50 protein-coding genes, 1 tRNA gene and 2 pseudogenes (1 of these 53 only partly in view) are annotated in these 56,916 nt (G+C 69.5%); 20 read left to right on the top strand and 33 right to left on the bottom strand.

Features of this window, described 5'->3' with window-relative positions; translation table 11 throughout:
• Positions 1-515: the final stretch of a citrate synthase gene (locus ABD073_RS13640; protein ID WP_343875468.1), read on the top strand. Its footprint begins 769 nt before the window's first position; 515 of the gene's 1,284 nt are visible here — the last part of the coding sequence; its start codon lies off the left edge, out of view; the stop codon is at positions 513-515.
• Positions 516-623: 108 nt separating this feature from the next.
• On the top strand, positions 624-1,163 hold the full coding sequence (locus ABD073_RS13635) for a hypothetical protein (protein WP_343875466.1): 540 nt from the start codon (positions 624-626) through the stop codon (positions 1,161-1,163).
• Between the two features lie 60 nt (positions 1,164-1,223).
• Here the strand turns inward: ABD073_RS13635 and ABD073_RS13630 are convergent, their stop codons facing one another.
• From ABD073_RS13630 to ABD073_RS13595, 8 genes are all read right to left on the bottom strand, one after another.
• A complete protein-coding gene (locus tag ABD073_RS13630) occupies positions 1,224-2,666 on the bottom strand; it encodes a ferredoxin reductase family protein (protein ID WP_343875464.1) in 1,443 nt (480 codons plus the stop codon).
• A 119-nt stretch (positions 2,667-2,785) separates the two neighbouring features.
• A complete protein-coding gene (locus ABD073_RS13625) occupies positions 2,786-4,570 on the bottom strand; it encodes a fumarate hydratase (RefSeq protein ID WP_343875462.1) in 1,785 nt (594 codons plus the stop codon).
• A 110-nt stretch (positions 4,571-4,680) separates the two neighbouring features.
• Positions 4,681-5,802 (bottom strand): hypothetical protein, encoded by a 1,122-nt coding sequence (locus tag ABD073_RS13620; RefSeq protein ID WP_343875460.1) that lies wholly within the window; start codon positions 5,800-5,802, stop codon positions 4,681-4,683.
• A gap of 168 nt (positions 5,803-5,970) precedes the next feature.
• A complete protein-coding gene (locus tag ABD073_RS13615) occupies positions 5,971-6,747 on the bottom strand; it encodes a type 1 glutamine amidotransferase domain-containing protein (protein ID WP_343875458.1) in 777 nt (258 codons plus the stop codon).
• Between the two features lie 168 nt (positions 6,748-6,915).
• Positions 6,916-8,166 (bottom strand): hypothetical protein, encoded by a 1,251-nt coding sequence (locus ABD073_RS13610; RefSeq protein ID WP_343875455.1) that lies wholly within the window; start codon positions 8,164-8,166, stop codon positions 6,916-6,918.
• A gap of 614 nt (positions 8,167-8,780) precedes the next feature.
• Positions 8,781-10,202 carry a HAMP domain-containing sensor histidine kinase gene (locus tag ABD073_RS13605; RefSeq protein WP_343875452.1) on the bottom strand — a complete coding sequence of 474 codons (1,422 nt, stop codon included), beginning with the start codon at positions 10,200-10,202 and terminating at the stop codon, positions 8,781-8,783.
• A gap of 12 nt (positions 10,203-10,214) precedes the next feature.
• Entirely contained in the window at positions 10,215-10,946 is a 732-nt protein-coding gene (locus ABD073_RS13600) for a response regulator transcription factor (protein ID WP_343875450.1), read from the bottom strand.
• Between the two features lie 39 nt (positions 10,947-10,985).
• Entirely contained in the window at positions 10,986-13,202 is a 2,217-nt protein-coding gene (locus ABD073_RS13595) for a sensor histidine kinase (protein WP_343875449.1), read from the bottom strand.
• 87 nt (positions 13,203-13,289) lie between these two features.
• On the opposite strand from ABD073_RS13595, the gene ABD073_RS13590 reads away from it, so the two are divergent.
• The 5 genes from ABD073_RS13590 (at position 13,290) to ABD073_RS13570 (ending at position 18,224) form a co-directional block, all read left to right on the top strand.
• Complete coding sequence (locus ABD073_RS13590; protein ID WP_343875448.1) at positions 13,290-13,961, top strand: response regulator; 672 nt, start codon at positions 13,290-13,292, stop codon at positions 13,959-13,961.
• Positions 13,962-14,035: 74 nt separating this feature from the next.
• Entirely contained in the window at positions 14,036-15,325 is a 1,290-nt protein-coding gene (locus tag ABD073_RS13585; RefSeq protein ID WP_343875446.1) for a sensor histidine kinase, read from the top strand.
• Positions 15,322-16,005, top strand: a complete 684-nt coding sequence (locus ABD073_RS13580; RefSeq protein WP_343875445.1) for a response regulator — start codon at positions 15,322-15,324, stop codon at positions 16,003-16,005. The genes ABD073_RS13585 and ABD073_RS13580 overlap by 4 nt, the downstream gene beginning before the upstream one ends.
• A gap of 111 nt (positions 16,006-16,116) precedes the next feature.
• Positions 16,117-16,998 carry an ABC transporter ATP-binding protein gene (locus ABD073_RS13575; protein WP_343875444.1) on the top strand — a complete coding sequence of 294 codons (882 nt, stop codon included), beginning with the start codon at positions 16,117-16,119 and terminating at the stop codon, positions 16,996-16,998.
• Positions 16,995-18,224, top strand: coding sequence for an ABC transporter permease (locus ABD073_RS13570; RefSeq protein WP_343875442.1), 1,230 nt, complete (start codon positions 16,995-16,997; stop codon positions 18,222-18,224). Before ABD073_RS13575 ends, ABD073_RS13570 begins: the two co-directional genes overlap by 4 nt.
• A gap of 114 nt (positions 18,225-18,338) precedes the next feature.
• Here the strand turns inward: ABD073_RS13570 and ABD073_RS13565 are convergent, their stop codons facing one another.
• The 13 genes and pseudogenes from ABD073_RS13565 to dnaN form a co-directional block, all read right to left on the bottom strand.
• A complete protein-coding gene (locus tag ABD073_RS13565) occupies positions 18,339-19,346 on the bottom strand; it encodes a Clp protease N-terminal domain-containing protein (RefSeq protein ID WP_343875440.1) in 1,008 nt (335 codons plus the stop codon).
• A gap of 18 nt (positions 19,347-19,364) precedes the next feature.
• Positions 19,365-19,601 (bottom strand): helix-turn-helix domain-containing protein, encoded by a 237-nt coding sequence (locus tag ABD073_RS13560; protein ID WP_343875439.1) that lies wholly within the window; start codon positions 19,599-19,601, stop codon positions 19,365-19,367.
• A 327-nt stretch (positions 19,602-19,928) separates the two neighbouring features.
• A tRNA-Ile gene (locus ABD073_RS13555) sits at positions 19,929-20,002 on the bottom strand.
• An 87-nt stretch (positions 20,003-20,089) separates the two neighbouring features.
• A pseudogene (locus ABD073_RS13550) lies at positions 20,090-20,591 on the bottom strand (DUF3566 domain-containing protein); the annotation flags it as partial.
• 183 nt (positions 20,592-20,774) lie between these two features.
• The gene (gene gyrA / locus ABD073_RS13545; protein ID WP_343875434.1) at positions 20,775-23,570 is read right to left on the bottom strand and encodes a DNA gyrase subunit A; all 2,796 of its coding nucleotides are present in this window, start codon (positions 23,568-23,570) and stop codon (positions 20,775-20,777) included.
• 180 nt (positions 23,571-23,750) lie between these two features.
• The gene (gene gyrB, locus ABD073_RS13540; protein WP_386751624.1) at positions 23,751-25,790 is read right to left on the bottom strand and encodes a DNA topoisomerase (ATP-hydrolyzing) subunit B; all 2,040 of its coding nucleotides are present in this window, start codon (positions 25,788-25,790) and stop codon (positions 23,751-23,753) included.
• Between the two features lie 318 nt (positions 25,791-26,108).
• A complete protein-coding gene (locus ABD073_RS13535; protein ID WP_343875432.1) occupies positions 26,109-26,699 on the bottom strand; it encodes a DciA family protein in 591 nt (196 codons plus the stop codon).
• Positions 26,696-27,991 carry a DNA replication/repair protein RecF gene (gene recF / locus ABD073_RS13530; RefSeq protein WP_343875430.1) on the bottom strand — a complete coding sequence of 432 codons (1,296 nt, stop codon included), beginning with the start codon at positions 27,989-27,991 and terminating at the stop codon, positions 26,696-26,698. Before recF ends, ABD073_RS13535 begins: the two co-directional genes overlap by 4 nt.
• Before the next feature lie 107 nt (positions 27,992-28,098).
• Positions 28,099-28,305, bottom strand: a complete 207-nt coding sequence (locus ABD073_RS13525) for a hypothetical protein (protein ID WP_343875429.1) — start codon at positions 28,303-28,305, stop codon at positions 28,099-28,101.
• A gap of 71 nt (positions 28,306-28,376) precedes the next feature.
• Positions 28,377-29,303, bottom strand: a complete 927-nt coding sequence (gene gnd, locus ABD073_RS13520; RefSeq protein ID WP_343875427.1) for a phosphogluconate dehydrogenase (NAD(+)-dependent, decarboxylating) — start codon at positions 29,301-29,303, stop codon at positions 28,377-28,379.
• Positions 29,304-29,434: 131 nt separating this feature from the next.
• Positions 29,435-29,932 carry a DUF779 domain-containing protein gene (locus ABD073_RS13515; protein WP_343875425.1) on the bottom strand — a complete coding sequence of 166 codons (498 nt, stop codon included), beginning with the start codon at positions 29,930-29,932 and terminating at the stop codon, positions 29,435-29,437.
• Between the two features lie 4 nt (positions 29,933-29,936).
• On the bottom strand, positions 29,937-31,460 hold the full coding sequence (gene exaC, locus ABD073_RS13510) for an acetaldehyde dehydrogenase ExaC (protein ID WP_343875424.1): 1,524 nt from the start codon (positions 31,458-31,460) through the stop codon (positions 29,937-29,939).
• 236 nt (positions 31,461-31,696) lie between these two features.
• Entirely contained in the window at positions 31,697-32,857 is a 1,161-nt protein-coding gene (gene dnaN / locus ABD073_RS13505) for a DNA polymerase III subunit beta (RefSeq protein WP_343875423.1), read from the bottom strand.
• Between the two features lie 638 nt (positions 32,858-33,495).
• Here dnaN and ABD073_RS13500 point away from each other — a divergent pair.
• Positions 33,496-34,134 (top strand): TetR/AcrR family transcriptional regulator, encoded by a 639-nt coding sequence (locus ABD073_RS13500; RefSeq protein WP_343875422.1) that lies wholly within the window; start codon positions 33,496-33,498, stop codon positions 34,132-34,134.
• Positions 34,135-34,196: 62 nt separating this feature from the next.
• Here the strand turns inward: ABD073_RS13500 and dnaA are convergent, their stop codons facing one another.
• Entirely contained in the window at positions 34,197-35,750 is a 1,554-nt protein-coding gene (gene dnaA / locus ABD073_RS13495; RefSeq protein ID WP_386751615.1) for a chromosomal replication initiator protein DnaA, read from the bottom strand.
• 353 nt (positions 35,751-36,103) lie between these two features.
• Between dnaA and rpmH the strand changes: the two genes are divergently transcribed.
• The 5 genes and pseudogenes from rpmH to ABD073_RS13470 all read left to right on the top strand — a co-directional run bounded on the left by rpmH (position 36,104) and on the right by ABD073_RS13470 (position 38,773).
• The gene (rpmH, locus tag ABD073_RS13490) at positions 36,104-36,241 is read left to right on the top strand and encodes a 50S ribosomal protein L34 (protein ID WP_343875419.1); all 138 of its coding nucleotides are present in this window, start codon (positions 36,104-36,106) and stop codon (positions 36,239-36,241) included.
• A gap of 9 nt (positions 36,242-36,250) precedes the next feature.
• Positions 36,251-36,634 (top strand): ribonuclease P protein component, encoded by a 384-nt coding sequence (rnpA, locus tag ABD073_RS13485; protein WP_343875418.1) that lies wholly within the window; start codon positions 36,251-36,253, stop codon positions 36,632-36,634.
• An 11-nt stretch (positions 36,635-36,645) separates the two neighbouring features.
• A pseudogene (gene yidD, locus ABD073_RS13480) lies at positions 36,646-36,864 on the top strand (membrane protein insertion efficiency factor YidD); the annotation flags it as partial.
• 101 nt (positions 36,865-36,965) lie between these two features.
• Positions 36,966-38,078, top strand: coding sequence for a membrane protein insertase YidC (gene yidC, locus ABD073_RS13475; protein WP_386751626.1), 1,113 nt, complete (start codon positions 36,966-36,968; stop codon positions 38,076-38,078).
• A gap of 74 nt (positions 38,079-38,152) precedes the next feature.
• Positions 38,153-38,773, top strand: coding sequence for a Jag family protein (locus ABD073_RS13470; protein ID WP_343875416.1), 621 nt, complete (start codon positions 38,153-38,155; stop codon positions 38,771-38,773).
• 179 nt (positions 38,774-38,952) lie between these two features.
• Here ABD073_RS13470 and ABD073_RS13465 read toward each other — a convergent pair whose 3' ends face one another.
• Complete coding sequence (locus tag ABD073_RS13465; RefSeq protein WP_343875415.1) at positions 38,953-39,807, bottom strand: alpha/beta hydrolase; 855 nt, start codon at positions 39,805-39,807, stop codon at positions 38,953-38,955.
• Positions 39,808-40,292: 485 nt separating this feature from the next.
• Here ABD073_RS13465 and rsmG point away from each other — a divergent pair, with 485 nt between their 5' ends.
• From rsmG to ABD073_RS13450, 3 genes are all read left to right on the top strand, one after another.
• Positions 40,293-40,907 carry a 16S rRNA (guanine(527)-N(7))-methyltransferase RsmG gene (rsmG, locus tag ABD073_RS13460; protein ID WP_343875414.1) on the top strand — a complete coding sequence of 205 codons (615 nt, stop codon included), beginning with the start codon at positions 40,293-40,295 and terminating at the stop codon, positions 40,905-40,907.
• 1,244 nt (positions 40,908-42,151) lie between these two features.
• Positions 42,152-42,919: a ParA family protein gene (locus tag ABD073_RS13455; RefSeq protein WP_343875632.1), complete on the top strand. Its 768-nt coding sequence runs from the start codon at positions 42,152-42,154 to the stop codon at positions 42,917-42,919.
• Complete coding sequence (locus ABD073_RS13450) at positions 42,919-43,854, top strand: ParB/RepB/Spo0J family partition protein (protein WP_343875412.1); 936 nt, start codon at positions 42,919-42,921, stop codon at positions 43,852-43,854. Before ABD073_RS13455 ends, ABD073_RS13450 begins: the two co-directional genes overlap by 1 nt.
• Positions 43,855-43,992: 138 nt before the next feature.
• Here the strand turns inward: ABD073_RS13450 and ABD073_RS13445 are convergent, their stop codons facing one another.
• From ABD073_RS13445 to ABD073_RS13430, 4 genes are all read right to left on the bottom strand, one after another.
• Positions 43,993-44,391, bottom strand: a complete 399-nt coding sequence (locus ABD073_RS13445) for a DUF3817 domain-containing protein (protein ID WP_343875410.1) — start codon at positions 44,389-44,391, stop codon at positions 43,993-43,995.
• 81 nt (positions 44,392-44,472) lie between these two features.
• A complete protein-coding gene (locus tag ABD073_RS13440) occupies positions 44,473-45,165 on the bottom strand; it encodes an SURF1 family protein (RefSeq protein WP_343875409.1) in 693 nt (230 codons plus the stop codon).
• Positions 45,162-46,148 (bottom strand): D-alanine--D-alanine ligase family protein, encoded by a 987-nt coding sequence (locus tag ABD073_RS13435; RefSeq protein ID WP_343875407.1) that lies wholly within the window; start codon positions 46,146-46,148, stop codon positions 45,162-45,164. The genes ABD073_RS13440 and ABD073_RS13435 overlap by 4 nt, the downstream gene beginning before the upstream one ends.
• Positions 46,149-46,177: 29 nt before the next feature.
• Positions 46,178-47,488, bottom strand: a complete 1,311-nt coding sequence (locus ABD073_RS13430; protein ID WP_343875406.1) for an aminotransferase-like domain-containing protein — start codon at positions 47,486-47,488, stop codon at positions 46,178-46,180.
• Positions 47,489-47,565: 77 nt separating this feature from the next.
• Between ABD073_RS13430 and ABD073_RS13425 the strand changes: the two genes are divergently transcribed.
• Complete coding sequence (locus ABD073_RS13425; protein WP_343875404.1) at positions 47,566-48,189, top strand: hypothetical protein; 624 nt, start codon at positions 47,566-47,568, stop codon at positions 48,187-48,189.
• Positions 48,190-48,352: 163 nt separating this feature from the next.
• Here ABD073_RS13425 and ABD073_RS13420 read toward each other — a convergent pair whose 3' ends face one another.
• From ABD073_RS13420 to trxB, 5 genes are all read right to left on the bottom strand, one after another.
• On the bottom strand, positions 48,353-48,970 hold the full coding sequence (locus ABD073_RS13420) for a transglycosylase family protein (protein ID WP_343875402.1): 618 nt from the start codon (positions 48,968-48,970) through the stop codon (positions 48,353-48,355).
• 155 nt (positions 48,971-49,125) lie between these two features.
• Entirely contained in the window at positions 49,126-49,554 is a 429-nt protein-coding gene (locus ABD073_RS13415; RefSeq protein WP_343875401.1) for an OsmC family protein, read from the bottom strand.
• Complete coding sequence (locus tag ABD073_RS13410) at positions 49,551-50,135, bottom strand: hypothetical protein (RefSeq protein WP_343875400.1); 585 nt, start codon at positions 50,133-50,135, stop codon at positions 49,551-49,553. The genes ABD073_RS13415 and ABD073_RS13410 overlap by 4 nt, the downstream gene beginning before the upstream one ends.
• 13 nt (positions 50,136-50,148) lie before the next feature.
• Positions 50,149-50,472: a thioredoxin gene (gene trxA, locus ABD073_RS13405; protein WP_343875398.1), complete on the bottom strand. Its 324-nt coding sequence runs from the start codon at positions 50,470-50,472 to the stop codon at positions 50,149-50,151.
• 44 nt (positions 50,473-50,516) lie between these two features.
• On the bottom strand, positions 50,517-51,515 hold the full coding sequence (gene trxB, locus ABD073_RS13400; protein ID WP_343875396.1) for a thioredoxin-disulfide reductase: 999 nt from the start codon (positions 51,513-51,515) through the stop codon (positions 50,517-50,519).
• A gap of 244 nt (positions 51,516-51,759) precedes the next feature.
• On the opposite strand from trxB, the gene ABD073_RS13395 reads away from it, so the two are divergent.
• Positions 51,760-53,184 carry a diaminopimelate decarboxylase family protein gene (locus ABD073_RS13395; protein ID WP_343875393.1) on the top strand — a complete coding sequence of 475 codons (1,425 nt, stop codon included), beginning with the start codon at positions 51,760-51,762 and terminating at the stop codon, positions 53,182-53,184.
• Positions 53,185-53,190: 6 nt separating this feature from the next.
• On the opposite strand, the gene ABD073_RS13390 is transcribed toward ABD073_RS13395, so the two are convergent.
• A complete protein-coding gene (locus ABD073_RS13390; RefSeq protein ID WP_343875390.1) occupies positions 53,191-54,156 on the bottom strand; it encodes a sugar-binding transcriptional regulator in 966 nt (321 codons plus the stop codon).
• Positions 54,157-54,344: 188 nt separating this feature from the next.
• Between ABD073_RS13390 and glpK the strand changes: the two genes are divergently transcribed.
• Both glpK and ABD073_RS13380 read left to right on the top strand, forming a co-directional pair.
• Positions 54,345-55,862, top strand: coding sequence for a glycerol kinase GlpK (glpK, locus tag ABD073_RS13385; RefSeq protein ID WP_343875387.1), 1,518 nt, complete (start codon positions 54,345-54,347; stop codon positions 55,860-55,862).
• A gap of 377 nt (positions 55,863-56,239) precedes the next feature.
• Positions 56,240-56,797: a TetR/AcrR family transcriptional regulator gene (locus tag ABD073_RS13380; RefSeq protein ID WP_343875386.1), complete on the top strand. Its 558-nt coding sequence runs from the start codon at positions 56,240-56,242 to the stop codon at positions 56,795-56,797.
• Positions 56,798-56,916: the final 119 nt, after the last annotated feature.

Raw genomic sequence — 56,916 nt, 5'->3', positions numbered from 1 at the left:
CCCTGTCCGGCCCGCTGCACGGCGGCGCCAACCAGGAGGTCCTGGAGATGCTCCAGGCCATCAAGGACTCCGGCATGAGCGTCCAGGAGTACGTGCAGCAGGTCAAGGACAAGAAGGCCGGCATCCGCCTGATGGGCTTCGGCCACCGGATCTACAAGAACTACGACCCGCGCGCCAACATCATCAAGAAGCACGCCGACGAGGTGCTCAAGCTCAAGGAGGGCCGTCGCGACCTGCTGGACATCGCCCAGGAGCTGGAGCAGACCGCCCTGAGCGACGACTACTTCCAGAGCCGCAAGCTGTACCCGAACGTCGACTTCTACTCGGGCCTGATCTACGAGGCCATGGGCTTCCCGGTGAACATGTTCACCGTGCTCTTCGCCATCGGCCGCCTGCCCGGCTGGATCGCCCAGTGGCGCGAGCAGAACGCGGACAAGTCCACCAAGATCGGCCGTCCGCGCCAGATCTACGTGGGCCAGACCGAGCGCAGCTACGTCCCGATGGACCAGCGCTGATCGCAGCAGCTCCACGCGACGGGGCCCTCACCTTCGGGTGGGGGCCCCGTTCCGCTCGCGGCGATAGGGGCTGGCGGGCCGGCCGGAGGGCGGCCCATGATCGATGACATGAGCCAGTTCAACGAGAACGAGACCGAAGCCATCCGCGGTGGCGTCATGGGCGCCATCGCCCTCGTGTCGCAGGCCGAGCCCGGCTTCTTCGCCACCTTCAAGGAGTCCATGGCGGCCTCCAACGCCCTCAAGGGCGCTCCCGAGGACTTCCGCAAGCTGATGACCGGCGGCATCGTGATGCCCCCGCAGGCCGGCAGCAAGGAGGAGATGACCTCCAAGCTCCTGGCCAACCTGGGCACCGCCGTGCAGACCGCCAGCAAGGATCCCGCCACCCTGCAGGCGCTGCAGCAGTACGTGAACGCCGCTGTCCAGGAGGTGGCCCAGGCCGCCAAGGGCGTCTCTCCCGAGGAGACCGCGGTGATCGAGCAGGTGCAGCAGGTGCTGCAGCAGGGCGGCCAGGCGCAGCAGGCCTCCCCGCAGCTGCAGGCCGACCCCTCGCAGCAGGCCCCGGCCGCCGGCGCCCCGCAGGTGCCCAACCAGGCCCCCGGCGCCCCGCAGGCCGAGAGCCCCTTCCAGCGTCCGGCCGACCAGGCCTGATCGCCTCGCCACGTCAGCACGGGCCCGCATCCTTTCCGGGGTGCGGGCCCGTCGTCGTGCTCAGAAGCTGAAGTCCTCGCGGTGCAGCTGCTCGCCTGGCACTCCCAGCGCCAGGGCCTCCGCCTGGACCAGGGCGGCCCAGTCCCGCGGGCCGCACACGTAGAGGTCGGCCTCCCGGACCCAGGGAGCCAGCTCGCACAGCCCCACCCCCTCGCTGCCCGCCGGGGTCCACCCCTCGCCGCGGGGTCCCACCAAGGTGACCAGTGCGATGCCTCGGGCCCGGCACAGCTCGCGGAACTCCTCGAGGTGGTGCAACTGCCCGGGTGCCGAGGCCCGCAGCACCACGAGCGCTCGGCCCGGCAGGGTGCGGGTGTCCTCCAGCAGCGCCCGGATCGGAGCGATTCCGGTGCCGGAACCGATCATCACGACGAACTCGCGGGTGCGGGCCACGTCGCTGAAGCGGCCATAGGGCCCCTGCAGGCTCACCCGGGTGCCGGGCCGCAGCCGCAGCATCCGGGCCGAGCCGCGCCCCAGGCCGCGCACGGTGATGCGCAACTCGTCGCCCCGGGGCATGGCGGACAGGCTGAGGGGGTGTTGCTGCCAGACCAGGCCCGGGGTCCAGAAGCGCCAGTGGGCGAACTGCCCGCCCCGGATCCGCAGCGAGGCCACATCCCTGCCGCGCATCGTGATGGCGGCCACGTCGTCGTCGAGCTCCTCCACCCGGGTGACCACCAGACCTTGGCGCAGCGAGACCAGCAGCGGGAGCAGCACACGCCAGGTGAGCAGGCAGAAGGCGGTGAGGCCGTACAGACCGATCCACCAGGCCCGGGCCCAGCCGCTCTCGAAGAGGGTGGCGGTGGTGAACTGGTGCGGGATGCTCAGCGCCACCGCCAGGTAGGTGGTCAGGTGCACGCCGTGCCACAGCTCGTAGGGCAGGTGGCGGCGCAGGGCGAGCACCGCAGAGCTCAGCCCGACGACCAGCAGCAGCGCTGCTGCCATCACGGCCAGCGCCACGTCGCGCACGCCCCAGAGCAGCACGAACTCGTCCAGCCAGCCGGTCTGCTGGCTCATGGCATAGCTGCCCACCAGCAGGATCCCGTGCGCCATCACGCCGCCCACCACCCAGCTGCCCAGCCCGGAGTGGCGAGCCAGCGCCCGGTCCTGGCCGAGCAGACGCTCCAGCCAGCCGATGCGCGCAGCCAGCAGCAGCATCAGGCACATCAGGTCGGCCGAGACCAGGCCGGTGAGGATGCCGACGCTCTTCAGCACCCCCTTGGCGTCGTCCCAGCCCGACAGCCCGCGGTCACCGAGGTAGATCGCCACCACCACCGCCACCGAGAGCCAGGCGAGCAGCTGGACCCCCGTGAGCTCCAGGGCGCGGCGACGGCGGTTTCCGCGAAGCGGATCATGTCCTGCGCCGTCACGCAGGAGGGTGGCCGCCGGCTGCGGAAGACGAGCCGCAGCCCCATCACGCGACGACCGGGTGAGCACGTTCGAGGTCATGCTCCAACGCTCGGCCCACCGGCTGTGCGGAGGCTGTGCCAGGCATGTGTCCCGGATGCGAGCCGGCCCCGGGCAGCACGACGGCCCGGGACCGCTGGGTCCCGGGCCGTCGTGAGCGACTAGCGCGTGGCGCCCTCGGTGTCACCGGCCGAGTCGACATCACCCATCCCCGGGGCGACGATCTCGGTCTTCTCGCTGGGGGTGGCCATGCCCTCGCGCTTCGGGATGTTCAGCACCATCGGCTTGTTCACCTCGGCGAAGAAGTCGTTGCCCTTGTCGTCGACGACGATGAAGGCCGGGAAGTCCTGCACCTCGATGCGCCAGACCGCCTCCATCCCCAGCTCGGGGTACTCCAGCACCTCGACCTTCTTGATGCAGTCCTGGGCCAGGCGAGCGGCCGGACCACCGATCGAGCCCAGGTAGAAACCGCCATGGGTCTTGCAGGCGTCGGTGACCTGCTGCGAGCGGTTGCCCTTGGCCAGCATCACCATGGAGCCGCCCGCAGCCTGGAACTGGTCCACATAGGAGTCCATCCGGCCGGCCGTGGTGGGGCCGAAGGAACCGGAGGGCATGCCCTCGGGGGTCTTGGCCGGGCCGGCGTAGTAGACCGGGTGGTCCTTCATGTACTGCGGCATCTGTTCGCCGGCGTCCAGACGCTCGCGGATCTTGGCGTGGGCGATGTCGCGCGCCACCACCAGGGTGCCGCTCAGGCTGAGGCGGGTCTTGACCGGGTGCTTGGTCAGCTCGGCCAGCACCTGCTCCATCGGCTGGTTCAGGTCGATCTTGACCGCGGCGCCCTTGCCGGTGCCGGAGATGCCATGGCTCTCGGCGTCCAGGTCCGCGTCGACGTGGTCGGGCATGTACTGCGCGGGCTCGAACTCGAGCTGCTCGATGAAGACGCCCTCCGGCGTGATCTTGCCCTTGCACTGGCGGTCGGCGGAGCAGGAGACGGCCATCGCGACGGGCAGCGAGGCGCCGTGGCGGGGCAGCCGGATGACGCGCACGTCGTGGCAGAAGTACTTGCCGCCGAACTGGGCGCCGATGCCGAGCTTGCGGGTCAGCTCGAGCACCTGCTCCTCCAGCTCGCGGTCACGGAAGCCGTGGCCGGTGATGTCGCCGTGCTCGGGCAGGGTGTCCAGGTACTTGGCCGAGGCGTACTTGGCGGTGCGCAGCGCCCACTCCGCCGAGGTGCCGCCGATCACGATGGCCAGGTGGTAGGGCGGGCAGGCGGCGGTGCCGAGGCTGCGGATCTTCTCCTCCAGGAACTTCATCATGGAGTCGGGATTCAGGATGGCCTTGGTCTCCTGGTAGAGGTAGCTCTTGTTCGCCGAGCCGCCACCCTTGGCCATGAACAGGAAGCCGTACTCGTCCTCGTGACCGGGATGGGTGTCGGCCTCGATGTCGATCTGCGCCGGCAGGTTGGAGCCGGTGTTCTTCTCCTCCCACATGGTGATGGGGGCGTTCTGGGAGTAGCGCAGGTTGAGCTTGGTGTAGGCGTTGTAGACGCCCAGGCTGAGGGCCTTCTCGTCCGGTCCCTCGGTGAGCACGTGCTGACCACGGTGGCCCGAGACGATCGCGGTGCCGGTGTCCTGGCACATCGGCAGCACACCGCCGGCGGCGATGTTGGCATTCTTCAGCAGGTCGAGCGCCACGAACTTGTCGTTGGCGCTGGCCTCGGGATCGTCCATGATCTTGCGCAGCTGGGACAGGTGGCCGGGCCGCAGGTAGTGGGCGATGTCGTGCATGGCGGTCTCGGCCAGCAGGGTCAGCGCCTCCGGTGCCACCTGCAGGAAGCGACGTCCGCCGGGACCCTCGAGCACCTCCACCCCCTCGGTGGTCAGCAGGCGGTAGGGGGTCTCGTCCGTGCCGAGCGGCAGCATGTCCTCATAGGCGAACTCAGCCATCTTCACTCCTTCGTAGCAGGCTGCAGACAGTCTTTCACGCGTCCCTGCCCGACGGGGAGCCGGGCCGGTGCTGGAGCTGCGCCTCAGGTGCGGGTGGTTCGACGGGAGGTTCAGGGCGTGGTCAGGCTGCTGATCACCGTGGTCATCGGGTCCACGAGAGAGGGCAGGTTCCCCACCCTCGTGCCGCCCAGCAGCAGCACGTACTCCTGGCCGTCGGGCACCACCCAGGCCAGCCGGTCCAGGCTGTCGTCGCCCGACTGCGCCGCCGCGATCTGCCGGTCGCCGCGCAGCCCCGGGGAGGACCGCAGGATGCCCACCTGGGCCGTCTGTTCCTCCAGCACGGCCAATGCCACGGCCTCGGTCGTGGGCTCGTCGCGACGACTGCGCGTCAGGCGCAGGGTGTCGTCCTCGGCGGGACCCTGGAGCACGACCCAGTCGCCCTCGACGCCGCTCAGGCTCCAGCCGGTGGGCAGCAGGAAGTTGCCCTGGTCCGACTCCACCTGCTGGCCGGCGGAGTCCACCCGAGCCTCGGGCTCGCGGGTGAAGTCGCCGAGCAGTGTCACCGCCACCGGCACGCCGGCCGCGATCCCCACCAGGGCGAGAAAGCCGCGACGACTGGTGGGCGTGGAGGTGACGCCGACGCCGGGAGCCGGCGGCCGGGCACGCGGGACCGACTGCTGCGGGACGGCCCGCTGCGGGTGAGTGCCCGGGTTGTTGCGGGCGGTCCACAGGGCCGTCACGTCCTTGCCGAACAGGCGCTCAGCGAGCTGCAGCAGCTCGGGTTGCTGCCCAGACGTCGCTGCCCGCTGGCCCGCGTGGAAGCTGGCGCTGCGCACCGGGGTGCCGGGGTCACGGTCCTGCCCGACGGGCTCACCGAGAGCGCGAGGCGCCGGAGCCTGTCGTGGCGGGACCTCCGGGGGCGCGGCTGGGGCGGGAGGCTCGTCGACGGGCCCGCTCGCAGGGTGGTCGAGGCCAGGCCCGTCGCTCGTCGACTGGCGCGCCACTCGCGGCGGGGACTGGTGGCCGGTCTCGCGCGGCGTGATGCTCGGGCGAGCCGGGGTTGTGGTGCCTCCCGTGGTGCGATCGGCAGCCCTGGGGGCACCCGCGTGCCGGTCCGGCCCCGGGTCGAAGAGCGAGGAGACCGGGCGCTCGGCCACCAGCATGCTGGGCGACACCCACTCGTCGCTGGCCATGGTGGCGCTGGGCCGGGTGAAGCTCCACTGCTCGTCCATCGGACCCCCTTGTCGGCGCCAGTCTGCCACGCAGCCGGCCCGTCGGGAGCCTCCACCCCGCGAGCCAGGATGGTGTCGCCCCGACGACGAGCGGTGCCCGCCTCGAGGCACGAGGCGGGCACCGCAGGTTCACCGTGGCGCGGCTGCGACGGCTGCGCCAGCTGGTGATCATTCGGAGGCGGGCTTCTCCTTGTCCTGCTCCGCGGACTCCTTCTCGGCGTCCTTCTGCTCGCGCAGCGCATCGGCGGCGGCCTCGTCGGCAGCCTTCTCCTCGCGCACCAGGGTGGTGAGGATCTTGACCACCTCCTTGGCGACGCCGGCGGCGGAGGCGGGGTTCTGGCCGGTGACCAGCAGCCCGTCGACGCTGACCTGCTCGGCCCAGTTCTCGGCCTGCTGCAGCACGGCGCCCTGGGCCTCGAGCTCACTGGAGAGCAGGAAGGGCATGGCCTCGGCCAGACCGATCTCGGTCTCCTCGGAATCGGTGAAGGCGGAGACCTTCTTGCCCTCGACGATGCGCAGGCCGTTGGCCAGTTCCACGTCGAGCAGGCCGGACGGGCCGTGGCAGACCGCGGAGACGACGGCGCCGCCGTCGGCCATCGTCGAGACCAGGCGGGCCAGGTGCTCGTTGCCCCGGAAGTCCACCATCGTGCCGTGGCCACCCACCAGGTAGACCGCGTCGTACTGGTCGGGCTCGACGAACTCCAGCTTGGCGGTGTTGGCCAGACCGGCCTGCACCGTCGCGTCGTCCTGGTACTCCTCGGTGATCTCGTCGGCCTCGCTGTTGGGGTCGATGGGCGGGGTGCCGCCCTTGGGGGAGGCGAAGTCCACCACGTGCCCGGCGTCCCGGAAGACCTTCCAGGGGTGGGCGGCCTCGCTCAGCGTGTAGCCGGTGGGCGCGCCATTGATCTCGTCGGCGCTGGTCAGCACCATCAGTACCTTCTTCATCCCTCCATGAAAGCCGCCCCCGGGTGGCCGGGTAAAGCCGCTACGCCTGAGGTGAACAGCAGCGCGGGGGGCCTGGTACCCGGCTGGGGCGTGCGGACGGGCCCCGGCACCGCGAGGGTGCCGGGGCCCGCCGTCCTGCAGTGGTTCAGCTCCGGTCAGGACGGGCGATCACTTCTTCTTGCGGCCCACGAAGGTGCCGGCGAAGACGATCCCGCAGATGCCCGCACCGAGCCCGAGCGGCGAGAAGCCGTCCGACTGGTCACCGGTGTGGGGGAGACCGGAAGGACGCTCGTTCTGCGTCTGGGGCATCGGCAGGTCGGCAGGGGCCTGCGGGTTGACGACGACGATGGTGCGGGGGGTCTCGCTCGGCTGGGGCATCGGCAGGTCCGAGGGGCTCTCGGAGGGCTTCTGCGAGGGAGCGGGGTCGTCGGAGGGATCGTCCGAGGGGGTCTGGGACGGGTTGGGCATGGGCAGATCCGAGGGGGTCTCGGAGGGGGCCGGGGTCTCCGACGGGGCCGGGGTCTCCGACGGGGCCGGGGTCTCCGACGGGGCCGGGGTCTCCGACGGGGCCGGGGTCTCCGACGGGGCCGGGGTCTCCGACGGGGCCGGGGTCTCCGACGGGGCCGGGGTCTCGGAGGGAGCCGGGGTCTCCGGCTCGCACTCCGGGCCGTACAGGATGGTGCTGTCCTGGTAGATCTCCGAGTCCTCGCCCGGGGTCAGCACGCCGTCGCCGATGACGTCGTCGATCTGCTCCTGGGTTCCCTTGTAGTGGTCCACCTGGACATTCCGACCGCAGGGGATGTCGGAGCCGACGGGGATGCGCGTCTGGGTGTACTCGTGCGCACGGCTGGGCTCGGCGCCCTCGGGCAGCAGCCACCAGACGGTCTCGGTGACCTGGCCGGGCTTGGGGGCGGCGGAGGTGGTGGGGTCGGCAGGCTTCGGGCTCTCGCTGGGCACCGGCTCGGCGGTCTTGCTGGGCTCGGGAGCAGTGGTCTTGCTGGGCTCCGGATCAGCAGTCCTGCTGGGCTCCGGAGCGGTCGTCCTGGTCGGCTCCGGATCAGCGGTCCTGGTCGGCTCGCTGGTGGCCGGAGTGGTCGGATCGGTGGTGCCCACCGGCTTCACCGGACCGCAGTGGTCCTCGTTGACGCCGCCGGTGTTGCCGTGCTCCTTGCAGTCCTTGCCCTTGTCGGCATTGGGGTCTTCCTTGGTGGGCTTGCCGGTCTTGCCGTGGTCGCTGCCGTCCGCCTGCTCCTTGCTCTGGTCGGTCTGCGTGGAGGTGGCCGTGGGCTTCGCGGTGGCGTCGGGGCTGGCGTCGGTGTCAGCCATGGCGTAACCGGTGCCGAACCAGCTGCCGCCGGCGAGGACCAGGGCGCCGATGCAGGAGGCGGAACGGATCGAGGTACGAGAGATGGAGCGCATGTGCGCAGTCCTTCCTGACAAATCCGTGGATCGTCACGCTCCCCCGAGCGCGAGACATCGATCCACTGTTTGCCCGGGTCACTCCCCTCGGCCTGGGGCCGATTTCCCATGGTGCTTGCGCCGGGCAACTGCCCCCATCCTTGACGAGTTCCCGGGAATTCGCCACCAATTCCCAAAACCCATTCACTAGGGAATTCATTTCATAACCCCTAGTCAGAATGATTCTGATGCGATCCTGAAAAGCATTCTCATTAATCAGATGACCCACATAGTAAATAGGATATGCGTCATATTAACTAGTCATATGTACGTCATAATTGCTGGGAATGAGGAGGCCATTCCCGCGAATTGGGTGCGGCAGGGAACCCCATCGCGCCTCGGCCACCGAGCTGCGACGCTCGTCCGTGCCCCTCGGCCGGCGGACGTGCGACGGCCCCCGCCGGCTGGTGCCGGCAGGGGCCGTAGAGCCGCTGCACCCGGGAGTGGGGGGTCAACGCGCGTCCCCTGGGAAAACCGGGGCGGGACTGCGGAGAGGTGCGCGGCTCGCGAGAACAGTAGACCCCCGGTGCGGAGGTGACCAAGCCGGGCTTGTCCGGCCCGGGTGGGGGCTCCGCTCAGGCGTTGACCTGATCCCGGGAGGCGGCCTGGCTGGCCGCCCGGCGCGCCAGCGGCAGGGTCATCTCGAAACAGGCCCCGATCCGTCGGGGCCGCCCGTCCTCGTCCAGCGGGACGGCCGCCTGCACGTCGTTGACGTAGACCACGTCGCCGCCGTGTGCGCGGGCATAGCCACGGGCGATCGGCAGCCCGAGGCCGGAGCCCTTGGTGGTGGAGGCCGTGCTCGACAGCCGCACCAGGCGGTCGAAGACGCGCTCCTGGTCAACCGGCTCGATACCCGTGCCGGAGTCCACGACGCTGACCACCGCCATCTCTGCCCCGGTCGCGCAGTCGGTGCGCGTCGAGAGGTCCACCAGCACCCAGCCCTCGCTGCCGGCGGCGCGGGCGGCATTGTCCACCAGGTTGCGCATCACGCTGGTGATGCCCTGGCGGTCGGCGTTCACCAGCAGGTTGGGTCCCTGGACGATCGCCTCCAGGCGGGGATAGGTCAGCGAGAGCCGGCGCTGCTCGGCCAGCGCCAGGTCGGCCAGGTCGAGCAGCTCGCGGTGCAGCACCGGGCCGGCATCCACCCGGGCCGCCTCGAGCAGCGAGTTCACCAGGTGGCCGCCCCGGTTGGCCTCCCGCGCCAGCAGGAAGGCCAGCTGCTCGCGCTCCTCGTCGGAGTCGGAGGGCAGCTGGATCAGCGACTCGGCGGCAGCCTGGATACCGGCCATCGGGGTCTTCAGCTCGTGGGCGGCATCGGACAGGAAGCCCTGCATCTGGTCGGCCGAGGCCCGGGCATTCGCCTCGGCCGCGCGGGCGCGGATCTCGGCGCCCTCCAGCTCGTCGAGCATCTCGTCGATGGCCATGGCGGTGCGACCCACCTCGGTGGTGTCGCTGGGGGGCGCCATCCGGATACCTCGCTCCCCCTCCGCGATCCGGTTGGCCCGGTTGGCCATCACCTCGAGCGGCTTCAGGGCGACGTCGGTGATCGCGACGGTGAGCATGGTCCCGCCGGCCACGCCGAGCAGGCCCACCAGGCCCAGGGCCCGGTCCAGGGAGTGACGCGCACTGGTCATCGGGTCGGTGGACTCCCAGACGGTGACCACCGTGCCGCTCAGCTCGCCGGCGGTGTCCAGCGGCTCCGACAGCTGCCGCGAGCGGTCCGTCGGGGGCGCCTCCCCCACCAGGCTGCCGTCCGCGAGCCGGAGCTGCACCCGCTGCTCGCGCTGCGAGAGCTCGCTGATCAGCTCCTGCGGGTCGTTGGTGCCGGACAGCGTCTGGGCATGGTCGAGCCCCTCGCGGAGGCGCGTGTCCATCTCGTGGATCTGGCGGTTGATGAACAGTGCGTCGGTGACGATGCCGACCGCCAGCATGGTGAGTGTCAGCACCACGAACATGGCGCCGAGCACCCGGACCCGGATCGATCGGTTACCGATCACCGGGACCAGCTCTCATGAGGTGCCGAGCCGGTAGCCGCGGCCGCGCACCGTGTGGATCACACGCGGTCCGTGGGCCTCGAGCCGGCGCCTCAGGCTGGAGATGTGGACCTCGACGATGTTCTCGTCGTAGCCGTCATATCCCCACACGGCCGTCAGCAGCTGGGTCTTGGACACCACGCGCTCAGGGTGCTTGGCCAGCTGGCTCAACAGTCGTCGTTCGGTCTCGGTCAGGTCGACGGTCACTCCGTCACGGGTGACGATGGCGGCATCGTCGGCGATGGTCAGGTCTCCCACCGTGACGCTGCTGCCGATGGCGCCGGTACGACGCAGGATCGCCTCGATCCGTGCCATCAGCTCCACCATGGCGAAGGGCTTTGCCAGATAGTCGTCCGCGCCCTGGCTCAGGCCGCGGATCCGGTCGGTCATCTCGTCACGCGCGGTCAGCATCAGTACGCCGGCACGCGAGAGCTTGCGCACCACGCCCAACAGCTCGAATCCGTCCCGCCCCCCGGGAAGCATGACGTCGAGGATGACCAGATCGGGCTGGCTGGAGGTGATGGCACGCTCCAGGTCAGTTCCATCCGGCAAGGCTTGTGCCATGTGGCCCTGCGAGCGCAGGGCGGACACCACCGAAGCCCTGATGACCTCGGAGTCCTCAACAATCAATACCTTGCTCACATTGACATTCTGCACGGTTGACCACGTTTGTGCGAGCATCAGACCGGCATCCCACCCCTCGGCCAAACAATCCCCTTCCGGTGGCCAAATACGGCTGCGACGGGTTCATTCGAGCGGCAGGGTGGCGCGCAGCACCCACTCGTCGTCCTCGAGGCCGGCCCGGCAGCTGCCGCCCATCAGCTCCATCCGGTCGGCCAGCCCGCGCAGGCCCAGGCCGTTGGACAAGGGGGAGGGCGGCCGGGGCGAGTCGTCGTGGCGGTTGGCCATCCAGAAGTCGACGCCGCCCGCCTGCCGACGCACCCGGACCAGCACCGGGGCACCTGGCCCGGCATGGCGCAGCACATTGGTGGTGCCCTCCTGCAGCAGGCGGACCAGGCTGCGGCGCACGCTGACCGGAAGCTGGTCGAGCCGGTCCAGCTCCAGCACCACCGGGTGGCCCTCGGCGGCGAGCTCCTCCGCCATCCGCTCGGCGACGAGCTCGGGCTGCAGCACGCCCCCCACCTCCTCGCCGGTGAGCACCACCCGGCCGAGCGAGGACAGCTCGGCCCGGGCCTGGTCGGTGGCGGCCTGCACCCGGTCCAGTACCAGGTCCAGCTCGGCCGGCTCGCGGCTGTGCCGGTGGCCCATGATCTGCAGGGTCACCACGGAGAGCTGGTGGGCGACGACGTCGTGCAGGTCCCGCGCCAGGTCCTGACGCACCTCGGCGAGCATGTCCTCGCGGCGCTCCTCCAGCTCCAGGCGGCGACGACGCTGGGCGCCGGTGCGCTGCTGCTGCAGCAGCAGGGCGTAGCCCAGCGCGGCGGCCGGCAGGCAGACCACCAGGTCGTCCAGCAGCAGGCTGCTCTCCTCAGTACGCACCCGCAGCACCAGCTGGGCCAGACCGGCCAGCGAGAGATAGGAGGCCAGCCGGCGTGCATCCAGCGACTGGATGGCCACCAGCACCGCGGCGGCCAACCCCAGGCCGGGCGTCGCGAACGGCCAGGCGGCCGCCAGCCAGAGCCAGCCCATCATGGCCACCAGGCCCAGGTCGCAGCGCACCACCAGCAGCGCCATGGCGGCACTCTCGAGCCGGGCGGGCAGGGTGATGTGCTGCAGGTTGATCACGCCCAGCACGGCCAGCAGGACGAGGCGTACCACCATCCCCCAGGGCACCCGGCGCGGCTCGGGAGCGGCGTCGAGCACGTTCTCGCCGCGTGGCAGCCGCACCAGCAGCTGGGAGCCCCCGGTGGGCGTGGCCCGTCGCTGCACCCTGCCACCCAGCAGTTCCAGCCGGGCGTCGAGCGCATCGGTGCGCAGCAGCAGCGGTTCGGCCAGCTGCACCCTCACCTGGGCCTCCCGCTCCGCCAGACCCACCGTCACCAGGGCCAGGTCGGGGCGCCGTGTGCTGCGCAGCAGGGGAACGACGGCTTCACGCACCACCCGCGCCAGCGCCCGCTCCGTGGCCAGCTCCAGCTGCTCCAGGTCATCGGGGACAGGCACCTGGGCCGCCACACCGCGCTCCGTGAGCTCCTGGTTGGCCTGGTCGATGGCGGCCGTCAGGCTCTCCGCCCGTGCCAGGTCGCTGTGCGCCAGGTCGTCGGCCTGGGGTCCGGCGCTGTCCACCAGCACCTGCATCACCAGCCGCATCTCCACCAGTGCCGCGCGGGTGGCCAGGTCGATCCGGTCCAACAGGTCGATCCGGCCGGGGACGTCGTCTCCCCCGGGACGGTGACGCAGCAGCCGCTGGATGTCGGAGAGCCGGGCGCTGACGGTCTGGTGGAGCTCGTCCACCAGCCGGGAGCGCTCCCGGTCACGGACCGCGGCCAGCGAGGCCTCCAGTTCCACCAGCTCGTCGTCGGTGCTCACCAGCCGTCGCAACTGCACCCGGCGCGCCCAGCCCGCCACCAGGGCCAGCGGCACCAGGGCAGCGGCGGCCATCGCCCCGGCCAGGCCGGCGGAGCCGTCCCCACCGGTGAGGGGCCAGGCCAGGGTGCCGACCGTGCCCAGCAGCAGGGCCACCACGGCCACCAGTCCGCGCCGCCCGGCCCGGGGCAGGTGCACCACGGTCAGCACCACCGACAGGATCGACAGCGCGCCCATCGCCTCGGGCGCTCCCGACCAGGCCGCCACCAGGCCGATCGCCAGCGGCAGCCAGGTCCAGCGCGCAGCCAGCACCAGGGTGAGGGCGGCCACCAGTGCCATCGCCACGGCCACCAGGTGGATCGGGCTGGTGGTGCCCCAGCCCTGGAACTCGCGCACCACGAAGGCCACCGCTGCCAGGCAGAGCACGACCCGCACCCAGACCCGGCGGGCGGCGCTGTGCTGGCGGACGGAAACAGTCATCGTCCGACAGCCTGCCGCGCGCAGGCCGGTGGCGCCAAGCGGGGGTCGAGTCGGCCTTGTGGACCAGGACGTGCTTGGATCGACGGCATGCAGCAGCCTGTGAGGATCCTGGTGGTCGACGACGACGAGCTGGTGCGGGAGGCCTACCGCTCCTTCTTCGCCAGCCGTCCCGACATCGAGGTGGTCGGCGAGGCGGGCGACGGCGCGGCCGCCACGGAGGCCACCGACCGGCTGCGTCCGGACGTGGTGCTGATGGACCTGCAGATGCCCGTGATGTCGGGCATCGACGCCACCGCGGCGATCATGGCGCGTCATCCCAATGCCTGCGTGGTGGTGCTGACCACCTTCGGCACCCGTGACCACGTGGTGCCGGCGCTACGGGCGGGTGCGGCCGGCTACCTGCTCAAGGATGCCGGTGCGGAGGCCCTGCTGCTCGCGATCCGCCAGGCCCTGGCCGGGGAGATGCCGCTGTCCCCCAGCGTGCGGCGTGAGCTGGTCCGCTCGGTCACCCAGGAGCCCTCCGGCCCCGACGAGGGCGCCCCGTCGATGAGCGAGCGGGAGCTGGAACTGCTCGGCTGGCTGGCGCACGGACTGTCCAATGCGGAGATCGCCGGACGGATGTACCTCTCGGAGAGCTCGGTGAAGCAGTATCTGGGCAACATCGGCACCAAGCTGGGCTGCAGCAGCCGCACCCAGATCCTGGTGCGCTCGATCCAGCTGCGGTTGGTGGACCCGCACGCCCTGCCGCCGTTGCTGTGAGCCCTTCGGTGCTGGCCGGCCGACTCCTCCTCAGGACGGAGGTCCGGGCCGCGGCAGATGGCTAGGGTCGGCGCATGGACTGGTTCGCGTGGTTCGGCGCCGAGGACGACTGGCAGCGCCCCCGTCCCCGGCTGGAGCGCGCGGACTGGCTGGTGGCCGTGGCGCTGCTGGCCTTCCAGGCCCTGAGCCTGGAGCTGGTGCGCTCCTTCGCCGACTTCAGCGGCGCCCGTCCCGCCTGGGTGCAGTACCTGGTGCTGGCCTGCCTGGCTCCGCTGGCGCTGCTGCGTCGTCGCTTCCCACTGCTGGTGGGGATGGCCTGTTTCGCGCTCTTCTTCGTGGCCGGCACCTGGGTGGTCGAGGTGGGGTACCTGATGAGCTTCCAGGTGGCCTGCTTCTTCCTGTTCTACTCCACGGTCTCCTGGGGCCAGGACCGTCGCCAGGTGGCGCTGGTGGTCGCGGGGCTGATGGTGCTGCTCTTCGCCTGGGTGGCGGTGGACTTCGCGATCGGGCAGGGCATGGAGGTCTACCGACGCAGCCTGGACGGCGGCCACCCGCGGGGCCTGCTGCCCGCCATCCCCTCCTACGTGGTCTACAGCTTCCTGCTCAACACGCTCTGGGTGGGCGGCTCGCTGGCCGTGGGGCAGTCCGCCTGGCGCCAGGCCCGCAACCAGGCCCTGCTGGCCGACCAGGCCGCCACCATCGGCGCCCAGGCCGAGGCCCTGCGGGAGCAGGCGGTGGTGGACGAGCGGCTGCGGATCGCCCGCGAGCTGCACGACGTGGTGGCGCACCACGTCTCCGTGATGGGCATCCAGGCGGCCGGGGCGCGACGGCTGCTGGAACGCGACCCGGCCACCGCCGCCGACGCCCTGGCCCACGTCGAGAACTCCTCCCGCGAAGCGGTCAACCAGATGCGGGGCCTGTTGGGAGCGCTACGGGGCAGCGAGCCCTCCCCGGCCGAGGAGGGACGTGAGCCCCAGCCCACGCTGGCCGGGCTGGAGCAGCTGTGCCGCAGCTCCAAGCCGCCGGCCGAGCTCACCGTGGTGGAGCACCGCGAGGGTGCCGTGGCGGCACTGCCGCTGCCGAGGCAGCTGGCGCTCTACCGGATCGTGCAGGAGGCGCTGACCAATGTGGCGCGCCACTCCACCGCCAACCGGTGCTCGGTGACGCTGCGCACCACGCCCGGCTGGGCCGAGGCGGAGGTGCTCGACGAGGGCAGCCCGCGCGGCGGAACCTCCGGCACCGGGCTGGGCCAGCTGGGGATGCGCGAGCGGGTCACCGCGATGGGCGGCGTGGCCGAGATCGGCCCCCGCGCCACCGGTGGCTACCGGGTCCGGGTCCGTTTCCCGATGGAGGGTGAGAGATGATCCGCGTCCTGCTGGCCGACGACCAGCCGCTGGTGCGCACCGGCTTCGCCATGATCCTGTCGGTGGAACCCGACCTGGAGGTGGTGGGCCAGGCCTCCGACGGGCAGCAGGCGGTGCAGCTGGCCCGCGAACTGCGCCCCGACGTGACCCTGATGGACGTCCAGATGCCGCGGCTCGACGGGGTGGGCGCCACCGCAGCCCTGGTGGCCGAGGACCTGGGCAAGGTGGTGATCCTGACCACCTTCGACCGCGACGACTACCTCTTCGACGCCCTGCAGGCCGGCGCCAGCGGCTTCCTGCTCAAGAATTCCGAACCGGAGCGGCTGGTGGAGGCGATCCATGCCGCCGTCGAGGGCCATGCCCTGCTCTCGCCCGAGGTGACCACCCGGGTGATCGCCCGGATGGGTCGCGACCGGACACGGCCCGGAACCGCTCCCGGCGCCCGTCCCGGGCACCACGGAGGTGCTGGCCACCCGGAGCTGACCGCCCGGGAGCGCGAGGTGCTCTGCCTGATGGCCCAGGGCCTGTCCAATGCCGAGATCGCCGGCCTGCTCTTCGTGGGCGAGGCGACGGTGAAGACCCATGTCTCCAACGTGCTGGCCAAGCTGGGCCTGCGCGACCGGGTGCAGGCGGTGGTCTGGGCCTATCGCCACGGACTGGTCGATCCCGCGACGGACTGAGCAGCACCCCTCCCCCCCTGAGGAGGAGACCGGCGGATCCGTCGCGCGGGCGATGTGCGTGGCCCAGCCGCTTGGGAGGCTGGTAGCACACCAACACTTTCAGGGGGAGAGATGCTCGAGGTCCAGGGCCTCACGCGACGCTACGGCGAACGCACCGTCGTCGACGACGTCAGCTTCGACGTCGGCACCGGCCAAATGATCGGCTTCGTCGGCGGCAACGGCGCCGGCAAGACCACCACCATGCGGATGATCATGGGGCTGCTGGCCCCCGACGCCGGCACGGTGCAGTGGCAGGGCCGACCCGCCGGCTACGCCGACCGAGCCCGCTTCGGCTACATGCCCGAGGAGCGCGGCCTGTACCCCAAGCAGCCGATCGTCGACCAGCTGGTCTACCTGGCCCGGCTGAAGGGCCAGGCCAGCGATGCGGCGCGCACCGAGGCGCTGGAGATGCTGGAGCGTTTCGACCTGGGCGCTCGCGCCAAGGACAAGCTGGAGACCCTCAGCCTGGGTAACCAGCAGCGGGTGCAGATCGCCGCCGCCATGATGAGCGATCCCACCTGCCTGGTGCTGGACGAGCCCTTCAGCGGCCTCGACCCCACCGCCATCGACCAGATGGCCGCCCTGCTGCGCAGCCGCGCCTCCGACGGCGTGCCGGTGCTGTTCAGCAGCCACCAGCTCGACCTGATCGACCGGCTCTGCGACGGGCTGGTGATCCTGTCCCGCGGACGCGTCGTGGCCCGCGGATCCAAGCAGGAGCTGGAGTCGCGGGGGCGGGTGCGCCACCGCCTGGTGGCCGATGCGGACACCGGTTGGGTGCGTGACCTGGCCGGCGTCGTGGTGGTGGACGTCGACGGCCCCACCGCCCTGCTGGAGCTGGACTCGCCCGAGGCGCGTCGTGCCGTGCTCACCGAGGCGCTGCGCCGCGGCGAGGTGCACGAGTTCAGCCCGGTGCGGGCCTCCCTGTCCGAGATCTACCGCGAGGTGACGGCATGACCACCCAGACCACTGCTCCCCAGCCTGCCGCCGGCAGCACGGCGCCTCGCAGGCGCGGCGAGGCCCCGTGGCGCACCGTGATGGTGCGCGAGATGATGGTGAAGCTGACCGACAAGTCCTATGTGATCGGCACCCTGGTGACCCTGCTGCTGGTGATCGGCTCGGCCGGGATCAGCGCCCTGATGGCCAACCGTGGCGACCACACCGACCTGGTGGCGACCAGCCCGCAGGCCCAGTCCTTCGCCGACGGCCTGGCCACCGCGGTCCATGCCGCCGACGACAAGGACGAGGTGAGCGTGCACCGCGCCGCTGACGTGGCGGCCGCCGAGCAGATGCTGCGCGCCGGCGATGCCGACGCGCTGCTGGAGCAGGTTGACGGCCGCTGGCGCCTGGTCTTCAAGGACTCGGTGGACGACGGTCTGGTGGCCTCCGTGAACGCCGTGCTGAACCAGCAGGTGCTGGAGCAGGCCGCGAAGTCCGGCGGCACCTCGGTGGCCGAGCTGAACCAGGCCAGCACGGTGCAGACCCGTCAGCTGGACGGGGACTCCCAGCGCGGTGGCCTGGGCAAGGTGATCGGCCTGGTCTTCGCGGTGCTCTTCTTCATGTCGGCGCTGACCTTCGGCATGCAGATCGCCCAGTCGGTGATCGAGGAGAAGCAGTCGCGGATCGTGGAGATCCTGGTGGCCGCCATCCCGGTGCGCCAGCTGCTGGCCGGCAAGGTGCTGGGCAATACCGTGCTGGCCCTGGCACAGATGGCGCTGATGGTGGGCGCGGGCCTGGTGGGCGCCAGCTTCGTGCCCCAGCTCAAGGCCTTCCTGCCCGAGCTGGTCCAGGCCTCCGGCTGGTACCTGCTGCTCTTCCTGGCCAGCTTCATGGCCCTGGCCTGCGTCTGGGCCGCGGCCGGTGCGATGGCCACCCGCAATGAGGACCTGCAGCAGACCAGCTCCCCGCTGATCTACCTGCTGATGATCGCCTACGGCGCCGGCTTCATGGCCAGCGGCGTGTGGAAGGTGGTGCTGAGCTATGTGCCGATCATCTCCGGCATCCTGATGCCCACCCGGATCATCGAGGGCACCGCCCACTGGTGGGACGGCGTGATCGCCCTGCTGGTCAACATCGCCTTCGCGGCCGTGACGGTGCTGCTGGGTGAGCGGATCTACCGACGCGCGCTGCTGCGCACCCAGGGCCGGCTCAGCTACCGCGAGGCGCTGAAGCTCAAGGCCTGAGATCGCCATCCCTGACAGACGAAGAGCCCCGGTCCGTGACCGGGGCTCTTCTGCGTGCTGGGTGCGTCGAGGCAGCATGTCGTCGCAGGCTCCCGGCCCATGTCCTGCAGGGGCTCAGGCCGGTTGCGGATCGCTCTCGTCGAGGCCCTCGGCCACGGTGGCGATACCGTGGACGAGGTGCCCCGTGCTCAGCGGCGTGAGCAGCGCGCTGAGCCGACGGAAGAGGCCGCCGAGGCGCCCGAAGCCGGGGGCGCCTCGGGTGAGGCGCAGCCGAGTGCCACCGGGAGCCGGCGTCAGCACGAGGTGCAGGTAGAAGCCGTGCTGCTCCTTGTCGTCCCCGGTCCAGCGCTCCTGCCAGGCCACCGTGGTCCGGTCGGGGGTGGACTCGTCGACCACCCGGTGCAGGGCCTGGGTGAAGCCCTTGGCCCGGGCACGCTCCTGCTGCGCGGCGGGCGGCAGAACGACCTCGCCGGAGGCCTCGGCCTCGGGCCCATAGGGGCCCCACTGCGCCATCAGCGCCGGTTCGCGAACCACCCGGCAGGCGAGCGGGTAGGCCACGGGGAGGAAGCGCTCCACGACGGTGGTCGACTCGGGCTGCCCATCGAGCAGGCCCGGCACTGGTGCGGTGCGCTCGTGGCCGGTGGCGAAGGCGCCCGGACCCGCCGCCTCTTGACGCAGCGCGGCCACGTCGACCCCCGCCTTGTCGAGGGCGACGGCCGGGCCACCCGACGGGTGCTCGAGCAGCTGGCGCAGCATCTCCTGCTCGCCCCAGCGCAGCGGCAGCGCATTCAGCAACCGCTCCACCTCGGGGTCGAGCACGAGCTCGCGCGGCGCCGCAACCGTCTCCCGCAGCGAGCGACGCGGCCGCGGGGCAGGTGGCGTGATGCCCAGGGTGGCCAGGTCGTCGACCTCTCGGCCCCGGATGGCGGCGCGCAGACTCGGGAGCGTGGCGCCGTGGCGGGCGAGCAGTTCGGAGGCCGGGCCCCCGGCGGCGAGCAGGGACAGCAGCAGGTGGTCGAGCGTGATCCGCTGGGCGTCGGCGGCCTGCGCCTCGTGCCAGGCGGTGGTGAGGAGGGTGAAGGTCCGGGGCAGGGCGAGGCGAAGACGGGTGAGGCGGATCATGGCGTGCTCCTGGTGGTGTCAGCGAGAGGGCAGCAGGTCGGGGCGGACCCGGTTGCGGAACTTCTTGTGCACGGCCTGCCGGGTGACCCCCAAGCAGGCGGCGATCTCGGCCCACCCCAGCCCGGCGGCGAGGGCGGCCTCGACCTGGCGCAGCTCCAGGTCGTCGGTCAGGTGGCGCAGCGCTGCCACCGCGCGCAGCCCCTGACGGGGGTCGCTGGTGTCCCCAGCGGTCTGGGCGAGTCGCGTGCTGTCCATGTGAGCAACTTTGGTTGACATGTGGGCGTTTGTCAACCCAGGTTGCTCGGCTAGGGCGGGTGTCGCACGGTCATCCTCCGATCCTGATCGGGGCGCCCCGGCCGGCACCTCGCGCCCCGTGGGTTGACCTCGCGCTCATGGTGCAACCTTGCGCCTGGCATGACGCGCGCAAGGTTGCTTCGCGGGCGCGCCGTGGGTTCCAGGCGCGCACGGTGCACGCGAGAGGCGCGAAGCCGCCTGTGGCGTGACGGGCAACTCGTCGTCGAGGCACCAGTGCCTCTGGCAGAAAAACAGAAGGACCCCCAGTTACCTGGGGGTCCTTCTGCGTGGGCCTAACTGGACTTGAACCAGTGACCTCTGCCTTATCAGGGCAGCGCTCTAACCGACTGAGCTATAGGCCCGCAGCTGCTTTCGCAACGTTGAGGAACAATACTCCACCTTGGGCCCCCGGCTCAAATCGAGTCGGTCGGGCCCGGGCAGAGCCGCCCTCAGTCCTCCGCGAGGGTGACCTCGAGGCCGCCCATGACCGTGGCGGCCAGGTTGTAGAGGAAGCTGAACAGCGTGGCCAGGGCCGTGATCAGCACCACATTGATGGCGCTGATCAGGGCCGCGAAGCCCAGGATGCGCGGGGTGTTGACATAGGACTCCAGCCGGAAGGTGGACTCGCTGGTGGGGCTGGCCACCAGGTCGTTGACCGCCTTGTTGACGCTGTCGAAGACGCCCGAGGCGTTGATGACGCCCCAGATCACCCAGGTGGCCACGAAGAAGATGATCGCCCCGGCGATGGAGAACAGGAAGACCGTCTTCATCACCGACCACGGGTCCAGACGGGACAGGCGCAGCCGTGCCTTGCGGGTACGACGGTTGATGGACGGGCGTCCGGCCGCACCGGCGGAGGAGGTGGTGCCAGCAGCGGCACTGGTGGCACCGCTGGCGGCCATCTCGCCTCCGCTGACCCCGGTGGTACCCGGGTCGGCGTCGGGGCGACGCAGGTCACTGACCTTGTCGCTGACCGCGGCCCCCAGGCCGGTGGCGCCGGCGGAGATCTTCTTCAGGCCGCGCTGCCACGACGACTCGGCGGGCGCCTCGGCCGTGGCGGCGTCGACCACCTGGGTGGTCTGCTCAGCCTTGGCCTGGGCCGCCTGGGCCCCGATCTTCGCGGCGTCGGTGGTCTCACTCACCGGATTCCTCCTGGGTTTCCTCGGCCACGTCGGCCGATTCCTGCTCGTCAACGGTATCGCCCATCGACTCAGCATCCGGGTTCGACGCGTCGGCCGGGGCGTCGGAGCCGTTCACGGCCCCGTCGGAGGCCTGCTGCTCGCCGCCTTCGGGGGCTGTGGACTCGGCGCCCTCGAGGGCCTCATCGTCGTCGTGGTGCTCCGGGTTCAGCGCGATCAGCGAGACCGCGTCCTCCCCCCGCACGCCCACGAACTTCACGCCCATCGTGTCGCGTCCCTTGGCGGGCACGTCGGCGACCGCGGATCGGGTGACCTGGCCGGAGGTCTTGATGGCGATCACCTCGTCGTTCTCGCTGACCACCAGGCCGCCCACCAGGCTGCCGCGGTCCTCGGCCAGCTTCATCGCCTTGATGCCCAGGCCGCCACGGCCCTGCTGGCGGTACTCGCTGACGGCGGTGCGCTTGCCGTAGCCGCCGTCGGTGACGGTGAAGACGAAGCGGTCGTCCTCGGGCATGTCGGCGTCGATGATGGCCATGCTGAGCAGCGAGTCGCCCTCGCGGAACTTCATGCCGGTGACGCCGGAGGTGTTGCGGCCCATCGCGCGCAGCTGCTCGGCGTCGGCGCTGAAGCGGATCGCCTGGCCCTTGCGCGAGATCAGCAGCACGTCGTCGGCCTCGCTGCACAGCCCGGCACCGATCAGCTCGTCGTCCTCCTCGCGGAAGTTGATGGCGATCAGGCCCGCCTGGCGGGGGCTGTCGTACTGCTCCAGCGCAGTCTTCTTCACCAGGCCGTTGCGGGTGGCCAGCAGCAGGAAGTCGGCGTCGTTGTAGGAGCGCAGGCTCACCACCTGGGCGATCTTCTCGTCGGGCAGGAAGCTCAGCAGGCCGGCCACGTGACCGCCCTTGGCGTCACGACCACCCTCGGGCAGCTGCCAGGCCTTGATCCGGTAGACCCGGCCCATGTTGGTGAAGAAGAGCACCCAGTGGTGCGCCGTGGTGGCGAACAGGTGGGCCACCTCGTCGTCGCTGCGCAGGCTGGCACCCTTGACGCCCTTGCCGCCGCGCTTCTGCACTCGGTAGAGCTCGGTCTTGGTGCGCTTGGCGTAGCCGCCGTGGGTGATGGTGACCACCACGTCCTCGTCGGGGATGAAGTCCTCGTCGGAGAAGTCGCCGTCGGCCGCGATGATCTTCGTGCGACGCTCGTCGCCGTACTTCTCGGTGATCTCGGCCAGCTCGTCGGCGATGATCCGGCGCTGGCGCATCTCGTCGGCCAGGATCGCCTTCAGGTCGGCGATCAGGATCTCCAGCTCGGCCAGCTGGGCCCGGATCCTCTCGATCTCCATCGCGGCCAGACGACGCAGCTGCTGGTCGAGGATGTGGGTGGCCTGGTCGACGTCGATGTCCAGCAGCTCCATCAGACCGTCACGGGCCTGCTCGGTGGTGCGGGAGGCACGGATCAGCGCGATCACCTCGTCCAGCATGTCCAGCGCCTTGACCAGCCCTCGCCACAGGTGGGCCCGCTTTTCGGCCTGCGCCAACTGGAAGGCGGTGCGACGCTGGATCACCAGGATCTGGTGCTTGATCCAGTAGCTGATGAACTGGTCCAGGCGCAGGGTGCGGGGCACCTCGTCCACCAGGGCCAGCATGTTGCAGCCGAAGGTGTCCTGCAGCTGGGTGTGCTTGTACAGGTTGTTCAGCACGACGCGCGGCTGGGCGTCGCGCTTGAGGATGATGACCAGGCGCTGGCCGGCGCGCGAGGAGGTCTCGTCGCGCATGTCGGCGATGCCGTTGATCTTGCCGGCGTTGACCAGCTCGGCGATCTTCTGGGCCAGGTTGTCGGGATTGCACATGTAGGGCAATTCCTTGGCCACCAGCATGGTGCGCCCGTTCTTGTCCTCCTCGATGTCCACCACGGCGCGCATGGTGACCGAGCCACGGCCGGTGCGGTAGGCCTGCTCGATGCCCTCGCGGCCGACGATGGTGGCGCCCAGCGGGAAGTCGGGGCCCTTGATGAAGCCCATGGCGGCCTCGAGCAGCTCCTCCTCGCTGGCCTCGGGGTGCTCCAGCGCCCACTGCACGGCCTCGGTGACCTCGCGCAGGTTGTGGGTGGGGATGTTGGTGGCCATGCCCACGGCGATGCCGGTGGAGCCGTTGACCAGCAGGTTCGGGAAGCGGGCCGGCAGGACGCTGGGCTCCATCTCCCGGTTGTCGTAGTTGGGGCGGAAGTCGACGGTGTCCTGGTCGATCTCGCGGACCATCTCCATGGCCATCGGCGCCATCTTGCACTCGGTGTACCGCATGGCGGCGGCCGGGTCGTTGCCCGGGGAGCCGAAGTTGCCCTGGCCGTTGATCAGCGGCGCGCGCATCACCCAGGGCTGGGCCAGGCGGACCATGGTGTCGTAGATGGCCGAGTCACCGTGCGGGTGGTACTTGCCCATCACCTCGCCGACCACGCGGGAGCACTTGTTCCAGCCACGGTCGGGGCGGTAGCCGCCGTCGTACATGGCGTAGAGCACGCGGCGGTGCACCGGCTTGAGGCCGTCGCGCACGTCCGGCAGGGCGCGGCCCACGATGACGCTCATCGCATAGTCCAGGTAGGACTTCTGGATCTCGTCGTTGAGGTCGATCGGCTCGGTGCGCCCGTGGTTGGGCGCGTCGATCTCCTCGACGGTGCTGATCTGTCCCTCGGCCGGGGCCTGGTCGCCCTCGCCCGTGATCTCCTCGACGGGCGAGAGGTCCTCGGAATTGGCCTCGGCGTCGTCCCCGATGGGGCCCTGCGGAATGTCAGTCATTGTCTTCCCTCGTGACTACGTACTGCTTGAGTTCGTGGTGGGCCTCGACAAGCTCGGCCGCCGGTGAGGACCTACCCAGACCCTTCCGATCCGGAGCGCAGGCCCTGAGCGAGCTTGCGAGCGGCCGGGCCGGTGCGCGCGACGGCGCGGGGGTCCAAGGGGGTCGTCCCCCTTGCTGTCCTAGATGTCCAGGAAGCGGACGTCCTTGGCATTGCGCTGGATGAAGCTGCGTCGCTGCTCCACGTCCTCGCCCATCAGGATCGAGAACATCTGGTCGGCGCGGGCGGCGTCGTCCAGGGTCACCTGCAGCAGGATGCGGCCCTCGGGATCCATGGTGGTGTCCCACAGGTCCTGCGCGTCCATCTCGCCCAGACCCTTGTAGCGCTGGATCGGGTTGACGTTCGGCAGCTTCTTGCCGGCCTTCTGCCCGGCGTCGCGCAGGGCATCGCGCTCGGCATCGGAGTAGGCCAGCTCGTGCGGGGCATTGGTCCAGCGCAGCCGGAAGAGCGGCGGCTGGGCCAGGTAGACCTTGCCGGCCTCGATCAGCTTCGGCATGAAGCGGAAGAGCAGGGTCAGCAGCAGGGTGCGGATGTGCGCACCGTCCACGTCGGCATCGGCCATCAGGACGATCTTGTGGTAGCGCAGCTTGTCGATGTCGAAGTCCTCGTGCACGCCCGTTCCCAGGGCGTTGATGATGGCCTCGACCTCCTTGTTCTGCAGGATGCGGTCCAGCCGCGCCTTCTCGACGTTCAGGATCTTGCCGCGGATCGGCAGGATGGCCTGGGTGCGCGGGTCGCGGCCGCCCTTGGCGGAGCCACCGGCGGAGTCACCCTCGACGATGAAGACCTCGCACTCCAGCGGGTTGTTGCTGGAGCAGTCGGCCAGCTTGCCGGGCAGGCCACCGCCGCCGAGCAGGCCCTTGCGGTTGCGGGCCATGTCCCGGGCCTTGCGGGCGGCGATCCGGGCCTGGGCCGCGGCCTGCGACTTGCGGACGATGTCCTTGCCCTCGGCGGGATTGCGCTCGAACCAGTCGCCCAGCTTGTCGTTGACCACGCGCTGCACGAAGCTGCGCGCCTCGGTGTTGCCCAGCTTGGTCTTGGTCTGGCCCTCGAACTGCGGCTCGGCCAGCATGATCGAGATGATGGCGGTGAGGCCCTCACGGATGTCGTCGCCGGAGACGCGGTCCTCGCGCTTCTTGATCATGCCCCAGGCCTCGCCCCACTTGTTGACCGTATTGGTCAGTGCGGCGCGGAAGCCCTCCTCGTGGGTGCCACCCTCGATGGTGTTGATGGTGTTGGCGAAGGTGTGGACGCTGGAGGTGTAGGAGGTGTTCCACTGCAGCGCCACCTCCACGCCCATGCCGGCGTCGGGCATGTGGGCCTCGACGTTGACGACGCTGGGGTGGATCGGCTCGCGGGTGCCGTTGATGTACTTGACGTAGTCCACCAGGCCGTCGTCGTACTTGAAGGTGTCGCTGTTCTGCTTGCCCTCGTCGTCGACGCGGTCGGGCCGCTCGTCGGTGATGGTGATCTCGAGGCCCTTGTTCAGGAAGGCCATCTCGCGGAAGCGGGTGGCCAGGGTCTCGTAGGAGTAGTTGGTGGTCTCGAAGATGTCCGGGCTGGCGAAGAAGGTGACCTTGGTGCCGGTCTCCTCGCTCTGCTCGCACTGCTTGAGGTCGTAGTCCGGGTCGCCCAGGCTGAACTCCTGCTGCCAGCGGTAGCCGTCGCGCCAGACCTCCACCTTGAAGTGGCTGGACAGGGCGTTCACCACCGAGGAGCCGACGCCGTGCAGGCCGCCGGAGACCTTGTAGCCGCCGTCGCCGAACTTGCCGCCGGCGTGCAGCACGGTCAGCGCGACGGTGACGGCGGGAAGCCCGTGGGTGGGGTGCATCTTCACCGGGAAGCCACGGCCGTGGTCAGCCACGGAGATGCCGCCATCGGGCAGGATCGAGACCTCGATCTTGTCGCCGTAGCCGGCCAGGGCCTCGTCCACGGCGTTGTCGACGATCTCGTAGACCAGGTGGTGCAGGCCCCGCTCGCCGGTGGAGCCGATGTACATGCCGGGGCGCTTGCGCACCGCCTCGAGCCCCTCGAGGACCTGGATCTGACCGGCGTCGTAGCTGCCGGCGGCCACCGAGGTGTCGCCGGAGTCCGCCAACCCCTCAAGCCTGCCGGCGTCGTTGACGTCGGGCTCCTGCTCCTGGGCCGCGCCCTCGACGATGCCTGTGCTCTCGCTCACCTGGTGGTGCTCCTGTCCTGCCTCGGCCCCGGGCGTCCCGGGACGGGGCTCGTGGGGGCACTGTGACCAACGTCCAAATTCTAGCCGACGCGTGGAGCCAACGCCCAGTCGGCGAGGGGTGCGTCGCGAGGAATGGCTCTGGGCGGCATCTGGGGCCACCTCTCGCGCGCGATCAGGACCCTCACCTGGGCCCCCTCGCACCCGGGGTCCCCACAGCGCCCCTGTGGGCCGTTTCCGGACACGGACCGCTCACCTCCATCAGCCCGCAAGCGGCCGGGGCGCCGGGGGGGGTGGCCAGGCTCAGCCGTAGGTGTCGCGGGGGCCGCGCCCGTCGCGCACACTGCGTGAGCCGTGCTTCCAGGAGGGGGCGGTGGGTCCCAGGATGGTGATCCGGGTGACCGTGCCGTCCCCCAGCTCGCGGTTCAGCGTCGCCACCAGGCTTGGGGCCAGCTGGCGCAGGTTGGTGGCCCAGGCGGTGGACTCGCAGCGCACCGTGAGCACCGTGCCGGAATAGGCCTCCGGCTGGGAGTGCGCCGCATTGGTGGGCCCCACCAGGGACTCCCAGCGGTCCAGCAGGTTGCGCACGTTCACCTCACGCTGCCAGCCGCGCTCGTTGATCACCCGGCCCAGGGCGGCGCCGAGCAGCTGCGGGTCGCGCGCGTCGGGACCGGCACCGGAGCGCACCGTCGACTCGGTCCACTCCCGGCGACGACGCGGCTTCTTGCGCACGCCACGCGAGGGCGGCAGCACCGCACGGGTGCCCTCGGCGATCTGGCTGGCCAGGTCGAGGCCCAGCGGGTCGTGGTTGGCCAGCACCTCGCGGGCCGCCTGCAGGTCTTCCTCGGTGGGTCCGGATTCCTGCTCCCATTCGGATCCAGGGATCTCGCTCATGCCTCGTCCCCAACCGGAGCGTCCTCGTCCACCGACTCGTCCACAGCGTTTTCCACAGGCTGTGGAGTGATCCGTGTCACATCGGCACGTTCTGACTGCGGCTGCAGCGGCTCCCCGTCCAGCCCGGCTGGCACCACGGTCCCGGCCTGCACCCGGTAGCGACGCCCGGTGGGGCGGCCCTCGTCGTCGACGGTGAGGAGCTCAGGCACGTCGGTGGCCACCGCTGCGGTCACCAGCACCTGCTCGGCGTCGCGGACGTGCTCGGCCAGCCGGAGGCGGCGGGTGGCATCCAGCTCGGCGAAGACGTCATCCAGCACCAGGACGGGTTCGATGCCGTCGGCGCGCAGCAGCTCGAAGCTGCCCAGCCGCAGGGCCAGCGCCAGACTCCAGCACTCGCCGTGGCTGGCATAGCCCTTGGCGGGCAGCTCGCCGATGTAGAGGTGGAGGTCGTCGCGGTGCGGGCCCACCAGGCTCACGCCGCGGGCCATCTCCTCGCGGCGCCGCTCCGCCATGGCCTCGCGCAGCCGTCGCTCCAGCAGTTCTCGGCCGTGCTCCTCGGCCGGGCCCGGCTCGATGTCGAGGCTGGTGCGGTAGTCGGCGCGCACCACGTTGTTGGTGGGGGCGATCTCCGAGTAGGCGGTGGTGACATGGGGCATCAGGTCGGTGATGGTGTCCAGCCGGGCGTGCAGCAGCTCGCTGCCGATCCGCGCCACCTGCTCGTCCCAGGCCTCCAGGGTGGCCGCCGCATAGTCGTCGTCGGGCCGCTGGCCACGTCCGGACAGCGACTTGAGCAGGGCATTGCGCTGCTTCAGGGCGCGCTCGTAGTCGCTCTTCACCCCGGCCATCCGCGGCCAGCGGGTGATCACGATCTGGTCCAGGAAGCCCCGACGGTCGCTGGGGTCGCCCTTGACCACGGCCAGGTCCTCGGGGCTGAAGACGACGGTGCGCAGCACGCCGCAGATCTCGCGGGCCCGGGGCAGGGCATTGCGGTTGATCCGGCTGCGGTTCGCCTTGCCGGGGTTCACCTCGATCTCCAGCAGCAGCTTGCGCGGATCGTCCGAGGCGGCCTGCACCCGGCCGCGCACGATGGCCTGCGGCGTGCCGGCCTTGACCAGCGGGGCCTCCGAGCTGACCCGGTGCGAGCCCATGTGGGAGAGGTATTCGACGGCCTCCACCAGGTTGGTCTTGCCCTGCCCGTTGGAGCCGACGAAGATCGTCACACCCGGCCCCAGCTCCACGTCTGCGCTGGCATAGCAGCGCCAGTCGGTGAGGCTCAGGTGGTGGACGAACATGCTCCCGAGTCTATGGCCGCAGCGGACACGCTCCGTCCCTGCGCGTCGTTCCACGTGGAACGACGACGGGGCCCGCGTCCGTGACGGACCGGCGATGAGACCCGGGGTCACCCCTCCCCGTTGTCCATGAACCGTCGCCAGAACCAGTTGACGGCGGCCGCCAGCACCGAGAGGACCCCGAAGGACAGCAGGAAGACCAGCACCACGTGGAGGAACCACAGCAGATCCGGGGACTCCTGGTCCAGACCCGATGTCCAGAGCACCACCAAGGAGCACAAGAGACTGCTGAGCAGCGTCTTGGTCCTGCCGATCATGCACACCTCCAGGGGGTGGAACGACGACGGGGCCCGCGTCCGTGACGGACGCGGGCACCGCAGGTCATGGCTCAGTGGCCCTTGGGGTTGCCACCCTCGCCGGGAGTCATGGTGCCGTCGGGCTGCGCGGCGACCACGGCGTGGCCGCCGAACTCGTTGCGCATGGCGGCGATCATCTTCATGGCCGGCTTCTCCTCCTGCTGGCTCACGAAGCGGGCGAACAGGCTGGCCGCGATGGTGGGCACCGGGACGCCCAGGTCGACGGCGGCGTTCACGGTCCAGCGCCCCTCGCCGGAGTCCTCGGCGATGTCGTCGATCTTGTCCAGGTGCGGGTCCTTGTGCAGGGCATCGACCATCAGGTCCAGCAGCCAGGACCGGATCACCGTGCCCTCCTTCCAGGACTCGAAGGTGGCGGGCACGTCGGTGACGATCTCGGCCTTCTCCAGCAGCTCCCAGCCCTCGGCATAGGCCTGCATGATGGCGTACTCGATGCCGTTGTGGACCATCTTGGCGAAGTGGCCGGCGCCGTGGTTGCCGGCGTGCACGAAGCCGTACTGGCCCTCGGGCTTGAGCGCGTCGAAGACCGGCTGCACCTTGGCCACGTCGGCCGGGTCACCGCCCACCATCAGCGCGTAGCCGTTGTCCAGGCCCCAGACACCGCCGGAGACGCCGACGTCCAGGAAGCCGATCTGCTGGGTGGCCAGCTGCTCGGCGTGGCGGGAGTCGTTGGTCCACTTGGAGTTGCCGCCGTCGATGATCACGTCGCCGGGGCTGAGCATCTCGGCGAGCTTGCCGATGGTCTCGTCGACGAACTTCACGGGGAGCATCACCCAGACCACCTTGGGGGAGTCGGTGAGCTGGGCCACCATCTCCTCCAGGCTGGCGACGTCGGAGACCTCGGGGTTGACGTCGTAACCGATCACGGTGTGGCCGGCGCGGCGAATGCGCTCGCGCATGTTGCCGCCCATCTTGCCCAGGCCGACGAGTCCGATCTGCATGGTGGAGCCTCTCTTGGAAGAACTGTTGCGTGGCCAGCCTAGGTGGCCTCCCGCTCACCGGGCAGGCTTTTCGACCTCGGCCATCCAGTGGTTTCGCGGATGGGGAAACCACTCGACGGCCAGCCCGCCGCTCAGGCTTCGGTGGGCAGCGGCACCGCGGCCTCCTGCTGGGTGAGCAGCCGCGAGCGGGTCAGGAAGCGCAGCCCCTCCGGCCCCTCCAGGCTGAAGCCCGCGCCCCGGCCCGGCACCGCGTCGATGCACAGGTGGGTGTGGCTCCAGGCCGGGTACTGCGCCCGGGAGATCCACACCGGCACCTGCGCCTGACCCAGCTCCGCCAACCCGGGCACCACCAGGTGGCCGAGCAGCACGTCGGCCTCCCCGGTGAGGAAGTCGCCCTGTGGATAACACATCGGCGCCGAGCCGTCGCAGCAGCCGCCGGACTGGTGGAAGATCACCGGGCCGTGACGATCGACCAGCCGGACCAGCAGGTCGGCCGCCGCCTGGGTGAGACCGACGCGTCCCGGCGCGGGCTGGGGCAGCTCGCTCCACCAGGCCTCGCCGGTGGCGCAGGCCGACGCCGGGACCACTCGCTCGGGTCCCGTGGCGTCGGCCTGCAGCGGCTGGTCCATCGGCTCAGAAGAAGCCGAGCTTGTCAGGGCTGTAGCTCACCAGCAGGTTCTTGGTCTGCTGGTAGTGGTCGAGCATCATCTTGTGGTTCTCGCGCCCGATGCCGGACTGCTTGTAGCCACCGAAGGCGGCATGGGCGGGGTAGTGGTGGTAGCAGTTGGTCCACACCCGGCCGGCCTGGATGGCGCGGCCGATGTGGTAGGCGCGGTGCATGTGGCGGGTCCACAGCCCGGCGCCCAGGCCGTAGATGGTGTCATTGGCGATCTGCATCGCCTCGTCGTCGTCGGCGAAGCTGGTGAGCGCCACCACCGGGCCGAAGATCTCCTCCTGGAAGATCCGCATCGAGTTGCTGCCCTCGAGGATGGTGGGCTGGATGTAGTAACCACCCGACAGGTCGCCACCCAGGTCGGCCCGGTCGCCGCCGGTGAGCACGGTGGCGCCCTCCTCGCGGCCGATCTTGAGGTAGCTCATGATCTTCTCGAACTGGTCGTTGCTGGCCTGGGCGCCCATCATGGTCTCGGTGTCGAGCGGGTTGCCCTGCTTGATGGCCTCCACCCGCTTGATGCCGTCGGGGACGAAGCTGTCGTAGATGCTCCTCTGCACCAGCGCTCGGCTGGGGCAGGTGCAGACCTCGCCTTGGTTGAGCGCGAACATGGCGAAGCCCTCCAGGGCCTTGTCGTAGAAGGCGTCGTTCTTCTCGGCGATGTCCTCGAAGAACAGGTTGGGGCTCTTGCCGCCCAGCTCCAGGGTGACGGGGATGATGTTCTGGCTGGCGTACTGCATGATCAGCCGGCCCGTGGTGGTCTCGCCGGTGAAGGCGATCTTCGCGATCCGCGGATTGCTGGCCAGCGGCTTGCCGGCCTCCACACCGAAGCCGTTGACGATGTTCACCACGCCGGCGGGGAGCAGGTCACCGATGATCTCGAAGAGCTTGAGGATGCTCCACGGGGTCTGCTCGGCAGGCTTGAGCACCACCGCATTGCCGGCGGCCAGGGCGGGGGCCAGCTTCCAGACCGCCATCAGGATGGGGAAGTTCCACGGGATGATCTGTCCCACCACGCCCAGCGGCTCGTGGAAGTGGTAGGCCACCGTCTCGGCGTCGATCTGGCTGATCGAACCCTCCTGGGCCCGCAGGCAGCCGGCGAAGTAGCGGAAGTGGTCGATGGCCAGCGGGATGTCGGCGTTGAGGGTCTCGCGCACCGCCTTGCCGTTGTCCCAGGTCTCCGCGACGGCGATCTCCTCCAGGTGCTGCTCCATCCGGTCCGCGATCCGCAGCAGCACATTGGCACGGTCGGTGTCGGAGGTGCGCCCCCAGGCGGGAGCGGCTGCGTGGGCTGCATCGAGCGCCTTCTCGATGTCGTCGGCCGTGCCGCGGGCCACCCGCGTGAAGACCTGGCCGGTGACCGGCGTGATGTTGTCGAAGTACTGACCCGAGGCCGGTTCGACCCATTCGTTGTTGATCCAGTGCCCGTAGGACTCCTTGACGCTGATCTTCGACTCGCTGGAACCGGGCTGTGGATAGACGGCCATTCTGGATCTCCCCCATCGACGGTGACGGTTGTGCCGAGAGCGCTCCCGGCTGTGATGTTCACCACACTGTAGGGAGGCTCACCCCGAGACGGAAGACCTTGGGGAGATCGACGCCTGTCCCCAGCCCGGGGGACTTGTCCACAGGTGCTGTGGACAAGTGGGTGCCGGTGGAACGTGCCACAGGCGGCCTCCCCACCCAGGGTGGGGAAACCGCCTGTGGACAAGTCGTGCCGGGGTCAGCTGGGCAGGCGCATCAGCATGATCACGTGCTTGTAGTCGGGCAGCGGGTCGCCGTCCAGGTCAGCCAGGCCGGTCACCAGGCAGGGCTTGCCCGGGGCGGTGAAGGCGAAGTGCACGTAGGGGGTGTCCAGCGCGTTCAGGGCGTCGGTCAGGTAGTGCGGGTTGAAGCCGGCCGCGGTGATCGGCTGCTCGCCGCCAGCATGGTTCTCCACGACGGCCTCGATGGCCTCGCTGGCCTGGGCCTGGTCGCCGGTGGCGGCCTCCAGGGCCACCTGGCCGTCGCCGATCATCATCCGCAGCGGGGTGTTGCGCTCGGCCACCAGGGCCACGCGCTTCACCGAGGAGATCAGGTCGGCCGTGTTGACGCGCACCGAGAGGGCGGCCTGCACGTTCATCAGGTGGCGCACCTTGGGGAACTCGCCGTCGAGCAGCCGGGTGGTGATCTGGCGGGTGCCGCCGGAGCCCTCACCCTCGAAGCCGATCAGGCCGTCGCCGGCCGAGGCGTTGGACAGGCTCATGGTGACGCTCTCGCCGGCCACCATCGACTTGGCGGTCTCGCTGAGCACCTTGGCCGGCACCAGGGCGGCGCCGGAGGCCTGGGAATTGGCCGGACGCCAGGTGAGCTCCTTGAGCGCCATCCGGTAGCGGTCGGTGGCCAGCAGGGAGAGCGTCTCGCCCTCGATCTCGACGCGCACGCCGGTGAAGACGGGCAGCAGCTCGTCGCGACCGGCGGCCACGACCACCTGGCCGACGGCGCGGGCGAAGTCGTCGCTCTCCACGGTGCCGGTGGCGGCGGGCATCTCCGGCAGGTTGGGGTAGTCGGCCACCGGCAGGGTCTGCAGGGTGAAGCGGGCCGAGCCGCAGACCAGCTCCATGCGGTTCTCGTCGCTGGTCAGCTCCACCGGGCGGTTGGGCAGGCTGCGGGCGATGTCGGCCAGCAGGCGGCCGGAGACCAGGGCCTCGCCCGGCTCAACGACCTCTGCCTTGACGTTGATCTGCGCCGAGGTCTCGTAGTCGAAGCTCGACATCGTGACGCCGGACTCGTCGGCCTTCACCAGCAGGCCGGCCAGGATCGGGACGCTGGGGCGGGTCGGCAGGCTTCGTGCGGCCCAGGCCACGGCCTCGGCCATCACATCGCGTTCCAGACGAATCTTCACGGCGTCCCCTTCTGGGTACTGGTTGGTCAGCTGGTTGGCACCCGACGGTGTCGGCAGGTGGCGCGTGGGCATCATATCCATGCCCGACAGGGCCAGGGCAGGCCACCGGCTGCTTCTCTCGTCCTGCGGTTGAGAGTCCCGGGGTCGAGAGTCCCAGGGGCTCCTGCGGCGGTTCCCCTCTGCCGACACCTGATGGTGGGTCACCGATTCGGTGACGTCCCCATGGTCAGCTCCTTGGTGCTGGTGCACCTGGGTCCTCGACGGCCCGGGTTTCCCACAGATCCGCGCCCCCCAGACTTTGAAGACCTTGGAGATGTATGGATAACCGTCATGGTCATCACTTCTGTGGATCCTGTGGAAAAGCCTCGTCACAGCTTGCCAGAGTGCAGATGGTCGGTGTGGACGGAGTGTGGGCAGCGTGGAATCACACGGGTGGAAGTTGTGCATCACCGGCGGGGTGCTCGAGCTGCGTCCACCGGCTCTCAACAACGGTGGCCCCCGCCACCCACCGTTTGTCCACAGTCCTGCCCCCAGTTGTGCACAGCCGGTAGGTCGAATGGACCTGCCCTGTGTGCGGCGTCATACTGGGCTCAGTCGACGGCCAGACCAGCCCCGACCAGCGAAGGAACGGAACGGCAGTGAGCGGAGCAGACCAGCACGAACCGAGCGCCAAGGGTGACCGTCGCCGGGCACAGATCCTGGACACGGCCGTCCAGCTGTTCGGTGAGGTGGGCTACCGCGGCACCTCGCTGCGCGACATCGCCACCCGGGTGGGCATCACCCACCCCGGCCTGCTGTACCACTTCAAGAGCAAGGAAGAGCTGTTGCTCGAGGTGCTGGCCCGGCGCGACGACGACAACCGGATCCGCTTCCACTTCGACGACGACATGACCCCCCTGCAGCACGCCCGTGCCCTGGTGGAGCTGGCCCGGCACAATGCCGAGCGCCAGGAACTGGTGGAACTGTTCGCCACCCTGTCGGCCGAGGCCACCGACCCGGGCCATCCGGCCCACACCTACTTCACGCTGCGCTACGAGATGATGTGCGAGCAGAACACCGCCCTGTTCCGACGCCTGGGCGAGGCCGGCCTGCTGCGCGAGGGTGTGAGGCCCGACCGCGCCGCCCGGGGGCTGATCGCCCTGATGGACGGCCTGCAGGTGCAGTGGCTCTACGACCGCGGGAGCATCGACATGTCCGCCGACCTGACGGCCTGGCTGGACGCGGTGCTGGTGCGCCCGCTGGCGGTCCTGGAGACCGAGGCGGCCGACGCCGCCTGAGCGGCTCGACGACGAACGGGCCGCTCCCCCGGTGGGGAACGGCCCGTCGTGCTGCTGTGGGACTACTGCCCCTGCTGCTTGATCCGGTTGGTCAGCTCGGTGACCTGGTTGAAGACGCTGCGACGTTCGCGCAGCAGCTCGCGGATCTTGCGGTCCGCGTGCATCACGGTGGTGTGGTCCTTGCCGCCGAAGAGCTGCCCGATCTTGGGCAGGCTCATGTCGGTCAGCTCGCGGCACAGGTACATGGCGATCTGGCGGGCGGTCACCAGCACGTGGGTGCGCGAGGCGCCGGTCAGCTCCTCCATGGTGATGCCGAAGTAGGCGGCCGTCTCGTTCATGATCAGCTGCGGCGTCACCTCGGACTCGGTGCCCTCGGGGATCAGGTCCTTGAGCACGATCTGCGCCAGCTCCAGGTCCACCTCCTGGCGCTGCAGCGAGGCGAAGGCGGTGACCCGGATCAGCGCGCCCTCCAGCTCGCGGATGTTGGTCTGGATCTTGGAGGCGATGAACTCCAGCACCTCGGGACCGGCCGTGAGGTTCTGGGTGGCGGCCATCCGCTTCAGGATGGCGATCCGGGTCTCGAGGTCCGGCGGCTGGATGTCGGTGATCAGACCCCACTCGAAGCGGCTGCGCAGCCGGGGCTCCAGGGCCTCCAGCAGCTTGGGCGGCCGGTCGGAGGTCATCACGATCTGCTTCTGCGCATTGTGCAGGGTGTTGAAGGTGTGGAAGAACTCCTCCTGCGTCTGGATCTTCGACTCCAGGAACTGGATGTCGTCGATCAGCAGGACGTCGACGTCGCGGTAGGTGCGACGGAACTGCGCGGTGCGGTTGTCGCTGATGGCATTGATGAAGTCATTGGTCAGCTCCTCGGTGCTGACGTACTTCACGCGGACCCGGTCGTAGTAGTTGCGCACGTAGTGGCCGATCGCGTGCAGCAGGTGGGTCTTGCCCAGGCCGGACTCGCCGTAGATCATCAGCGGGTTGTAGCTCTTGCCGGGGGCCTCGGCGACGGCGGCCGCGGCGGCGTGCGCGAAGCGGTTCGAGGAACCGATGACGAAGGTCTCGAAGGTGTACTTGGGGTTCAGCCGGTCGACGTCGCCACCGGAGGCGGGTGCCGGGGCCGGTTCGCCGGTGGCGCTGCCCGGACGGGGACGCTCGGTGTCGCTGCGCGGGATGAACTGGGCCGGCTCGGGATCCAGCTCCTCGGGGTCCTCCTCGCGCTCGGGCACCTCGAGGCTGAGCTCCAGGTCCGGCTCGACGGTGATGGCCAGGCGCATCTGCCGGTGGAAGAAGTCACTCAGCGACTCCTCGATCTGGACCCGCAGCCGGGTCTCGATCCGCTCGCGCGTGAACTCGTTGGGGACGGCGATCATCACCGTCGACTCGTGCATGGTGAGCGGCTTGGTGTTCTTCAGCCAGGCCTTGTTGGGGCCGTCCGCGCTGGTCTGGATGTGCTTCCAAGCCTTGGTCAGCTGTGCCGCCGGGTCCTCCGGGGCCTTGTGCACTGACGTATTGCTCACTTCACACCCATCTTCGCCCCACGAACTGTGGGCCGTGGTCCTCGCGGGGGGACGAGGTGGCCCTTGCTCCCCGTGCGGGGAAACGCTGTACGACAACGCTGTCCACAAAGTTTTCCACAGCTTGTGCGCTGCGGCCAGTTCGACGGCGCTCCCCCGAGCGGCGTCCTGTGGAAAACCGGTGGTACAGGGGCATGACGATACTTTCGCTTCCTCGAGTCGGGCAAGCCGAGGGCGAAGAATGTTTGCCGTCCTGCGGCGTGTCGAGTGGACTACACCGTTGTGATTCGTTCGCTTTCCGGGGCTGGGGTCGGCGCGGGTTTGGCAATCGCGGCCCGGTGCCCGTATCGTTGACAGGTCGCCGGAAGTCGGCGACGACTTCCCCGCGCCAGGGCGGACGTCACATCCGTCCGCCCGGGTATCCAACTTCGAAGACAAAGGGAGTAATCCCCGTGACCAAGCGCACTTTCCAGCCCAGCAACCGCCGTCGTTCGCGTACCCACGGCTTCCGCGCCCGCATGAGCACCCGCGCCGGCCGCGCCATCCTGGCTGCGCGTCGTCGCAAGGGTCGCGCCGAGCTGTCTGCCTGACGAGTCCGGGTGCTGCCCGCCCAGACCAGGATGCGTTCTGCATCCGACTTCCGTTCCACCATGCGTGGCGGTGTCCGGGCGGCCAGACCCACTCTCGTCGTGCACGCACGAACCACCAACAGCCCCCCGTCCCGGGTGGGCTTTGTTGTGTCCAAGGCCGTGGGCAATGCGGTCACCCGGAACCGGGTGAAGCGTCGCCTGCGGCATCTGGTGGTTCCGCTGCTGGCGGCCTCCCCCGACCTCACCGTCGTGGTGCGAGCCCTGCCGGCCGCGGCCACCGCTCCCGATCGGCTGGCCGACGACCTGGCCGGTGCCTGGCAGACCTGCCTGGGCCGGCTGGAGCGTCGTGGCGAGCGACCCACGACCGTCGCGAGCACTGGGGGTGTGCAGTGAGGTACCCGTTGGTCGCCTTCGTGAAGCTCTGGCGACGTCTGCTCTCCCCGCTCTACGGCGACGTCTGCAAGTACCATCCCTCCTGCTCCGCCTACGGGCTCACGGCGCTGGAGACGCACGGTGCCATCTACGGCAGCTGGCTCACCGTCTGGCGCATCCTGCGCTGCAATCCCTTCTCGAAGGGTGGCTACGACCCGGTCCCGGGCACCGCGGAGGACGCGGCCTGGCAGACCGAACAGGCCGAGCGCCGCCTTCCCACCACCACAGTCTGGTCCGACGCCCTGGCGTCGGGCATCTCCCACAACACCCGAGGTGAATACTGATGGCCCTTCTGCAAACGGCCCTGCTGCTGTTCGGCATCAAGGACACATTCATGGACATGGGCAGCGCCATCATGCAGCCCATCTACTGGGCCGTCTCCGGCCTGATCGTGCTGGCCCACAAGATCTGGTCCCCGCTCTTCGGTGCCGACAGCGGCCTGACCTGGGTGCTGTCGATCGTCTCCCTGGTGGTGGTGATCCGGACCCTGCTGATCCCGCTGTTCGTGCAGCAGATCAACACCTCCCGCAACATGCAGCTGGTGCAGCCCAAGCTGAAGGCGCTGCAGGACAAGTACGGCTCCGATCGTGAGCGGCTGGGCCAGGAAACCATGAAGCTCTACCGCGAGGAGGGCGTGAACCCCGCGGCCTCCTGCCTGCCGGTGCTGCTGCAGATGCCCATCTTCCTGGCCCTCTTCCGCGTGCTGGAGGGTGCTGCTCGCAATCCGATCATCCCCCGCGGTCACTTCTTCAAGACCAATCCGGAGCTGGTGCAGTCGCTGCACGACGCCCAGTTCATGGGTGCCCGCCTGGCGGGTCGCTTCCTGCCGCTGGACAACTTCGGCGCCACCCAGATCACGGCCATGGCGCTGATCCTGGGCATGACCGCGGTGCTCTTCATCCAGCAGCGCGAGCTGATGCAGCGCAACATGCCGCCGGAGGCCCTGACCGGCCCGATGGCGCAGCAGCAGAAGATGATGCTGTACCTGTTCCCCTTCATGTACCTGTTCACCGGTCTGGCCATCCCGATCGGCGTGCTCGTCTACTGGATGACCACGAACCTGTGGACGCTGTGCCAGCAGTACATCCTGATCCGCAACAACCCGACGCCCGGAACCCCTGCCCACCTCGACTGGCAGGAGCGGATGCGGGCCAAGGGCAAGGATCCTGACGCCATCGAGGCTGAGCGACGCGCCAAGCGCTCCCGCAAGCCGGTGGCCGCCACGGCTGCCGCCAGCTCATCGAGCTCGGAGTCCGAGGGTGGCGCCACCGCCGCCCGCCCGGGTGTGGCTCGCCAGAATGTCGCCCGGCAGACCGTCCGCAAGGCGAACGACGGGGGCCGGCAGGTGGTCCAGCGTCAGCAGCCGACGCGCCAGCCGCGCCAGGCCCGCAAGAAGAAGAAGTGAGCCGGTCGGCTCCCCTCTGATTTTCCCGGCCGGCACCCCGGTGCCGGTCCTCCCTTCCACCAAGGAGAACCACCATGAGCGAAGAGCTCACCACCCCCGAGCCGGCCATCGAGGTCACCGACCCCGCTGCCGTGGTCACCGACCCGACCCAGCCGGCCGAGCAGACCGTCGAGGATGCGGTCGAGGAGCAGGACGAGGCCGTCACGACCGACGAGTCGGATGATGACTCCGACGGCGACGAGGACCCGTTGGAAGCCGAGGGCGACATCGCGGCCGACTACCTGGAGGAGCTGCTCGACATCGCCGACCTGGATGGCGACATCGACACCTTCGCCGAGGGCGGTCGGGCCCACGTCTCCATCGTCACCGAGAGCGAGGTCCTGGTCGGCAAGGACGGCGAGGTGCTGGACGCCCTGCAGGAGCTGGCGCGCCTCGCGGTGATGACCGAGACCGGTCACCGCAGCCGTCTGATGCTGGACGTCGCGGGCCACCGTGACCGTCGTCGCAAGGAGCTCCAGGTGCTGGCGCACGACGCCATCGCCGAGGTGAAGACCTCGGGCGAGGCGGTGCGCATGACGCCGATGAACCCCTTCGAGCGCAAGATCGTGCACGACGCCGTGGCCGAGGCCGGTCTGGTCAGCGAGTCCGAGGGCGTGGAGCCCAAGCGACGCGTGGTGGTCCTGCCGGCGAGCTGATCGCTGCAGACGACCGAGCAGGGGCTGGACGGGACTCACCGTCCAGCCCCTGTTGCATGTCCGACGGCGACGGGTGGGTCATCGGCCCGCATCCGTGCTGGTGAGGGCGCTGCTGCACCGACTAGGCCAGTCTCGACGAGTCTGTCGGCGCCCGGCTGGTGACCAGCTGGGCCGCGTGGTCAGCCCACGGTGCGGTCCAGGAAGGCCAGCACGTCGGCGGTCACCTCGTCACGGTTCGTCTCGTTGAGCAGCTCGTGGCGTGCCTCGGGGTAGAGCGTGACGGTGACATCGGTGAGGCCGACCTGGCGGTAGCGCTCCCCCACCACCTGGGGCCCGAGTGCGCTGGGGCCGGCCACCGGGTCCTGGTCGCCGGAGATGATGAGCACGGGCAGGTCGGTGGGGATCGCGGCCAGGCGCTCCGGGTCGGCGGCCTGCGCCAGGGTCTCGATCCCGACGAAGGGCTCGGGCTGCCAGCCACAGGCCTCGTCGACGACATAGCGGTCCACCTCGTCGGCATCGCGAGAGAGCCACTCGAAGCCGGTGCGCTGCTCGAACTGCTCGTTGAAGCTGGTGAGGTCGGCCGGCTCGTCCCCACCGAGGGCCTGGGCCATGCCGGCGGGCTCGGTGGTGCCGGACAGAACGACCGCGTCCACCAGGTCGCCATGGTCGAGCAGGAACTGCTGCGTGCCGAAGGAACCCAGGCTGTGGCCGAACAGGGCCAGCGGCAGGCCGGGCTCGTCCTGATGGATCCGACGGGCCAGGACAGCGATGTCATCCACCCACCCCTTCCATCCGTCGGGGCCCCACACGCCGTAGCCGTTGCCGGCACTGCGGCCGGAGGCGTGCGAGTCGGGGGCACAGACCAGGTAGCCGGCCTCGGTGAGTGCCTCGGCGAAACGGCGATAGCGTCCGCCGTGCTCCCCCAGTCCGTGCTGCACCTGGACGACGGCTCGTGGCGTGCCCGAGGGTGCCCAGCGGTAGACCTGCAGGTCCTGCCCATCGGCAGTCGTGATGGTGAAGGTGGTCTCGTCCATGTACAGATGCTCCCACCGGTGAAGGCCTGCTGCCAGAGTCCTGGGTCCTGCTTATTACGAAGCTGCGCCTGTCATGCCCAGATGCGAGCAACCCGCCGGGTGGGCCTCCACCACCAGTGGTGGCCCCGTCCATCGCATGGAACGGGTGGCCAGGTGCATGTGAGTGGGATGGTGCAGCGGCGCATCCTGGGCGATGAGTCCGACGACCCTTCCGTGGGTTCGTGGGGTGCGGCCAGGGACGTCCGCCAGGGGTGTGGTGCGGGTCTCGCTCCGGTGGGTGCGATGCTCAAGTTTCCTCCCACGGAAGTGCAGCGCCTGCCAGTGCTGGGGCATCCACCGCCACCGCTCACGTCACCACACGTGGCGGGTTCACCTGATGGCCCCTGGCGGGAGCCTCGTGGGGTCCTCCTGCAGGGTGCAGCCGGTTTCACGTGGAACCAACTGCTGTCTCGGTAGGCTGGTGTCTCACCGCAACGAGGAGAGTCGTGGACGCCCAGGCGCAAGCAGAAGCCGTCTATCAGGATAGCTACAAGACAATTAGTAAATATGTCGACATTCTTGCCAGCAAGGGTATCGACTGGGGACTTCTGGGTCCCCGCGAGAAGGATCGCTTGTGGGACCGCCACATCCTCAACTCCGCAGCTCTGGCCGGACTGATTCCCGACGGGGCACGGATGGTCGATGTCGGCAGTGGTGCCGGACTACCGGGTATCCCGCTGGCCATTCTCCGACCTGACCTCGAGATCGCCCTGCTCGAGCCCCTGCTTCGCCGGCACACCTTCCTCAAGGAGACGGTGGCGGAGCTGGGGCTGGATGACCGGGTCACGGTGGTGCGTGGTCGGGCGGAGGACTCCGACGAGGTCTACGACGTGGTCACCTGTCGGGCCGTCGCCAACCTCAAGAAGCTCCTGGGCTGGTGCACTCCCCTGTTCTACCCAGATGGACGGCTGGTGGCCCTGAAGGGCGAGAGCGTCTACGACGAGATCGATGACGCTGCCAAACTCCTGGAGGCCAGCAAGCTCCGCGCCGAGGTCTTCCAGGTCCGCGCTCATTCTGAGGCCGAGGTGACCCAGGCACTCGTGGTGCGGCGCTCGGCCTGAACCGGCCCGGCCGTCCCTCGACGCGGGTCTCGCCGTTGGGTTTCACGTGAAACGTCAGAATCGCGGTACCCGGACCTGTCTGCCCCTCCGTCCGTTTCAACGTCGGAATGTGGCCGTTGACCAGTGACGCCAGTGGACGCTGCGGGCGTGGGTTCTGTGGGGGAGGGACGCCAATGGCCTGCCTGGATCGTGGTGTTCCTTGGCCGGGTGGCCTGGGCGAAGGCGGCCCGGCAGCACGACCTCAGCACGGAGTGAGGGTCGGCTCGCTGGGAACAGCCCCTGGGGGCCTAGGCACAGCCAACGTGGTCGCACTGCACGTGTGAGGCTGCGGATCCCTACGGCCCTCGGTGCGCCGTGCCGCCTGCTGCGGTTACTGCTCCGAGGAGCGTCCGCGGACAGTGATGGCTTTTCATCGTTGGTCCACCGACCGGTCGGCGCAGCCCGATGACAAGCCACCTCCAGACCCAGCTGGCTCCAGGCGGCAGATCACCAGGCGGCGACCGTTCGCGCGGGCGCGATCTGACAACCGGGCCTGCATCACGCCGATCTGTAGACGGGGCTGTCCACCAGGTGACACCAATTGCGCCCGTCCACGATGAGTGGGCAGCATGGCCAGCGTCGGCGCCCAGACATCGCGCTCGGGCCCTGCTCGGTGGGCTCGCGGGCGCCCGTCCTTGGGGTAGTCGCCGCCGCCGCAAACGTCTGGGCGGTTCACTCACCCGAGAGGCATGGCGCCCAAGGTTTCACGTGAAACTCGATGACAGAACGGCTACCGTCGTCCGCTCTTCCTGTGAGCCCGAGGTGACCAGTCACGACGCCAGCCCGAATGGCCGAGGTGCCCGTGCCCGTCGCGGCATCGGCAGCGCTCAACTGCATCTCCCGCAGACGCCGACCCCCGCAAGCTCTGCTCCACCCCAACTCCCACGCTCGGACTCGGACCATCACCACGAGTCTGCGGGCACCACGCGCCTTCGACGTCACCGCGCAGCGACGACACGCTCCCGCGAGACCGATCCGTGGCCCTTCGCTGAGAAGCACAGCCATGTGATTCCCGTGAGCTGATCTTGTAGACTGAAAGCCCATCAACGAGGGTGCAGTTTCACGTGAAACGCGGCCTCACGAGTGCAGGAAGGTCGCAACGCGTGAGCACCGCCACCACCGAAACCCAACGGGTTCCCGGTACCCCGCGCATCATTCCCCGGGACGTGAAGCGCGACTTCCCCAAGCCATCAGCACCCCGAGTCATGGTTGTCGTGAACCAGAAGGGTGGCGTCGGAAAGACCACCACCACGGTGAACCTCGCGGCCTCGCTCGCCGAGGGCGGGCTGCGTGTCGTGGTGCTGGACCTGGATCCCCAGGGCAACGCCTCCACCGCACTGGGTGTGGAGCACGGGCCAGGAACTCCTGGCACCTACGAGGTGCTTCTGGACGGCGTGGCGATCGAGGACGTGTTGGTCGACTCCCCCGAGGCTCTCAATCTGCGCGTGATGCCGGCGACGGTCGACCTGGCCGGCGCCGAGATTCAACTGGTGCAGCAGGTCGGCCGAGAACAGCGTCTGGCGCGGGCCATCCGCAACTTCCTCAAGACCGCCGAGGTCGACTACGTCCTGATGGACTGTCCGCCGTCGCTGGGCCTGTTGACCTTGAATGCCCTGGTGGCCGCCGGGGAGATCATCATTCCGATCCAGTGCGAGTACTACGCGCTGGAGGGTGTCTCGCAGCTGATGAACACCATCACTGTGGTCCAGCGGGAGCTCAATCCTGATCTTGATCTGTCCACCGTGCTGCTGACCATGTTCGACGCCCGCACCAAGCTCTCGGCACAGGTGGCCCGCGAGGTGCGCAAGCACTTCTCCGACCAGACCCTGGGCTCACAGATCCCCCGCAGTGTCCGTATCGCCGAAGCTCCCAGCTACGGCCAGACGCTGCTGCAGTTCGACCCCACCTCCGCCGGCGCCAAGGCCTACTGGCGTGCCGCCCAGGAGATCGCCAACCGTGGAAAGGCCCGTTGATGCCCGCGAAGCACCAGTCCGGACTCGGCCGTGGACTGGGAGAACTCTTCCAGCGCACCGATGTGGACGAGACGCCCCGCAAGACTCCGCAGCCGACCGATGACCAGGATGAAACCCCTAGTCAGCCCTTGGAAGACGGCTCATACTTCCAGTTGATTCCGGTCTCCGCGATCCGGCCCAATCCGAAGCAGCCGCGTACCGTCTTCGACGAGGAAGCGCTCAACGAGCTGGTGGAGTCGATCCAGGAGGTCGGCGTCCTTCAGCCGATCGTGGTCCGCGCCGTGGGCGACGACCAGTACGAGTTGATCATGGGCGAGCGTCGCTGGCGAGCCACCACGGCCGCCGGGCTGGAGAAGGTCCCCGCGATCGTGCGCGGCACCGACGACGGCGACCTGCTGCGCGACGCGCTGCTGGAGAACCTGCACCGGGCCCAGCTCAACCCTCTGGAAGAGGCCGCCGCCTACCAGCAGATGCTGAGCGACTTCGGGTGCACCCAGGAAGAGCTGGCGACCAAGATCAAGAGGTCACGGCCGCAGATCAGCAACACCATCCGTCTGCTGCGTCTGCCGGCTCCGGTGCAGCGACGCGTCGCCGCGGGCGTCCTCTCCGCCGGCCATGCCCGGGCCCTGCTGATGGTGGAGGACCCGCTGGCCCAGGAGCGGTTGGCGCAGCGCATCGTCGCCGAGGGGCTGTCGGTCCGCGCCGTCGAGGAGATCGTCGCCATGGGGGACGGCACCACGCCGGTGCAGCGCAAGAGCCGTGGACCCAAGGAGCCGACACCTCGGGCCATGGAGCTCAGCTCGTCGCTCTCGGACCACTTCGACACCCGGGTGAAGGTGGACATCGGCCGCAACAAGGGCAAGATCACCATCGAGTTCGCCAGTGAAGATGATCTTGAGCGCATCCTCAACATCGTGAACGCCAAGGAGTTCTGAGACTCTCCAGGACGACGATCGCCCCGGGTGCCATCTTGGCGCCCGGGGCGATTGCGTCTTTGGTCAGCGGCGTCCGCCGGAGGCAATTGTCGATAAATTCCCTAAATGACAAGTATGTAATTCAGGTGTCGGTGCTGGTCACAGCTGCACGGCAGAGCCGAGCACACGCTGTTCCCAGATCGCCAACTTCTCACGCACATCCTTGCGGGCGAAGTGCTCGGCCACGAAGGACAGGAAGGGGATGGTGCCGGCCAGCGCGATGGAGAGCAGCTGCGGCCAGGACCAGCGAGCCCGCCGACCAAGATCGTAGGCGGTGATCAAGAGGCCCATGTAGAGCCAGCCGTGGGGGATGCCGGTCCAGGTCACCACGCGGTCGTCGTGGGCCAGGTACTTCATAGGCATGCCGACGCACACCAGCAAGATCAGCAGCACGCCGGTGGTGTAGGCGAAGAAGCGGTAGCGGGACAGGGCACCGCGGATGCCGCGGAGGTCCTGTTCGTCAAGCTCGGCCACGTAGTCGTCATCGGAGATGGTCACGACCCCAGCCTACCCAGCGGCCACCAGGGCTCGGCGGCCCAGGGCCGCAGCCAGACACCCACCGGGCCTAGCGGTCCGAGCTCAGTCCTCGTCGCGGGGGCGGAGGTTGCGTACGGCGATGGTGGTCAGCACCGCACCGAAGCCCGCGAAGGCCCACCACTGGAGTGCATAGCCCTGGTTGCGGACGCGGCCGCCCTCGGTGTCGGGAACCGGTGCCTCGGTGGACACCAGCCCCTGCTGCTCGCTCAGGGCTGGCTTCAGGGTGACGAAGCCGTCCAGCATCGGGGTGGGCCACTCCTGCACCAGCTGCTCGAGGCGCACGGTGCTCATGGTGCCCGCCGGGACCTCGGTGGAGACCGGGCCCCCGTCGGAGCCCTGGGTGGGCAGGATGATGCCCTCGACGGTCTGCTGGCCGGTGGGGGGAGCGGGGGCCTCATCAGCGTCAGTGGTGCCGCGGACCACGGCCAGGGTTCGTCCCTGGTCCGTACGGAAGGCGGTGAGCACCCGCAGCGGACGTTCGGTGCCCACCAGGTGCTGGGCAGCGGGGAGGTAGTGGCCGCTCACGGTGACGGTGCGACCGTAGAGGTCGCCGACCTTGCCCTCGGCGGTGAGGTTTGCCTCGAGCTCACGAGGCGGCTCAGCCGCACGCTGCGCGGTGCTGTCGCTCTTCTGCGACTCGAAGACCTGCATCTGCCACAGGCCCAGGAAGACGAACAGCAGGCAGATGGCGCCGCCACCGAGCGCCACCAGGAGCTGCTTGAGCCGCTGGGTCATGGCTGCTCCGCACGAGCACGCCGACGGGCGGTGTCCTCGGCCGCCTGCTCCACGAAGCGGCCATAGACCTCGCCCAGGTCCAGACCGGCGGCCTCCAGGGCCATCGGCACCAGTGAGGTCTCGGTCATGCCCGGGGCGACGTTGGCCTCCAGGAACCAGGCCTGGCCCTCGTCGTCCACGATCATGTCCACGCGCACGGGTCCGTCGAGCTTGAGCGCCTCCACCACACCGCGGGCCAGCGCGTCGACGTTCTCGGCGCCGGTGCGGTCCAGGCCCGCGGGGACGATGAAGCGCGTCGAGCCGGCGGTGTAGCGGGCGCTGTAGTCGTAGATGCCGGACTCGGGACGGATCTCGATGGCGGGCAGCACCTGCAGCTCGTCATTGCGCACCAGCACCGTGACGGCCACCTCGGTCCCGGGGATGTACTCCTCGACGACGGCCGTGGGGCCGTAGGCGTAGGCGGCCACCAGGGCCTGCGGCAGTTCGTCGAGCGAGTTGACCTTGGTGGTGCCCAGCGCGGAGCCGCTGCGGGCCGGCTTGACGATCATCGGGAAGCCGAGCCGCTCGGCCAGGGCCTCCACCAGGCGGGTGGCGCCCAGCTCGCGGAAGATGTCGTGGGGCAGCGCCACCTGCTCGGGGGCGTTGAAGCCCCGACGGGCCACCACGGTGCCTGCCACGGACTTGTCGAAGACCACGCGGCAGACGTCGCCGGGACAGCCCACGAAGGGAACGTCGAGCAGTTGCAGCACTTCGCGCAGGGCACCGTCCTCGCCGGGACCGCCGTGCAGCATCGGCACCACGACCGGGTCGTCCAGCCGGGCGATCAGGTCCACCACCTCGGAGTTCATGTCCGACTCGACCACCTCGTAGCCGGACTCGCGCAGCGCCTGGGCCACCCGGCGACCCGAGCGCAGCGAGACGTCACGCTCGTGGGACAGGCCTCCTGCCAGCACGACCACGGGATGGTTCTTGTTCTCTGCCATGTCTGCCTCCGGGGACGGGACGAGGGTGGTCACTGCAGGTCCGGGCCGGGGCCCACGCTGCGGCGATGGGTGGGGGAGGTGTCCAGGCCGAAGGTCTGGTGCAGCTCGAACTCGCGGTTCACGACATCGGCCAGGCGCCGCACGCCCTCCCGGATCCGGTCGGGCGTGGGGAAGCAGTAGGACAGCCGCATGTTGCGCGAGCCCAGCCCGTCGGCATAGAAGGCGGTGCCGGGGGTGTAGGCCACCCGGGCGGTCACCGCGCGTGGCAGCATGGCCTGCGAGTCCAGGCCCTCCGGCAGCGTCACCCAGACGAAGAAGCCGCCCTTCGGCTCGGTCCAGGTGGTGCCCGGCGGCATGTACTCGCGCAGTGCCTCCAGCATGGCGTCGCGACGGGAGCGGTACATGTCCTTGAAGGAGACGATCTGCCCCTTCCAGTCATGGTTGGACAGGTAGGCGCTCACGGCGAACTGGCTGAAGACCGGCGGGCACAGCGTGGCCGACTCCTGGGCCAGCACCAGCTTCTCGCGCACCGCGTGCGGGGCCAGCACCCAACCCAGCCGGAAGCCGGGGGCGAAGGTCTTGGAGAACGAACCCAGGTAGATCACCTGCTCGGCGTCCAGCGAGCGGATCGCGGGCACCGGATCGGAGTCGAGGGTGAGCAGGCCGTAGGGATTGTCCTCCACCACCAGGATGTCCAGCTCGCGACAGACCTGGAGCACCTGCTCGCGGCGCTGCATGGTCATCGTGATGCCGGAGGGATTGTTGAAGTTGGGGATGGTGTAGAGGAACTTCGGCTTCTGGCCGGCCCGGATGCAGGCCTCGGCGGCGGCGCGCAGTGCGTCGGGCTGCAGGCCGTCGTCGTCCATGGCGACGTGAACCACCTCGCACTGGTAGCTGCCGAAGGTGCCCAGCGCGCCGACATAGCTGGGGGCCTCGGCGAGCACCACGTCGCCGGGGTCGCAGAAGATCCGCGTCACCAGGTCAAGCCCCTGCTGGGAGCCGCAGGTGACGGTGATGTCATCGGGGTGCGCGCGGATGCCCTCCAGCGCCATCACCTCGCAGATCTGCTCGCGGATCATCGGCTCGCCCTGGCCGGAGCCGTACTGCATGGCCTGGGTGCCGCGGGTCAGCACCAGTTCGGACAGGGTCTGCGAGACGACGTCGAGTGGCAGGTCCGCGATGTTCGGCATGCCGCCTGCCAGGGAGACCACCTCGGGCCGGTTGGCCACGGCGAACAGGGCGCGCACGGCGGAGGCACGCATCCCCTGGGTCCGCTCGGAGTAGCTGGACACATAACGGTCCAGCCGGGTGTCTCGGCGTTCTGGTTCAGGCAGGCTCACGCCCCCTACTCTGCCACGCGCCGCTCCACCCGTGGCCGACCGACGTAGCCTTGGGGACGGCAGAGGAGGGAGTCGACGTGGGCAGAACCAGGCGCGTGCGGCCGATGGTGCCGCAGGACCTGACGGTGGGCCCGGGCACCTGCCGCGGCCACGGCGGGCTCGACCCGCTGCTCCACGACCCCCAGGCACTGTGGGCGCGTTCCGCCCAGGACCAGTGGGGGCTGTGCGGCATCGCGGTGCTCGACGAGCACGACGAGGTCCTCGCCCAGCTGATGGTCTGTCCGGTGCTGCAGCTGCCCGCGGGACATCCCCTGGAGCACTGGAGCAAGACCCCGGACTCCGCCTGCCTGCTGGCGCTGGTCACCACCCGGGCGGAGGGCGAGCGGCCCGAGCACCTGGTGAAGCTGATGGTGCAGCACCTGGCCCGCCGCCTGGTGGGGCAGGCCGGCAGCGTGGTGGCACTGGGGCTCACCCAGGGTGGCAGCTGCCTGCAACCGCCCGCGGCCTGGCTGGAGGAGGCGGGTTTCCAGAGGGTGGAGGAGCACCGGGTGGACGGCTGCCGTCGCCTGGAACTGCGGCTGGACGCGACCGCGCGCTGGCAGCCGGACCTGAACCGGGCCTGGCAGCTGCTGGCCGGGCTGGTGCCGCGGCCGCTCCCGCCGGCCGAACCCACCGGGCGTGAGGCCGGCCGGAGTCGCTGATCGGTTGCCGTCGGACCGGCGGCCGCTCGGCAGGGGCAATGGCACGGCGCAGGGCTGGCGGGTGCGAGTGGTCGGTGGTGTGGACAGCGCGCCCGTCGGGCATTCCCTGGACAGGCAACGACCCCCGGCCGTGGGGCCGGGGGTCGTGGTCAGACGTGCTGGATCAGGCGACGCGGATCTTCTGGCCGACCTTGATGACATTGGGATTGCGCACGGAGGCCTTGTTCAGGCTCCACACGGACTGCCAGGACTTGCCATTGCGCTTGGCGATCTTGGACAGGGTGTCGCCGCTCTTCACGGTGACGTAGCGCGCGCCCTTGACGGCCGGGGCGGCCTTCTTGGCGGTGGCCTTCTTGGTGCTGGTGGAGGCCTTCTTCGCGGTCGCCTTCTTGGCGGGCTTCGCGGTGGTGGTGCTGCCGGTGTAGGCGGCCAGGCCGTTGGCGCGGGTCAGGCCGGCCTTGCGGGAGCAGACGGGCCACGCGCCGGGGCCCTGGCCCTGCAGGGTCTTCTTGGCGATGGCGATCTGCTGCGCCTTGGTGGCGCGGTTGGCGGTGGGGGCGTACTTGCCGCCGCCGTAGGCCAGCCAGGTCTGGCGGCTGAACTGCAGGCCGCCGTGGTAGCCGTTGCCGGTGTTGATGGACCAGTTGCCGCCCGACTCGCACTTGGCGACGCGGTCCCAGACGGTGCCGGCGGCCTCGGCCGGGGCGGCGGTGGCGAGGCCGACGCCGGCGCTCAGCGCGGTGGCGGCGACCATGGAGACGATGGTGGTGGACTTGTTCATGGGAGCCACCGTAGGCAAGTCTGAGCGTTTCTCAAAATGAATCGGTCAGTTTCTCAGTATTGCCGGCCGACGTCGCGCGGCGCGCCGCCCAGGATTCGTTGTGGACAAGCGATCCAGACGGGGAACCGGAAACTGTGAATTTCCTCGCCGAGGCCTCAGTCGGTGGGCCGGCCGTCCACCGTCATGGTCACCGGGGTGCCGAGCTCGATGGTGCGTGAGACCGTGCAGTCCTTCTCGTGGGAGGCGCGGACCAGGCGCGGGACCAGGCGTTCGGCCTGCTGGCCGGCCTCGCCCTGGCCGTAGTCCAGCCGGAAGTCGACCGAGAGCTCGGACATCCGCACCCCGCCGGTCTCGTCGGTCACCTTCTCGCCCGCCACCAGCACCTCGAAGGAGTCGGGCTCGCCGCGTCGGCTCATCACCGTGTCCACGTCGATGGCGCTGCAGGCGCCCAGAGCCGCCAGCAGCAGCTCCACCGGGCTCATCACACCCTCGTCCTGGCCCACCTCGACGCTGACGCCGTCGGGACTGGTGGCCCGGTAGTTGCCGCTGCTGGTGCGTTCCAGGCGGACCTCGCGGCGGCTCATCGGTCCAGCTCGTCGGCGAAGTCGTGGGTGAGCTCCATCAGGTCGGTGCGGGTCAGCCCCACCAGGTCCACCAGCATGATGGCGGTGTTGCCGCGCACGATGGCGCAGCCGTCACGGTTGGTGTCCACCGAGGTGCCGCAGTAGCCGTCCTCGGTCTGGATCACGGTGTTCATGCCCATGTCGGTCATGAACTTCTTGACGTCGGCCTCCGGGCGGCTCATCAGCAGCACCACGCTGTTCTGGCCGCCGCGGGCATAGGTGGCCGCGATCGCCGACTTCTTCGTGGTGGGGTTCACCGAGGGCTGGTCATTGGCGCTGGCATCGCGCGAGTACTCGCCCACTGCGAGCGGTGGGACCAGCGCGAAGGGGGTCTTCGACGGCCCGGCCGTGATCACCACCTGCGGCTTGGCGGCATTGATCCGCCAGGCGGTCAGGCCGGCTCCGCCCACCACCAGGGCGCCGAGCAGCACGCCCATCAGGACCAGCAGCCACTTCGGGAAGCGGCTGCTGCGCAGGGCCGGGGCCACCTCCAGTTCGTCGGGTCCGGTGCTGGAGTCTGACCAGTGCGGTGTGTGGCTCATCGTCGGCCCTGGCTCAGAGGTACTCGTCCAGCACCTTGAGCAGGGCGCCCTTGGTCTTGGCGCCCTGGATCACCTTCACCACCTGGCCGCCCTGCCAGACCTGGAGCGTGGGCAGCGAGAGGATGCCCTGCTCGGTGGGGATCTGGGTGTTGGCGTTGGTGTCCATCTTCACGAAGTTGATCCGGTCGCCGTGGCTCTGGGCCAGCTCGTCAATGATCGGCGAGAGCTGCTTGCAGGGGCTGCACCAGTCGGCCCAGTAGTCCACCAGGGTGGGCTTGGGGTTCATCACGACCTCGTCGACGAAGGTCTTGTCGGTGACGTCCTTGACTGCGCTCATGCTTCTCTCCTCGTTTCGGGGGATGGGGACTGTGCTCGGGAAGTTCAGGCCTGGACGTTCTCGTCGGCCAGATCGGCCAGGAAGTGCTCCGCGTCCAGGGCGGCCTTGCAGCCGGAACCGGCGGCCGTGATGGCCTGGCGGTAGGTGTGGTCCACCAGGTCGCCGCAGGCGAAGACGCCGGCCAGGTTGGTGCGGGTGGAGTCGGGCTCGGTCAGCACATAGCCTGCCTCGTCCAGGTTCACCTGGCCCTTGACCAGCTCCGAGCGGGGATCGTGGCCGATCGCCACGAACAGGCCGCTGACCGGCAGCTGCTTGGTCTCGCCGGTCTGGGTGTTGCGCAGCGTGACCGACTCCAGCGCCTTGTCACCGCTCATCGAGACCACCTCGGAGTTCCACTCGAAGGAGATCTTGGGGTCGTTCATGGCGCGGGCGGCCATGATCTTGCTGGCGCGCAGCTCGTCGCGGCGGTGCACCAGGGTGACGCTGGAGCCGAAGCGGCTCAGGAAGGTGGCCTCCTCGACGGCGGAGTCGCCGCCGCCCACCACGACGATCGGCTTGTCCTTGAAGAAGAAGCCGTCGCAGGTGGCGCACCAGCTCACGCCGCGGCCGGAGTACTTGTCCTCGTCGGCCAGGCCCAGGCGACGGTAGCCCGAGCCCGTCGCCAGGATGACGGCCTTGGCGCGGTAGACATTGCCCTCGGAGTCGGTGACCTGCTTGATCGGCCCGGTGAGGTCCAGCTCGACGGCGTCATCGGTGACCAGCTCGGCACCGAAGCGCTCGGCCTGGGCGCGCATCGACTTCATCAGCTCGGGGCCCATGATCCCCTCGGTGAAGCCGGGATAGTTCTCCACCTCGGTGGTGTTCATCAGCGCACCGCCGGCCTCGAAGGCGCCCTCGATCACCAGGGGCTTGAGGTCCGCGCGGGCCGTGTAGACGGCGGCGGTGTAGCCGGCCGGCCCGGAGCCCACGATGATCACCTCGCGCACCTGGCCGGACTGCTCGGCGGGCTTCGCCTCGGTGGTGATGTCGCTCAACTCGATCATGGTGTCCTCTCACGCCTGCTGACTGCAGGCAACTCTACCCAGCGCACCGCCCGGCCCGGACGTGCGCAGCCCCTGCTCAACCATCGGCGCGTCGGCTCTATTCCGGCTGCCAGGCCCGGGCGGGGCTCCGCGCTGAAGCGTGGCTGAAGAGGGCGCGCCGCGCCGCGGCTGCCGAGGCCCGGCTCACGGCGGATGCTCAGCGGCCGTGGGGAAGAATGGCGCGGACACGAGACACGGGGGACACGTGAAGATCAAGGACGTCACGAAGGCGGTCAAGCCGCTGGTGAAGCAGGCCGCAGCGGCCGTGGTGCTGCGTGAGCAGCAGACCAACCGGCTGGGCCCGGCCGACTGGGGGCTGGAGCGCGACGAGCAGGGCCAGCTGCTGGTGCAGGGCCGCACGCTCGAGGGACTGGTGGAACGGCACGGCAGCCCGCTGCACGTCGTCGACGCCGACCAGGTGCGCGCCAATGTGCAGCGCTTCACCCAGCCCGGCCCCGACGGCCGGCCGCTGGTGGAGGTCTACTACTCCTACAAGACCAATCCGGTGCCGGGCGTGCTGCAGCTGCTGGACCGGCTCGGGATCGGCGCGGAGGTCACCAGCCACCTGGAGCTGTGGCTGGCGCTGCAGCTGGGCGTGGAGCCCTCGCGGATCATCTTCAACGGCCCCGGCAAGAGCGACGAGGCGATCCGCCTGGCCATCACCTCGGGCATCCAGATCATGAACATCAACCAGCGCGAGGAGGTGGACCGGATCGCGGCCATCGCCCGCGAACTGGGCGCCGAGCGGGTGCCGGTGGGTGTGCGGGTGTCCACCTCCAACACCTGGCAGGGCCAGTTCGCCACCCCGGCCTCCCACGCCCTGGAGGTCTTCCGGGCGGCACGCGAGACCGGTGTGCTCGACGTCATCGGGCTGCACCAGCACATCGGCGGCCACATCGGCAGCGTCGAGCGACTGGCCGGGCCGATCGACGAGGTGCTGGGCTTCGTCGACCAGTTGGCCGCCGAGGGCTTCGACCTGCAGGTGCTCAACCTGGGTGGCGGCCTGGCGGTCTCCACCACCTACAACTTCAGCGTCAGGGACCACAAGCACAACGTCCACTACGGCAAGCCGCTGCGCACCCCCTCGGCCACCGAGGGGCTGAGCATCGAGGACTTCGTCAGCGTCACCCACGAGCACGTGCGCGCCCACTACGAGCGCGCCGGGCGGGCGATGCCGCGGATCTTCCTGGAGCCGGGCCGTGGCCTCACCTCCAGCACCCAGTTCCTGGCCACCCGCGTGCTCACCGAGCGCAGCACCCCGGAGCGCGACTTCCTCTTCCTGGACGCCGGCATCAACGTGCTGCCTGGCCTGGTCAGCGAGTACCACCACATCCTGGTGGCCGGCCAGGCCGAGGGCGACGAGCAGCACGACTACCGCCTGGTGGGGCCCACCTGCGCGCCCTGGGACACGCTGCTGCACTCCTGGAAGGGACCGGAGCTGCACACCGGCGACCTGCTGGCCGTGATGAACACCGGCGCCTACTTCGTGCCGATGGCCACCACCTTCTCCTTCGCCGAGCCGGGCGTGCTGCTGGTGGACGGCGAGAAGGAGACCATGCTGCGTCGCACCGAGCAGTTCCGCGACATCGTGGCGCTCGACGTCGATCTCGACGGCCGGCCGATCGGCTGAGCGCCGCTAGGCCTGGGTGTGCTGCACCCGGGCCAGCACGGCGCGGGCGGTGGCCTCGTCGACCACCAAATCCGTGGCCACCCTCGCGCGCAGCGCTCCCAGCAGCGGGGCCGCCTTGGCCACACCGGCCACGATGCAGATCCGTCGACCGATCCGCTGCAGGTCGCGAGGGGTCATGCCGGAGGCGCGGGCATTGATCGGGATGTCCGCCCAGGAGCCGTCCTCGCGCAGGAAGACGGTGTTCACGTCGCCGACCACGCGCTGCTCGCGCAGCTGGCGCATGTCGGTCTCGTCGAGGTAGCCGGCGCTGTAGACGTGGGAGGGCAGCTCGGCGTCGAGGGCGCCCACCCCGAAGAGCGCCAGGTCGATGCGGCCGTGCAGGTCCACCACGTTCTGCACGCTGCGCTCGCGCCACATCGCCTGCTTGGTCTCGGCGTAGTCGAAGAAGGTGGGCACCGGGAAGTGCACGAATCCGGAGCCGAAGGCGTCGGCCAGCTGGGTCATGATGGCGCCGACGTGGGGCAGCCCGGAGCTGGTGGGGCTGGCGCCGCCGTTCATCTGCACCACGGTGGTGCCCCGCACGTCGCGCGGGCGCAGGTGCTGCACCACGCTGGCCAGGGTGGTGCCCCAGGCAGTGCCGATCACCATGTCGTCGTGCACCGCGTCGCTGATCAGGCTCCCGGCGGTGCGCGCCACGCTCTCCAGCCGGGTGACGTCGGAGACCCCGTCACGCACCGCGACGATGTGGGCCCGCACCCCGAACATCCGGCCCAGGGCGTCCCCCAGCGGCGAACGGGGCCCGGAAGGGCGGGCCAGGGTGATCTGAACCACGCCGGAATCCCTTGCCTCCTTGAGAAGGCGCGATACCGTCGAACGCGAGACCTGGAGCTGGTGCGCGATGGACTCCATCGTCTCGCCCTGCACGTAGTAGAGCGAGGCGGCGGAGTAGAGCTGGTCGGATCGCTCGTTCATCCTGGAGAGCCTCCCCTGCACGTATGTTCAGGCCGGTGGTGCACTGGTGCACCTGATGCTGAAGTGTATGGGACCGCGACCGCCGACCCTTCTCCCTTCGGGCACGAGGCTGCAAGATGGGACCAGGTTCGCTGCCCCCGGCCGCTGGGCCATCGACGTCCAACACAACGAAGTGGAGCAACACCGCAATGAGTGAGACCAAGTACATCCTCGCCATCGACCAGGGCACCACCAGCTCTCGCGCGATCATCTTCGACCACGCCGGCCAGATCGTCTCCACCGGCCAGATGGAGCACGAGCAGATCTTCCCGCGCGCCGGCTGGGTGGAGCACGATCCCGAGGAGGTGTGGACCAATGTCCGCGAGGTGGTGGCCAGCGCGCTGAGCCGCGCCAGCCTGAACCGCCACAACATCGCGGCCGTGGGCATCACCAACCAGCGCGAGACCACCGTGGTCTGGAACAAGGAGACCGGCAAGCCGGTCTACAACGCCATCGTCTGGCAGGACACCCGCACCCAGAAGATCGTCGAGGAGCTGGCCCAGGGCGACAACGACCGCTACAAGGACAAGGTGGGCCTGCCGCTGGCCACCTACTTCTGCGGCCCCAAGGTGAAGTGGATCCTGGACAACGTCGAGGGTGCTCGCGCCGACGCCGAGGCCGGCAAGCTGCTGATGGGCACCATGGACACCTGGGTGCTGTGGAACATGACCGGCGGCGTCGACGGCGGCGTGCACGTCACCGACGTGACCAATGCCTCGCGCACCATGCTGATGGACCTCAAGACCCTGCAGTGGGACGAGGAGATCGCCAAGGACATGACGATCCCGATGTCCATGCTCCCCGAGATCAAGAGCTCCGCCGAGGTCTACGGCAAGGGCCGCGCGCAGGGCATGCTGATGGACATCCCGATCGCCGGCATCCTGGGCGACCAGCAGGCCGCCACCTTCGGTCAGGCCTGCTTCGAGGTGGGCATGGCCAAGAACACCTACGGCACCGGCTGCTTCATGCTGATGAACACCGGCGAGGAGATCGTCCCCTCCAAGAACGGCCTGCTCACCACCGTCTGCTACAAGATCGGTGAAAACAAGCCGATCTACGCGCTGGAGGGCTCCATCGCGGTGGCCGGCTCGCTGGTGCAGTGGCTGCGCGACAACCTCAAGATGTTCGACTCCGCCCCGGAGATCGAGCGGCTCGCGGCCAGCGTCGAGGACAACGGCGGTGCCTACTTCGTGCCGGCCTTCTCCGGCCTGTTCGCCCCCTACTGGCGCAGCGACGCCCGGGGTGCCTTGGTGGGCCTGACCCGCTACGTGAACCGCGGCCACATCGCCCGCGCGGTGCTGGAGTCCACCGCCTACCAGACCCGTGAGGTGCTGGACGCCATGGAGGCCGACTCCGGCGTGCAGCTGGCCGAGCTCAAGGTGGACGGTGGCATGACCGCCAACGAGACCCTGATGCAGTTCCAGGCCGACCAGGTGGGTGTGCCGGTGGTGCGGCCCAAGGTGGCCGAGACCACCGCGCTGGGTGCCGCCTACGCCGCGGGCATCGCGGTGGGCTTCTGGCAGGGCGAGCAGGATGTGATCGACAACTGGGACGAGGACAAGCGCTGGGAGCCCGACATGGACTCCGACGAGCGCGAGCGCCTCTACCGGCAGTGGAAGAAGGCCGTCACCAAGACCTTCGACTGGGTCGACGACGACGTGAAGTGAGCTGATCCGGCCGACGGGCCGGAGGATGCGCGACGGGGCGGGACCTGCGGGTCCCGCCCCGTCGGCGTGCGCGGAGATACACGCCGGCGGCGTCGATTCATGATGATTCGCCAACTCTTCCCGACCAGTCTTTCACACTCATTAACTTGAAGCCCTCCGGGGCGCCACGCCCGTCAAGGGGCCGCCGGATTTTCTTGTGCAGTACAATTCTGACGACAGACCTAGTCGGTGGGGAGCGGTTCGGCCGGTCCCGCGGCACCGGCCAGCGGACTGGTCCGGGGATTCCTTGAACCGGATGACCTGCATAGGTCGTGGGGCATAGTGGTCTCGTCCCGGTTGTCGGGGCACCACAAACTTTGTTCGGGGGGACAAAAATCATGGCAAAGGACGTGCGCGAGCGCATGGTGGCGGGGGCCACCCGACTGCTCGCCACCAAGGGCCTGCAGGCCACCAGCTTCAGCGAGGTTATCGAGCTGACCTCCACGCCGCGAGGCTCCATCTACCACCACTTCCCCGGGGGCAAGGACGAGCTGGTGCTCGCCGCCCTCCAGGAGAGCTGCACCATCGTGCTCGACGGCCTGGGCAAGGCCGAGGGCCAGGACGCCGCCGTCGTGCTCGACACCCTGGTCACCGGCTGGCGGGAACTGCTCGAACGCAGCGAGTACTCGATGGGCTGCGCCGCCGTGGCGGTCACGGTGGCCACCGACAACGACGAGCTGCTCGAGGCAGCCGGCCAGGTCTTCCATGACTGGGAGGGGCGTCTCACCGAGCTCTACACGGCCGGCGGCCTGTCCGTCCAGGACGCGGCCGATTTCGCGGCCCATTCGCTGGCCACCATCGAGGGTGCGGTCATCCTGTCGCGCGCCGAGCGCTCCATCGCCGTCTTCGACCGTGCGGTGCGCGTCCTGCCGCGCCTGCTGGAGGCGCTGCGCTGAACCGGTGCCGGCCCGGAGCACCGGGCCAGGCATGACGAAGGGCCCCGGTCACGGCGGGTTCTAACGGTCCTCGCAACACCCCGATTTTTGGGAGTTGTGAGGACCGTGTCGTTTGTGGA

The organism is Luteococcus peritonei (assembly GCF_039526385.1).
GTDB classification, from domain to species: domain Bacteria; phylum Actinomycetota; class Actinomycetes; order Propionibacteriales; family Propionibacteriaceae; genus Luteococcus; species Luteococcus peritonei.
The sequence above is the reverse complement of the archived record's forward strand: the minus strand, read 5'-3'. Positions and strand labels throughout refer to the sequence as shown.

Bases quoted from the DNA above. Each gene is read 5' to 3' on its own strand.
- ABD073_RS13635 (WP_343875466.1), top strand. From the start codon at position 624: ATGAGCCAGTTCAACGAGAACGAGACCGAAGCCATCCGCGGTGGCGTC.
- ABD073_RS13630 (WP_343875464.1), bottom strand. From the start codon at position 2,666: ATGACCTCGAACGTGCTCACCCGGTCGTCGCGTGATGGGGCTGCGGCT.
- ABD073_RS13625 (WP_343875462.1), bottom strand. From the start codon at position 4,570: ATGGCTGAGTTCGCCTATGAGGACATGCTGCCGCTCGGCACGGACGAG.
- ABD073_RS13620 (WP_343875460.1), bottom strand. From the start codon at position 5,802: ATGGACGAGCAGTGGAGCTTCACCCGGCCCAGCGCCACCATGGCCAGC.
- ABD073_RS13615 (WP_343875458.1), bottom strand. From the start codon at position 6,747: ATGAAGAAGGTACTGATGGTGCTGACCAGCGCCGACGAGATCAATGGC.
- ABD073_RS13610 (WP_343875455.1), bottom strand. From the start codon at position 8,166: ATGCGCTCCATCTCTCGTACCTCGATCCGTTCCGCCTCCTGCATCGGC.
- ABD073_RS13595 (WP_343875449.1), bottom strand. From the start codon at position 13,202: ATGACTGTTTCCGTCCGCCAGCACAGCGCCGCCCGCCGGGTCTGGGTG.
- ABD073_RS13590 (WP_343875448.1), top strand. From the start codon at position 13,290: ATGCAGCAGCCTGTGAGGATCCTGGTGGTCGACGACGACGAGCTGGTG.
- ABD073_RS13585 (WP_343875446.1), top strand. From the start codon at position 14,036: ATGGACTGGTTCGCGTGGTTCGGCGCCGAGGACGACTGGCAGCGCCCC.
- ABD073_RS13580 (WP_343875445.1), top strand. From the start codon at position 15,322: ATGATCCGCGTCCTGCTGGCCGACGACCAGCCGCTGGTGCGCACCGGC.
- ABD073_RS13575 (WP_343875444.1), top strand. From the start codon at position 16,117: ATGCTCGAGGTCCAGGGCCTCACGCGACGCTACGGCGAACGCACCGTC.
- ABD073_RS13570 (WP_343875442.1), top strand. From the start codon at position 16,995: ATGACCACCCAGACCACTGCTCCCCAGCCTGCCGCCGGCAGCACGGCG.
- ABD073_RS13565 (WP_343875440.1), bottom strand. From the start codon at position 19,346: ATGATCCGCCTCACCCGTCTTCGCCTCGCCCTGCCCCGGACCTTCACC.
- ABD073_RS13560 (WP_343875439.1), bottom strand. From the start codon at position 19,601: ATGGACAGCACGCGACTCGCCCAGACCGCTGGGGACACCAGCGACCCC.
- gyrA (WP_343875434.1), bottom strand. From the start codon at position 23,570: ATGACTGACATTCCGCAGGGCCCCATCGGGGACGACGCCGAGGCCAAT.
- ABD073_RS13535 (WP_343875432.1), bottom strand. From the start codon at position 26,699: ATGAGCGAGATCCCTGGATCCGAATGGGAGCAGGAATCCGGACCCACC.
- recF (WP_343875430.1), bottom strand. From the start codon at position 27,991: ATGTTCGTCCACCACCTGAGCCTCACCGACTGGCGCTGCTATGCCAGC.
- ABD073_RS13525 (WP_343875429.1), bottom strand. From the start codon at position 28,305: ATGATCGGCAGGACCAAGACGCTGCTCAGCAGTCTCTTGTGCTCCTTG.
- gnd (WP_343875427.1), bottom strand. From the start codon at position 29,303: ATGCAGATCGGACTCGTCGGCCTGGGCAAGATGGGCGGCAACATGCGC.
- ABD073_RS13515 (WP_343875425.1), bottom strand. From the start codon at position 29,932: ATGGACCAGCCGCTGCAGGCCGACGCCACGGGACCCGAGCGAGTGGTC.
- exaC (WP_343875424.1), bottom strand. From the start codon at position 31,460: ATGGCCGTCTATCCACAGCCCGGTTCCAGCGAGTCGAAGATCAGCGTC.
- ABD073_RS13470 (WP_343875416.1), top strand. From the start codon at position 38,153: ATGAGCGAAGAGCTCACCACCCCCGAGCCGGCCATCGAGGTCACCGAC.
- ABD073_RS13465 (WP_343875415.1), bottom strand. From the start codon at position 39,807: ATGGACGAGACCACCTTCACCATCACGACTGCCGATGGGCAGGACCTG.
- ABD073_RS13455 (WP_343875632.1), top strand. From the start codon at position 42,152: ATGGTTGTCGTGAACCAGAAGGGTGGCGTCGGAAAGACCACCACCACG.
- ABD073_RS13450 (WP_343875412.1), top strand. From the start codon at position 42,919: ATGCCCGCGAAGCACCAGTCCGGACTCGGCCGTGGACTGGGAGAACTC.
- ABD073_RS13440 (WP_343875409.1), bottom strand. From the start codon at position 45,165: ATGACCCAGCGGCTCAAGCAGCTCCTGGTGGCGCTCGGTGGCGGCGCC.
- ABD073_RS13435 (WP_343875407.1), bottom strand. From the start codon at position 46,148: ATGGCAGAGAACAAGAACCATCCCGTGGTCGTGCTGGCAGGAGGCCTG.
- ABD073_RS13420 (WP_343875402.1), bottom strand. From the start codon at position 48,970: ATGAACAAGTCCACCACCATCGTCTCCATGGTCGCCGCCACCGCGCTG.
- ABD073_RS13415 (WP_343875401.1), bottom strand. From the start codon at position 49,554: ATGAGCCGCCGCGAGGTCCGCCTGGAACGCACCAGCAGCGGCAACTAC.
- ABD073_RS13410 (WP_343875400.1), bottom strand. From the start codon at position 50,135: ATGAGCCACACACCGCACTGGTCAGACTCCAGCACCGGACCCGACGAA.
- trxA (WP_343875398.1), bottom strand. From the start codon at position 50,472: ATGAGCGCAGTCAAGGACGTCACCGACAAGACCTTCGTCGACGAGGTC.
- trxB (WP_343875396.1), bottom strand. From the start codon at position 51,515: ATGATCGAGTTGAGCGACATCACCACCGAGGCGAAGCCCGCCGAGCAG.
- ABD073_RS13390 (WP_343875390.1), bottom strand. From the start codon at position 54,156: ATGAACGAGCGATCCGACCAGCTCTACTCCGCCGCCTCGCTCTACTAC.
- glpK (WP_343875387.1), top strand. From the start codon at position 54,345: ATGAGTGAGACCAAGTACATCCTCGCCATCGACCAGGGCACCACCAGC.
- ABD073_RS13380 (WP_343875386.1), top strand. From the start codon at position 56,240: ATGGCAAAGGACGTGCGCGAGCGCATGGTGGCGGGGGCCACCCGACTG.